The sequence below is a fragment of the Limnobaculum xujianqingii genome, assembly GCF_013394855.1.
GTDB lineage: Bacteria > Pseudomonadota > Gammaproteobacteria > Enterobacterales > Enterobacteriaceae > Limnobaculum > Limnobaculum xujianqingii.
Genome location: NZ_JABMLK010000001.1, coordinates 2,660,932 through 2,715,084 on the forward strand (window position 1 = coordinate 2,660,932; position 54,153 = coordinate 2,715,084).

Genomic DNA, 54,153 nt, shown 5'->3' on the forward strand with positions numbered 1-54,153 from the left:
ACATGCCATACCGGTATTAATGGGGCCTCATATTTTCAACTTTAAAGATATCTGTAACAAGCTGGAGCAGGCCGAAGGTCTGATAACCATTAAAGATGCAGACTCTTTAGCAGATGCCATTGAGCCTCTACTGACGGATGAAGAGTACCGCAGCTATCGCGGGCAAAGGGCCGTCAATGTACTGCTGCAAAATCAGGGAGCGCTGGAAAAACTCCTGACGCTTTTAGAACCCTATTTACCTGCCCGGAGCCATTAATTCGTGGATAAAAAACGTCTTTCGGTGGTAATAATTGCAAAAAATGAAGCCGAACTGTTGGCTGATTGCCTGCAGTCAGCCCAATGGGCTGATGAGATTATTTTGCTGGATAGCGGTAGTACGGACAGCACCCTGCAAATCGCACAACAGCATGATGCCAAAATTTTCTCTCACTTAGAGTGGCTGGGCTATGGCAAACAGCGTCAGATAGCTCAAAGTCATGCCAGTGGCGATTACATTTTTATGATTGATGCCGATGAGCGTATAACACCAGAGCTACGCACATCTATCGAACAAATTGTTCATAGTGAAGCTCATCATCCTGAACAGGTATATAGCTGTCCACGTCGCAATTACTTTTTAGGCCGATTTATGCGCCACAGTGGTTGGTATCCCGATCGCGTTATTCGGCTCTATCAAAATAGTCTTTATCGCTATAACAATAACCTGGTTCACGAATCGGTAGATTATGGTGATGCTCAGGTTATCCCCCTAAATGGCGACCTGTTGCATTTAACCTGCCGGGATTATTTTGTCTTTCAGAGAAAGCAGTTTAACTATGCAGAAAGCTGGGCCACGCAAAGCTACCAGCGAGGAAAAAGGGCATCGATGTTCTCTGCAGTGACTCATTCTGCTGGGGCATTTTTTAAAACGTGGCTATTGCGACGCGGTTTTATGGATGGAAAACACGGTTTTCTTCTTGCATGCATTAATGCTCAATATACATTTAATAAATATGCAGCACTCTGGGCAATCCACCAACAGGAGAACATCAGCAAATGACATTACGCAGAGCTGAATTCACTAAAGCTATCTATCCGGGTACCTTTGATCCGATGACCAATGGTCATTTGGATATCATCACCCGCAGCGTGAATATGTTTGACCATCTGGTACTTGCCATTGCCCGCAGCCCCGGTAAAAACACGCTTTTCTCTCTGGAGGAACGAGTTGAACTAGCCAAAGCCGTTACTGCTCATCTTCCCAGCGTTGAGGTTGTTGGATTTGGTGAGTTAATGGCGCATTTTGCTCAAAAACAAAAAGCCAATGTCCTGATTCGTGGATTACGAGCAATATCTGATTTTGAGTATGAGCTTCAGCTTGCCAGTATGAACCGTCACCTTATGGCTGATTTAGAAAGTATTTTTCTAATGCCTTCAGAAAAATGGTCATTCGTCTCCTCTTCTCTGGTAAAAGAAGTTGCCCGCCACGGTGGCGATGTAAGTTCCTTTTTACCGCCCGTGGTTGCAGAAGCTTTGCTGAAAAAATTGGGCTGATTAACGCTGGCAGTGACGACAGAAAAAGGTCGTTCTCTGCCCGTGCTTTTCACTTTCAATCAACGTACCACAAGTTTTGCACGGTTCTCCTGCACGGCCATAAACTTGTAGCTCCTGAGCAAAATAGCCAGGTTTGCCGTCAGCCTGTAGAAAATCCTTCAGGGTTGTCCCCCCTTGTTCAATGGATCGCTGCAAAACTTTCTTGATCGTTAAAGCCAGTCTCTGTGCTTCAGATTCCGTTAATGAACCCGCCGGGCGTTGTGGCAATATTTTCGCTTCGAACAGTGATTCGCTGGCATAGATATTGCCCACACCAACCACCAATTTATTATCCATCAGCCACGGCTTGATAAGCGTCTTTTTGTTACGTGAACGAGTAAGCAGATAATCTCCATTAAATGCATCGCTCAATGGCTCCGGCCCCAAATGCTTAAGTACATTACTGGTGGCCAGATCTTCTTCCCATAACCAGGCTCCAAAACGTCTTGGATCGGTATAACGCAACACTTGTCCAGTGGACAGAATGAAATCCACATGGTCATGTTTACCTGGTTCAATAAATTCTGGCAGAATTCTGACGCTACCCGACATCCCCAAGTGACCAATAATCCAGCCGTCAGGTAGTTCAATCAACAGGTATTTGGCTCGTCGCTGAACGCTTATAACAGGTGCATTCTCTAATGTCATAATTTGCCCGGAAACTGGCCAACGCAATTTAGGCTGGCGGACAACGGCTTTGACAATATGATGTCCAACCATATAGGGTTCTATTCCGCGACGACTGGTTTCTATTTCCGGTAATTCTGGCATTGGCTACCTTCCTGTTTTTACTTTTATGCCACAAAACGCCGATCATACACATAAGCGGGCATAGCATAAAGTTACCCGAAATTTCATCGACAAATAATCTTCAGGCAATAAAAAACCCGACCGGAGTCGGGTTTTGATATACGTTATACAACGAAAATAAAATTACTTAATTTTAGCTTCTTTGTACAGAACGTGTTGGCGGACAACTGGATCAAATTTCTTTAATTCCAATTTTTCCGGCTTAGTACGCTTGTTCTTCGTGGTGGTATAGTAGTGACCTGTACCAGCTGAAGAAACCAGCTTGATCTTCTCGCGAATACCTTTAGCCATGGTTCAGTTCCTTAAAACTTCTCACCGCGGGCACGAAGATCGGCTAACACCGCATCGATACCCTTTTTATCAATTACACGCATACCTTTAGCAGATACGCGCAAAGTTACAAAGCGCTTTTCACTCTCAATCCAAAAACGATGTGAGTGCAGGTTAGGCAGAAAACGACGCTTAGTCGCATTCAGTGCGTGAGAGCGGTTGTTACCACTCATTGGGCGCTTGCCGGTAACTTGGCAGACTCGTGACATGTCAAAATTCTCCAAAAATCAAATCAGCTCGAGCTTCGTTAGGATGTTGGCTGCCTCGTCAGGCCTTAGAGCCAATCTCAGCAAATTCAGCCGAGATGAGACGTTAAGTCAGGTCGGAACCTGCTGAGATAGGCTCTCATACCACATCCGTGATCCTCAAAGGTGGCGTAGTATACGCCCTTAGCCGGCAGGGCTCAAGTACTGAACGGACAAAGATCCCATAAGATCACAAAAAATACCTTAAATCCATCCTCTTTCAGCGAATGAAACGTACTCTCCACGCCCGATAACAATGTGATCAAGCACTTGAATATCCAGTAACAAGCAGGCTTCCCGCACTTTTTCAGTGACGTAACGATCTGCCTGACTGGGTTCTGCCATTCCGGAGGGGTGATTATGCGCTAATATGACCGCCGCTGCATTTGATTTTAACGCCTCGCGCACAATCTCTCTGGGATGCACCTCAACGCTATTTAGCGTGCCGGTGAACATCTCCTTATGATAAAGCACCCTATTCTGGTTATTCAAAAACATCACAATAAAAATTTCCCGATCCCGTTGAGCCAGTAAGCTTTGCAAATAACGTCGGGTAATTTGTGGATTATTAATTGAACACTCTTTAGCCAGTTGATGCCCTAAAAAACGTCGGGAGAGTTCAACAGATGCTTGCAGCTGAGAATATTTGGCCAGCCCCAACCCCCGAACATCACAAAACCTGACGTAATCTGCGGATATCAACCCATATAAAGAACCAAATTCTTTTAATAATTGTCGGGCAAAATCCAGTACATGAACTCCGGACATTCCCGTACGTAAAAAAATAGCCAACAGCTCATCATCAGAAAGTGATGCCGCACCATTTTGTAGTAGTTTCTCTCTGGGAGCACCTTGATCGCTCCATACCTTTAACGCCATATTTGTCATCTCATCCTCCCGTTATCGGTATTCTGGTAGTAGAGAACAAGAGATGCGAACCTGAAAAACGGTTTCTGGAATAAATCTCCAAAAATGAAATAGCAAAGAGCATTCTGTTACCATTTATTCTGGTGATATCGCACAAATCATTAATCAATACCGCATTAAAAAGACGATAAACGAGACTCAGAACAGATAAAACGGTTATGATTTTTTGTTATAGCATCTTACAATCACTGTATATATAATCAGTAAAAGGTGTTCGTTTTATACTCATCTCGTCGACATTGATATATAAAGGTATTCATACAGCAGAAACATGCTGTCGGTTAATCTGCCGTGTTAGCGATACAAAGTTGCTTCAGACAGATAGCTCTCCTTCGACGGGGTTATGATAAAATCTGCAACACGCTTTTAATCATCAGGGGCAATGCACCTGACAATCTATAGGGCAGTTATCATGGCAATGTTGAATGGTAAAAAAATTGTGCTGGGTATTAGTGGTGGTATTGCCGCTTATAAATGCCCGGAAATTGTACGCCGCCTGAAAGATCAGGGGGCAGACGTACGCGTTGTCATGACGACAGCGGCAAAAGCATTTATTACCCCACTCACTCTGCAGGCAGTTTCTGGTTATCCTGTTGCTGATGATTTGCTCGATCCTGCGGCTGAGGCCTCAATGGGCCACATAGAGCTGGGAAAATGGGCAGACTTAGTGGTTATTGCTCCCGCCACAGCAGATGTACTGGCCCGCATGACTGCCGGAATGGCAAATGACTTACTGACTACTATCTGTCTGGCTACCAGCGCTCCTATTGCGGTGGTTCCTGCTATGAATCAGCAAATGTATCGGGCTCAGGCAACTCAACATAATTTACAGGTTTTAGCCTCGCGCAATCTTCTTGTATGGGGGCCTGACAGTGGTTCACAAGCCTGTGGTGATGTGGGTCCGGGAAGAATGCTGGATCCGCTTTGCATTGTTAAACACTGTGTCGATTTTTTTAATCCCGTTCAGGATCTTGCTGGCATCAACATCATGCTTACCGCAGGCCCAACCCGGGAAGCGCTGGACCCCGTTCGCTTTATCAGCAACCACAGCTCCGGAAAAATGGGTTATGCTATTGCAAAAGCCGCTGCTGAGCGAGGCGCTTCTGTCACGCTGATCAGTGGTCCGGTCCAATTACCCACTCCTGTGAACGTTACTCGCATTAATGTCACCAGCGCGTTGGAAATGCGAGAAGCGGTTATGCAGTTGGCGGGGTCACAAAACATTTTTATTGCCTGTGCTGCCGTTGCCGACTACCGTGCTGAACATATCGCCGATGAGAAAATTAAAAAACAGGGCGACGATTTAGTATTAAAAATGGTAAAAAATCCCGACATTGTCGCAGAGGTAGCGGCGATGACCGTTAACCGCCCTTTTGTTGTAGGATTTGCGGCTGAAACCCAGAATGTGGAAGAATACGCGCGGCTCAAACTGGCCCGCAAAAATCTTGATCTAATTTGCGCGAATAATGTCTCGCTGTCTGGTCAAGGTTTTAACAGCGATACCAATGCATTACACCTGTACTGGTCAAACGGCGAAATGAGTCTGCCCCTGAGTGACAAATCTTCGCTTGGTCAAAAACTGATGGACGAGATAGTCAAACGTTATGATGAAAAAAATTGACGTAAAAATTCTGGATCCCCGTATTGGCGGTACCTTTCCACTGCCAACCTATGCAACCGTTGGCTCAGCCGGGTTAGACCTGCGCGCCTGTCTGGACGCTGCAATTACATTGAATCCGGGAGAAACTCAGCTATTACCAACCGGTCTGGCAATTCATATTGCCGATCCTTCACTTGCTGCGGTGATCTTGCCTCGTTCGGGCCTTGGTCATAAGCATGGTGTGGTATTGGGCAATCTGGTTGGCTTAATTGACTCTGACTATCAGGGGCAACTGATGGTCTCCGTCTGGAACCGTGGTCAAACGCCATTTGTTGTTGAACCCGGTGAGCGTATTGCCCAAATGGTTTTCGTACCAGTGGTGCAGGCCGAATTCAATATTGTTGAAGACTTTGAAAGCAGTGAACGCGGTGAAGGTGGTTTTGGCCACTCCGGTCGCCAGTAATTATTTCCGTTTTGAATGCCATAATAAAATAGTGTAACTCAACACTATCGTTAGTTGTTTGGAAGTGGGTGAAACCCCACTTCTTATTAGGATGTCACTGGACATGGTCGAAAAAGTAACAAAGAAAAATCGCAAGGAAGACATACTGCAAGCGTTGGCTCAAATGCTTGAGTCAAGCGACGGTAGTCAGCGAATTACTACGGCAAAACTTGCAGCCACTGTTGGTGTTTCAGAGGCGGCTTTATATCGCCATTTTCCCAGCAAAATGCGCATGTTTGATAGCCTGATTGAGTTTATCGAAGATAGCCTCAATAGTCGTATAAACCTAATCTTGCGGGATGAGAAAGATACCTATAATCGCATCCGCTTAATCATATTATTAGTGCTTGGTTTTGCAGAAAAAAATCCGGGGTTAACCCGAATTATGACCGGTCACGCCTTAATGTTTGAGCAAGACAGGCTTCAGGGACGGATTAACCAGCTATTTGAACGCATAGAAACCCAGCTACGTCAGGTTCTACGGGAGAGGAAACTGCGTGAAGGACAGTCGTTTAGTTATGATGAAGGGCTGATTGCCAGCCAGTTACTCGCCTTCTGTGAAGGAATGATGTCACGCTTTGTTCGCTCAGAATTCCGTTATCGCCCAACGGAAGAGTTTGAACTGCGTTGGCCAATGCTGGTTTTACAATTACAGTAATCTAAATAGCACGACCAAACACCTGAATAGAAAAGCCCCGAAGCAATAATCTTCGGGGCTTTTCTTTTAGTCAGATGTAAACAGATAGTCAATACGCTGCTCTCACAGGCTATTTCTGACTATTTTCAGACTTAGCAACTGCGCCATACTTTTCAGCTTTCACCTCTTCCCGTACCTTCGATACATCACTCTCAGTAACCATTGATGCTTTATTGCCCCAGCTGTTGCGAATAAAATTCACCACATCAGCCACTTGTTTATCCGTCAGTCGAACATCAAAAGCAGGCATATCATAAGATGTTGGCGCTTTAATAGTCGCAGGAACCACTCCACCTTTCAGAACAATATGAATCAGCGACGTTGCATCGCCAGTCGCCAATACCGGATTACCAGCCAGCGCCGGGAATACTTCTGCGTAACCTTTACCATCAGTTCGGTGGCAAGCTGCGCAGTTATCCACATAAACACTGCCGCCAACCATACTGTCATCACCATTAAATAGCGCTTTAGATACCGTTTCGTCATACTTAAACGGCTGTTGTTCGGCTGATTTTGGCGGCAACGTTTTCAGATAACGAGCAATCGCGGTTAAATCTTCATTGCTCATGTACTGCATGCTTTGAACAACTACATCACTCATTCCACCAAACACAGCAGTGTGGGCAGTACGGCCGGTACTGAGGAATTGAACTAGTTGATCTTCAGTCCAACTGCCTAAACCGTCCCGTTGATCGCCACGTAAGTTTTTAGGAACCCATCCATCCATCGGCTCGCCGCCGGACAGATAGAGATCACCCTCTTCACTGGTTAAGGCTTTTTCCTGCATGCCAAAACCTCGAGGACTATGACAGGCGCCACAGTGCCCTAATCCTTCAACCAGATAAGCGCCGCGGGCAACTACAGGGTCCTGATGTTCTGCCGCTTTAAACGCTTCAACTTCTGGTGCGAAGGTCCAACGCCAGACAGACAGAGGCCAGCGCATAGAGAGTGGCCAGGTAATATCAGTATCTTTATTGGCCTGATTAACTGGCTGTACCGCATGCATAAAGTAAGCATACAGCGCCTGCATATCCTCATCTGTTACGCGAGCATAAGAGGGGTAAGGCATGGCCGGATACAGTGTGTGGTCCTTACCAATACCGTGACGTACGGCATTATCAAAATCGGTAAAGCTGTACTCTCCAATACCGGTCTGTTTATCCGGCGTTATATTAGTAGAAAAGATAGTTCCGATAGGGGATTCAATCGGCAACCCACCGGCAAACGGTTGACCACCTGATGCCGTGTGGCATGCCACACAGTCACCGGCACGAGCAAGATACTCCCCCTGTTTAATCAGTTTGGCATCGGTATAATCGATATTTTCCGCAGCCCAGGCACAGGTTACTAAGCCCATGGTTAAACTGGCGGCAAGAAGCAGTTTTTTCATTTGTCCGTCTCCTGTTATGCCTGCACCAGTGGGCCAGGGTTTTTCAGATATTGCTCACATATGGCATGTGCTGACCAGTACGCTAATGCCCCCACCAATCCGGTTGGGTTATAACCGAAGTTTTGTGGAAATACGCAAGCCCCCATAACAAAGACGTTTGGTACATCCCAGCTTTGCAGATAGCGGTTTACCACGCTGGTTTTAGGATCGCTGCCCATAATAGCTCCCCCGGTATTATGGGTCGTCTGGTAAGGCCGGGTGTCATATTGAGCACCCAATTTTTTGGCATTCACTTTATAAGATTCAGGGTTCATCGCTTTGGCAATTTCCCCGGCTTTGGCGGTAGTAAACTGTGCCATCTTGATCTCATTGTCATGCCAGTTAAAGGTCATACGTAACAACGGCTGACCATTGCTATCAGTATAGTTGGGATCAAGATCCAGATAGCTGTCACGATACGACATCACCGAGCCGGATGAACTGATGCTCATTGCACGTTGATAGCTATCCTGAACTGCACCTTTCCATTCAGAACCCCAGGCTGGCGTACCAGCAGGAACCGTTGCTTGCTTGATAGGGCGTCCACCAGAACGGTGATGGTTGATATTCGCACCACCAACAAATCCTAACGGACCATGGTCAAAGTTATCCCCATTGAAATCATCAATGGCTTGTCCACCGGCGCCGGTGCCGATAAATGGATTCAGCGTTGTCCCCTTAGGCATCATCATGCTGACGGAAGTTAACATCTGATAAGCATAGTTTTTACCCACTACCCCTTCATTGGTCATTGGATTATAAGGTTGACCTATTTTGGATAGCAGCAGTAAACGCACATTATGCATCTGGAAAGCACTCAGAATAACGATGCTGGCAGGCTGTTCTACTTCCCGCCCTTGCGGATCGATATAGGTTACCCCAGTAGCTTTTTTGCCGGTGGAATCCAGATTAACCCGAATAACCTGCGACTGAGTACGCAGCTCAAAGTTAGGTTTTCTTAGCAGTACAGGAAGAATGGTGGTTTGTGGCGACGCCTTAGAATAGAGATAACAGGTATAGTGCTCGCAGTAACCGCAGAAGTTGCACGGCCCTAACCTGACACCATAAGGGTTGGTATAGGCTTCAGAGGCGTTAGATGCCGGGATCGGGAATGGTTTATAACCCAGCTCGCTGGCCGCTTTAGCAAACAGCTGAGCGCTGTATACGTCTTTTAACGGTGGTAGCGGGTAAGGTTTACTGCGCGACGCTTCAAACCGGTTACCGCCCTCCAGCTTTTCTCCATTTACGTTTCCAGCTAAACCAGAAACACCACAAACATATTCAAACTGAGTAAAATAGGGTTCAAGCTCTTCATAGCTGACACCAAAATCCTGAATCGTCATCCCTTCCGGAATAAAATCTTTGCCGTATCGCTCTTCATAATGGCTACGAATTTTCAGCTCTTCCGGCAAGGCTCGCCAGTGTAAACCATTCCAGTGAAGCCCTGCCCCACCTACGCCGGTACCTAATAGAAACGATCCGTGCTGGCGATAGGGTACCGCCTGCTCACTTACGCTATGACGTATAGTTACGGTCTCTTTGGCAAGATCCTGAAACAACTTACCGCGTACAGAATAGGCCAGTTCATCTGCCACATTCGGGTATTTACCATCCGTTGGCGTATCGCGCATTTCTCCGCGTTCCAGTGCCAGTACGCTTAAGCCAGCCTCGGTTAACTCTTGCCCCATAATGGCACCCGTCCAGCCAAAACCGACCAGAACAACATCAACGGCTTCTTTTTTGATAGACATATTTATTATCCCCGCTCGCCTGATATTGATACTGGCCCCAGTGGATAAGGCCGCTCAGAATGCTCTACCCAATCCATAAAATCGGCCCGGGCACCAGGGAAGCCAACCATTTTCCATCCCACCAAATGACGGTTGCCGCCATATTGAGGATCGGCAAAATAGCCTTCTTTGGTATTGGTCAGTAAATAGGAGAAGAAAGTTTTTGCCGGCACATCACCCAGTTCAATTTTTCCTGCTTCCAGCTGTTTAAGTACCGCTATCTGAGTCTCCTTATCCAACTCAGCAAAGGCTTTCTTGTACTGTTGCTGGCACCATTTATCACAACCGCTAATGCCTAAATGATAAAGATCCCGGGGTACCAGCTTTAGCTGATAGCCAAATTCGGGGGCAGCATCCGGATGAAAAGGACCTTTCATATACCAGAGTTCACCACGACCATAGGGGGTATCCATTTGGCGATCGATAAACTCCGGTACGCAGGCTTTAATCGCACCAGCACCATATTGATCTTCAGGGATTAGTAAATCACAGGCCGCCAGAACAAAGGCCCATTCTGCTTGATTAAAGAATGTTGGCTTATAGTCACTGGATGGTGAAGGAGAATCCGCCTGAGCGATATTAGAAACTAATCCGCTGCTGGCAATGGCGACTACGGGAATAACACCAAACCCTTTACGCAAGAAATCGCGCCGGGAATTGGAATGTTTGATATCAGACATTGGCTTCCTCGCTTATCCTATTTTTATCGCTTTTTTGATTTTGATCATATTTTATTAACATGATTGCTTAAATAGAATAACTCTTCGTTTACAACTCAAACGAACATATCGTGCCTAATAACAGAAAATAACCAGAATATTTATAAGGGAATGTCAGGAAAGGAAAGTGAAACTGCTCGTGAGATTAAAATCATTTTATCTAATTGAATTTTATAATTATTAATAAAAAAGCCCTGAGCAACACTCAGGGCCTTGGTACTGATTAAATAGCGGAATTAGTGCTTATTTAAATTTCTGGAAGAAGTCATTACCTTTATCATCCACCAGAATGAATGCAGGGAAGTTTTCTACTTCAATTTTCCAGATAGCTTCCATATCCAGTTCAGGATAAGCCACGCACTCCAGGCTCTTAATACTGTTTTGTGCCAGAATAGCTGCTGGCCCACCGATACTGCCCAGATAGAAACCGCCGTGCTTCTTACAGGCATCCGTCACCTGCTGGCTACGGTTACCTTTCGACAGCATAATCAGGCTACCGCCGCGAGACTGGAAGGCATCCACATAGGAGTCCATACGACCCGCTGTTGTTGGGCCCAGTGAACCGGAAGCATAACCCTCTGGCTTCTTAGCCGGGCCTGCATAATAGATTGGATGGTCTTTAATGTACTGTGGCAGATCTTCGCCTTTATCCAACAGCGCCTGCAAACGTGCGTGAGCGATGTCACGACCAACGATGATAGTGCCTGTCAGAGAAACCCGGGTTGAAACCGGATACTTCGACAGTTCAGCAAGAATTTCAGGCATCGGACGGTTAAGGTTAATATGTACCGCTTCACCTTCGCCAGCTTCTCTGTATGACTGTGGAATATATTTACCCGGATTGTCTTCCAGCTTCTCAATCCAGATACCTTCTTTGTTAATTTTCGCTTTAATATTACGGTCTGCAGAGCAGGAAACACCCATGCCAATTGGGCAAGAAGCACCGTGACGAGGCAAGCGAATCACGCGAATATCATGGGCAAAATATTTACCACCAAACTGCGCACCAATACCCAGGTTTTGCGCCGCTTTCAGCAGTTTTGCTTCCATATCTAAATCACGGAATGCCTGACCGCCTTCGTTACCGGTGGTTGGCAGTTCATCATAATATTTAGCAGAAGCCAACTTCACGACTTTCAGGTTAGTTTCAGCAGAAGTACCGCCAATAACGAAGGTCACATGGTAAGGAGGGCAAGCCGCCGTACCCAGACTCTTCATTTTTTCGATCAGGTATTTTTCCAGTTTTTCTGGCGTCAGCAGCGCTTTTGTTTCCTGATACAGCATGGTCTTGTTCGCAGAACCACCGCCTTTAACGATGCACAGGAATTTATACTCAGAACCCTCAGTACTATAAATGTCGATTTGTGCAGGCAGGTTACAGCCAGTGTTCACTTCATCGTACATATTCAGTGGAGCATTTTGAGAGTAGCGCAGGTTATCTTCTACGAAGGTATTAAACACGCCGCGAGATAATGCCTCTTCATCATTACAGCCGGTCCAGACGTTCTGGCCCTTTTTCCCCATAATGATGGCTGTGCCAGTGTCCTGACAGAAAGGCAAAATACCTTTGGCAGCAATTTCAGCATTGCGCAGGAATGTCAGAGCAACATATTTATCGTTTTCACTGGCTTCCGGATCGTCAAGAATTTGAGCTACCTGGGCCTGGTGTGCAGAACGCAGTAAGAAAGAAGTATCATGCAATGCATGCTGTGCCAGCAGTGTCAGAGCTTCAGGTTCAACTTTAAGGACCTCGTTTCCTTCAAACTCTGCTACCGAAACGTGATCTTTTGTCAGTAAATAATATTCTGTATCGTCTTTTCCTAACGGAAAGGACTCCTGATATTTAAATTCAATCGTTGACATGTGCTTCCAGCCTTTTATAAGTTTTTTGAAAAAATCAACACGATATATCGTGACTGATGCCTGAGCGACGCCGACACCATAAAGTAAGGAGACTCTTTATACAACTGTTTGTGAACCCATTTGGCTCATAAATTTAAAGCGTTTTTATTCTGCTGATTTTATAAGAGTTTTATTTATTTTTATTATGATTTTAATGAACAGAATCGCACTGAAAGGACTACAAAATATCCAGTAGATATTCCTGAAAGCGGTGCGCTATACCCTTTTACCACTGCTTTTTTATTGCAGATATAGCGCACGCTAATTACATCACAGGAATCCGTACGCTGCGGCAAATATCCAGCCGAATACGCAAGAGACACCCACACCGATTAATCCCGGCAGAATGAAGCTGTGGTTAATAACAAAGCGACCGATACGGGTGGTACCAGAGCGGTCAAACTGGATAGCTGCCAGATCGCTTGGGTAAGTTGGCAGGATATAGTAACCGTAACACGCCGGTGCAGAAGCAACGATGTATGCAGGGTCAACACCAATAGCCAGTGCCACCGGAACAATTGCTGCCAACGCAGCCGCCTGAGAGTTAACAAACTTAGACACCAGCAGCAATACAATCGCGTATGCCCACGGATACTTGGTTACTAAGTCGCCCAGTACAGATTTGATTTCAGACATATGCGCGCCGAACATGGTTTCTGCCATCCAGGCGATACCATATACCGCCACGATAGCAATCATCCCCGAACGGAACACCTCATTCTTGGAAATCAGTGCCGGGTTGGTTTTGGTAATGATGATGATCAATGCCCCTGACAGCAGCATGAACATCTGGATAACCAGCACCATTGATAACGTTTTGCCATCAAAAGAAGGACGCAGGTTAGAGAAAGCACCCAGCAGAGCAACAACCGCGATAGAACCCAGGAAGATCCACATGGCAACCCAGTTACTGGTTGGCAATTTTTTGTCTAACAGCGTTGCAGTATCACCATAAACATAGTGTTTGTTTTCCGGAACAGAGATAAATTTCTGGAAGTCTTCATCTTTGTCCAGATCTTTACCGCGGAACCAACTGAAAATACCAATCGCCAGAATACCAATCAGGGTTGACGGAATAGTGATTGCCAGCAGATCCAAAAACTCCAGGTGTTTACCGTTAAAGGTAAAGTTACCCAACATCGCTACCAGAGAAACTACCGCCACGGATACCGGGCTGGCAATGATACCCATCTGGGCACCAATGGAGCTGGCCGCCATTGGGCGTTCAGGTCGAATATTATTCTTAATCGCAACGTCGTAAATAATGGGGAGAATGGTGTACACCACGTGACCGGTACCGCAGAGAATTGTCAGCGTACAGGTAACAAAAGGTGCCACAATAGAGACATACTTTGGATTTTTACGCAGCAGCTTTTCCGCTATCTGCAGCATCACGTCTAAGCCACCAGAGGCCTGCAACGTCGCCGACGCGGCCACCACCGCAATGATTACCAGCATTACATCAACAGGCGGTTTACCCGGCTGAAGATGGAACACGAACACCAGAATAACTAAGCCCACACCGCCCAGCAAACCGAGCGCAATACCACCTTTCCGTGCCCCGTAGAACAGACAGATCAAGATGATAATTAGTTGTATAGCAAAATCCATGTATACCCCCGAACATACCAATTAATAATCAAAAAAAGTGAATCTGTTATCTGAAATTTAATTGTTTTGTTATTTTCAATTTGTCAGTGATTTTCATCACATTATTAAGGCTTACCCGAAACGATGAGTTGCCTTGCCAAAACATATGAAATTATAAAATTAATAATTATCCCGAAATATCATTATTAATTTTCCCTGCTCTACTCCCATATGGTTATTCGACTATATATGGTTTGATCCATCTATTTTTTGATGCAGATATAATTTTTAACTAATAGTTTGCGTCCGGACGATATATAAAAGGGAAATTAGAATAGCATGAGAGAAAATCGGATAGCTCAGTGATACCAAGGGTTAACGACCTGTAAAGTGTTCACTGAATATATACATCAATATATATTCATTTTATTAACCAATAAATAACAATTTATTATTATATGGATTTATTTGGCAGGCATTTAATTAATATAAGAAGAATCATAAAATAAACGGGTTAAATCTGAAGTATTAAATGAAAAAAACCAGCAGACTACTAATCCCCTGAGTTACTATCAATTAGAAATATAAAAGCCACACAATAGTGGCTTTTAGAAATGACTGAAGATTATATTTTACAACCTTCACAATCATCTTGATCCTGAATAATTTCAGGAAGTTCATTGACTTTCTGTTCGGCTTTTTTCTCTGCTTTCTCTAATTCAGCATCGATATCAAAATCAAAAATATCATCACTCATATACAATTCTCCATTCGGTCAGAAACAAATTATAGCGTACTCCTGAGCCGTTCAGTACCGCATTCTGCCCTCTTATCGCTCCGATCGATAAACAACAAAGATATTGCGCTGATTTACCACACATTTCGATTGTTAACTTCGGGTGGGGAGGCATATAGTATTAATACACTGAGTTCCTTATCCGGACAGGAAGAAAGCATTTCAATGGCATTGTTACTTAAATCACTCATCGGCGCTGCTGTCGTCATTTTGATTTCTCTGCTTTCTAAATCAAAATATTACTATATTGCCGGGCTGGCTCCGCTATTTCCAACCTTTGCGCTGATAGCCCATTACAGCGTTGGCTCTACCCGCTCAACAGCAGATCTACGGGAAACCATACTGTTTAGCGGATTCGCCACCCTGCCGATGATCAGCTATCTGGTGGCGCTTTATTGTCTGGTAGGTTATTTTCGGCTGGTACCATCATTACTGATGGCCTGTGTAGCCTGGGGAATTGCGGCCTGGATTCTGGTCACGCTATGGGGCTATGCCCACGGGCACTGATACAAATACCTTACCCGGAAGCTAAATATCCATCACCATTTCATGCCACGACATCCCGCCATGATCGGATTCAGACTGCTTAACATAAACAAAACCAAATTTTTCATACAGTCCGATATGGCGCTGCTTGCACATCAAATGGATAGTTTTCTTACCCAGTTCCTGCATATGTTTAATAAATGCCTTCATTAAAACGGTGGAATAGCCTTTGCCCTGAAAATCAGGATCAACCACCACCGACATAATCACCACGTTCGGGGCTTCAGGATCGTGGCCGATAAGCTCTTTAAACTCTTCATCAGACATCACTACATCATAGGCACAACCACAGTTAATAAAACCAGCAATGCCTTCCGGCGTTTCCAGTACCAGAAACCCTTCCGGATAAGTCGCTATACGTTTGGCAATTTTTGCTTCCGTAGCGGCTTCATCGCCCTCATAGGCGGTAATTTCAATCTGGTAGCAACGAGCCGTGTCTTGCGGTTGAGCCGTTCTGATTTTCATAGCTTCCATTATTTTATTGTCCTTTAACTATTCACGATATTCTTTGCACCAGACTCAGGCAAATTCAAACACTTTACCAACGCCCACTTCATTCACATTGGTGGTCCGGGCCAGTGCAATTTTAGCATTGAGATCGGTACAGTGGCACGGATACAAACGCTCCGGCTGTATTCTTCCTAAATGCTCAGCAGTACGAGACATCAGCATTTCACTGGCGTTTTGTAAATGGAAACCACCAATCACTGCCAGTACCCGTTGTTCACCAGTTACGCTGATAGCGTAATCTACAATATTACAGATACCGGAATGGGAGCAGCCAGAAATCACCACCAGACCTTCAGGACTGATATATACCAATGCACTATCATCCAGCACATAATCACCCACCAGATTGCCACAGCAGTCTTTGGTTTGGCCTACTGGCCGCTGAGCCTCAAAATCATTGGTACGTTCTATTTCACCGAGAAACAGTAATTTGTCGGTAATGTAATAAGGCTGCTTAGTTTCGACCTTATCCAGATAATTGCTGTAGCAATCCTGCGGATAATTTGCGCCAATAATTTTATCGCCGTGAAATTTGGGCGCAAAAGCATCAGGATGGGCAATCAGTTGAATGCGCCGATCGGTAGTACGATCGGTACGGTCAAAGTACTGCATCAGGTGACCTAATCCCCAGGTATGATCGTTATGCCCGTGGGACAATACAATAGTATCCACCTGTTTCAGATCGATGCCTAAAATATCGGCATTTTGCATAAAGACATCAGAGTAACCGGTATCCAGCAAAATTTGTCGACCATCAATTTCAATGTGGTAACACACCCCCGGCTCACCCACCAGGTAACGATCAATAAGTGTATTATTGTCCAGCAAGACTGTTAACCGCATAGCATTCCTTATTGGTTTCCCACACTCTCACCTGTAAAAAGCGACTCTCGTCTTATCAGGCAAACATGAAAGCAATATAAAAACTATGTCTAATAAGCACAAGCAATATCCGGTTATTAAAGCAACAAAAAACCCCGCTATCAGAGTGCGGGGTCAGGTTAATCAGGCCGATAATTACTTAATAACTTTCACATCCTTAACGTTAAAAGCTTCATTTTTATACTGCAACTTAATTACCTGAACGCCGTCACTTTCTGGTAAGCGGTAATCAGGAACTCGCTTATTCAGAAATGCTTTTACAATCAACGGATGAGTAAATACTGCCACATTGCCTTTGCTGAATTCATACTGATAACCAATTTTCGATAACAATGAATCTAAGCGAAAAGCAGCGATATCACCATTTTCACCATCGTCCGGCGACAGGAAGTGAATAACGCGATCGGCAGAGAACAAATCTTTAGCGGCCTGAGAATCACTGGCTTTAATGGTAGCAATCTTTTCCGCTTCCCAGTGGCCAAGGAACATTTCATTCAGATTTTCATCTTTGATTAAAGTCTGTTTATGCCCGGCAAGTACTGCCTCTGCGGTCTTATACCCACGATCCAATTCACTGCTGTATGCGGCGATAAAGCGGGTATTTTTTAAATCACTGTTCAATTGTTGATTGGCTTTTATTCCCTGCGCAGTAAAGTCTGAATCTGACGTTCCTTCCATTACTCCAGCTTTACTCAGAATCGTCATCGGGTTGATAACCAACGTGATGTCTAACGGAGGTAGCTGCTTCTCTTTGGCATAGCCGGACTTCAGATATTCGGTATTATTAAAGTCCACCAGCGAGAATTTACCGTCTTTCAGCTCCAGTACCGACACGCTGGTATTAGACAGTCCGGAAAGTGGTTTATCTCCCCGATACTTTTGCAGATAGAAAGCCATGGACGAGTGAGCGGTGACTAAAATATTTCCGCTTTGTCCCTGGTGCTGACTGGCGATCTGTTTTAGCGCGCCTTCAAACCGCTCAGAAAATTGATACATGTTTTCTGCGTTTACCGGTGACTTAAAGCTCGGATCGTTAAACTTGCCAAAGTAGAACTCAAAATCATTGCCGGAATGGCCAAACTTACCGGTTAAATCATCAATGCGTCCACCTTCAGCATCGCCCCATGAGATATCTTTCAGATTCTCAATCTGCGTTACCGGCATATTTCTACCGCGCAGAATCTGATTGGCGGTTTCATAGGCACGGCCCAGAGTGCTGCTGTAGCCAGCAATAAATGACACATCGGCTAAACCCAGCCCAAGATTGCTGGCATCGTAACGCCCTTTTTGCGTTAGCTGAGCATTACCGCCACCACCAATGGTCATCTCTTTAATATTGGAATAAGTCTGACCATGCCTGACCAGATAGAAACGTAATACCTTTGCTTCATCACTCTTCGATACCGAGGCTGCAAATGCTGAAATCGGCCCCCATGTCATGGCCGTTACCAGAAACAGCGTAGCCAGAGATTTTATTGTATTTTTCATCGATTACTCCTTATGGCACATAGATGGCCGGAGTGGATGTGGTATTCAGCGTTTTGGGATTTAGCACGCTGAATGTCGCATCATTCACCGGCCCTAAATATCATCGCGGGAATATCTGGTGATATCCCCGCGAATCTGAGAAAAGGAAAACTAAGAGGCCATACCCATACCAACAATGTTCGCCGCCAGAATAATCACCAGACAGCCAATGCACAGGATGCGTACCGGTTTGCGACCAACCCCCAGCCACTCTTTGAGCAACAGGCCAACGATGCCACCACACAGCACATAGAAGCTCATATGTAGCATCCAGCTCATGTAGCCATAGTGTTCCGGAACGTTTGCATGTCCCCAGGCATAGAAGAAGAACTGCAAATACCACATCACACCGCCCAAAATAGAAAACAGCGCGTTGGTTATCAGCAGCTTTTTAGCAACGGAAAGGTCAGCTTTAACAGAAAGCTCAGGTTTGATTGCCAGACGAATGAAACAGAAGCCCAGGTTAACAATGGCGCCACCGCCCATAATCACCACATAACTCGGCAGTGCCACATACAGCGGGCTGATGCCTATCTGCTCTGCTGCCTGATGCATTGGTTTTGCTGCATCCATAGCAAATGACATACCGGCAGAGAAAATACCGCACATGATTGCCAGAATCAGACCTTTTTTCAGGTTGAACTCTTCAGCCTGAATTCCAAGTGCCCGCTCTTTTAACAGACCGGCGTAGCTCACAATCGCCACCCCAATGACCGCGACAAACACCCCCAACAACGTCATCTGTCCACCAGAGGTGTTGAGTAGCAGGCCAAATTTGCCCTGTAATACTGGTGTCATCAGGGTGCCGATAATCAGCGTTACCCCAATGGCAATGCCTATTCCCAGCGACATGCCGAGGAAACGCATGGTTAAGCCATAGTTAATATTACCAATGCCCCACATCGCGCCGAACAGAAATATCGGCAGCAGCGTTGCAATAGAGAACGACCCAAAGTAAGCCCAAAAATCAGGCAACAGTATATAACTTACGGTCCAGGGAAGAATTATCCATGAAAAAAAGCCACCGAGAGACCACATGGTTTCCCATGACCATTTTTTAACTTGTTTAAATGGCGCATAAAAACATGCCGCGCTGGCGGCGCCAACGAAGTGCCAGAAAATACCCAGAAGAATAGAACCACTCATACCGGTAACCCTTTATTATTAAACATTATTAACCGCAGGGGGCCGCAATCCGTATCGCGGCATTATGAATGAATGAGGAAGACCTCATCACTACAATGCCTTCATTCTAAAAATGAATCTGTCCGTCAGCCTTTATGCCAGTGCCACTGTCTTACGGGTATTGGCAAAAAACAAAAGATGAAGGTGAGCGGAGTCACAAAATAGTGAATTAAAACAGGATTTCTCGCTTGATGACCACTAATCCGATGGTTTTGGCAAAAGGACAGAACAGACAAAAAGAGGAAGAATAAAAAGAGGGAAATAAAAAAGCCGGAACAAGAGAAACCCCCTCCGGTTCCGGCTGCCAGCCCGCTGGCGAAAAACAGACGACAAACTAATGCTTAGTCCAGATAGAAAACCTGACGCAGCTCAGCACTCACCGGGCTATTGTCAGGATTAGAAGGCATAACATCGGACATGTACTTCCACCAGCGCTGGCAAACCTCAGTTTTTGCTACCGCATCCCAGCGCTCTTCGGATTCTATCTCAACATAACCAAACAGCTGATGACCACGCTCATCAAGAAAAATACTGTAGTGGTGCGCCCCATGGACTTTCAACACCTGCTCCAGCTCTTCCCATATTGGGCTATGCCGCTGTTGATACTCTTTATGTGAGTCAGGGTTTACATGCATTAAAAAGGCTTTACGAATCATAATGATTAACTCCATTCACTATCTGACAAAAGACTACCGATATTCTGGCAGTCTCAGATTGATGACAAAATCCGATTTGTTCAGTTTGTGTTTTGAAATGGCCAATTGTCGGGAGGGGCTCCCGTGGGGGTCGACTTGGCGTCAGCCAACGAAGTGCCCGTAGGGAGACCAGGCCCGACACGCTCTGAAGCCAGATACAAGCGGTCTTCCGGTCGAGCACAACGTCAATATAATCACTTTCGATGTTACGACCGGAATATTCATTGAGGCCAATTTATTTGGTTTGTCAGCAGTCTGATACGCTACAGCTTAACCGCTGAGGCCATCGGCGTAACCCCAAACCGTTTGCCTAAAGCTACCAGCTCGTCAGAAGAGATTGTCTGCTTTTTACCGCCCATGGAGCGTACTTTCACCATGATCTCCGCTGATTTTTCCGCCGTATCGATTAAACCAAATGCGTCGTCCAGCGTTGGTCCGGTACCGAAAATGCCGTGGAATGCCCATAATACCAGCGAGTGGTGCTGCATTTGTTCTGCGGTGCTAACACCAATACCATCGGTGCCCGGCACCATCCATGGAACAATACCAACCCCATCAGGGAAAACCACCAGACATTCAGTACTGCCTTCCCATAATTCGCGAGTAAACACTTCGTTTTTCAGTTCCAGCACATAACTCAGTGCAATCAGATTAGTGGCATGGCAATGCATGATGACCCGATCTTTACCTGCACTAACTCCCATACGCACAATGTGTGACTGGAAGTGAGCCGCCAGTTCAGAGGTTGGTAAACCGCCTTTATCCAGTCCCCATAGGATACGATATCCGGTACCCTCACCATTCACCTGTAAAACTACCAGATTCTCCGCCGGATTTAACTGCACATTACGGAAGAACTTGCCGGAACCGGTAACAATAAAATAATGGTTTGCCAGCTGTGGCATGGACTGGCTAAGCGCCTCATCACGAGGCTCAGGATAGAAATCTTTTTGATAAGGAGCGATATCTTCAGGTAGCAAACGCAGGCTGATATTACCGCCGTTACGCTCATCCCAACCTTTAAGCCACATATCGCTGGTCGCTTTGACCATACCCTGAACAAACCATGAAGAAATAATGTGTTGCATAATAGAGAGCCCTTAACGTTTGCTGAGTACGGATTGTTCATATTGGCGCACGGTTTGTAACCACTCACTGCCCGCCGGTACGTTATGACGCTGGCAGTAGGTTTCCCATACGGCCTGCCACGGTAAACTTTTTTGCTCTTCGAGCATCGCCAGACGTGCGGTGTAGTCACCATCAGTTTCCAGCTTGCGTAACATATCGGTAGGTTCCAGCAGTGCCCGCAGCAGTGCTTTCTTCATATTGCGGGTACCGATTACCCAGGCAGCAATCCGGTTAATGGAGGCATCAAAGAAATCCAGACCGATGTGTACACGATCAAACAAACGGTTACGGATAATTTCATGGGCAATGGCCTGAGTTTCGTCGTCCAGCAGCACTACGTGGTCACTGTCCCAGCGCACCGGACGGCTGACGTGTAGCAGCAGATGCTGCACATACAACATCGCGGTGGAAATTTTGTCGGAGATGACTTCGGTAGGGTGGAAATGCCCTGCGTCCAGGCAAAGTGCGGTTTTACGAGTAGTGGCGTAACCCAGATAGAATTCGTTAGAACCGACGGTAAAGCTTTCTGCACCAATACCGAACAGCTTACTTTCTACCGCATCGAGGTGATATTTCTCATCAATCTTCTCGCTAATCACTTCATCCAGCGCGGTCATCAGACGCTCACGGAAGGCAAAGCGGTCAACGGTCAGATCTTTCATACCATCCGGAACCCAAATGTTCATCACTGAAGCAGTGCCCAGTTCACGACCAAAGTAAGCAGAGATACGACGGCTGGCCTGACAGTGTTCAATCCAGAATTTGCGGATCTCCGGATTGGCGTGAGATAGCGTAAAGCCATCGGCACTAAGCGGATGGGAGAAACAGCTTGGGTTAAAGTCCAGCCCCATACCTTTCTGACGCGCCCACTCAACCCAGTTGGCAAAGTGTTTTGGTTCAATTTCATTACGCTCAACGGCAGTGTCAGACTCCAGATAGATGGCATGCAGATTCAGGCGTTTTGGGCCCGGAATTAACGCCAGCGCCTGTTCCAGATCCGAACGCAGTTCTGTCGCGTTACGGGCTTTTCCCGGATAGTTACCCGTCGCCTGAATGCCACCCGTCAGAGCGCCTCCGGTATTCTCAAAACCAGCAACGTCATCCCCCTGCCAGCAGTGCATAGAAACGGGTAAGGTATCCAGCAGCTTCAGTGCGGATTCCACATCCACGTTAAATTCAGCATAGCGAGCTTTGGCCAGATTCCAGGCCTGGTCAATTGATGTTGTCATAGTACAAATTCCTCATAAGAGTGGCTGAGTGCCTGAAAGCGGCACCAGTGTTGTGCAAAATCAAAAACAGGATTTGGGGTATAGCAGCGCAGCGGGAAGCTTTCCGTTAGCAGCTTGCGGTAACTGGCAACGCTGTCGATTTCTCCCAGCGCCATCAGTTGGCAACCAATATTTCCCAGCGTGGAAGCCTCAACCGGTCCGGCTAATACCGTCAGTTGGCAGACATCAGCACAAAGTTGGTTCAGGAAGGCGTTCTGACAACCTCCACCAACGATATGCAATTGCTTAATCGGTTGCCCTTGCAGGGCGGAAAGCTCCAGCATCACCTGACGATAGAGCATGGCCAGACTGTCAAAAATACAGCGGGCCAATTCTTCCGGCGCTTGAGGTACCGGCTGCTGATGCTCTGCGCAAGCCTGACGGATCTCTTCCACTATGGAAGAGGGATTGATAAACCGCTCATCATTAGGATTAATCAGGCTGGTAAAAGCAGGCAGTTTCTCAGCTTTAGCAATCAGCTGTGGCAGATCGGCGATCGCCAGCTCACAACAGATACGCTGCAACAGCCACAGACCCATAATATTTTTCAGGACGCGATAAGTGCCGTTGATACCACCTTCATTGGTGATGTTAGCGGCCATCGCCTTCAGGTCATTAAACGGATTGAGGCTTTCAATTCCCATTAACGACCAGGTTCCTGAGCTTAAGTAGGCGCAATGATGTCCGGTTAACGGCGCAGCAATCACCGCGCTGGCGGTATCATGGGTGGCAACAGAAACTACCGGAACCGAGCGACCCGACGGTGCCTGCCATTCACCAATCGGCGTTCCCGGTTGGGATGGCTTCGTTAACCATTGAGGTGGAATACCCAGATAATCCAGCAGTTCATTATCCCAGTCACCGCTGCTCAAATTGAGCATTTGCGTCGTGCTGGCATTGGTATATTCATGGTTAATTTTACCGGTGAGGCGATAGTGCAAATAGTCAGGTATCAGCAGCAAATGCTTAACCTGCTCGATCAATTCTGGCTGCTGCTCACTAAACGCTTTCAGTTGGTATAGCGTATTAAAAGGCAAAAATTGAATACCGGTTTTCCAGTACAGACTTTTCTGGCCCAGCTCGTTCATCACCCTATTCATCACACCATCGGTACGGTGATCCCGATAGGCATATGGAAGCCCAACGCGCTCTCCACGCTTATCCAGCAGAACGTAATCAACGCCCCAGGTATCAATACCGATACTGGAGATCCGCACGCCATTATTATCAATGGTGGTTAGTCCGGTAAGAATTTCGCTCTCGAGCGCTGCCAGATCCCAGGTATCGTGGCCATCAACCGGCGTCAGGCAGTTAGCAAACCGATGGATCTCTTTAAGCGTTAAGCGTTGAGTTGAAGTACACCAGGTGGCCAGCATCACCCGACCGCTGGATGCACCTAAATCAATGGCGACAATATTGCGTACGCTCATAGTAACCTTCCCCTTATTCATCTATAGCGGGAAGTCTACGGAGAGTAAGCGAGCTCTACCTTCGGGCCACTGCCATGCCACCAGCAGGACTGGCAAAATAACAAAGACTGATGTGAAACCGATCACAAAATGGCAAAACCGCGCTTAATTCTCAGGCCTGAAATGTAATGTGACCTTCTGCACAAACTAATCAATAAACTCGCCGATCTTAAATAAATGGTCACTTTTGGCCGATGTCGCGTCTGATTTCTAAGGCGAAGCGCCCCGATTTTCCTCTAAGCTTTTAGTTACACGATGTTGAAAGGAGTCACAAAATGACCTTACTAAAAAGTGATGGCTTTTTTGCATCCGATGCCTCAACAATAGCGATTGAAAACCGGGCGCCACAGTGTGTTTTTCCTGAACATAGCCATGATTTCTATGAAATCGTTCTTGTGGAGCACGGTTCTGGCGTGCATATCTTTAACGACACTCCCTACGCCCTGTGCAGCGGCACCGTTTGCTTTGTTCGCGATAAAGATCATCATCAGTTTGAAAACGTGGATAACCTTCATTTAACCAATGTGCTGTATCGTTCACCCAAGAACTTTCGTTTTTTGACGGATATTGAGGCCTGGTTACCCGGTTCTCCTACCCAGCAGCAGTCACACTGGCAAATCAATTCATCTGCATTAAAAAAAGCAAAAAACTGCATTGATTGCCTGCAAACAAGCGCTAACAGCAGCGAACTGGAAGATATTGCCTCCAGTGAAGGTTTGTTCTTACAACTGCTGATGTTGCTGCGCCAAAGCTGTTTTGAAACCGTCAGGCAAGATAGCCGTGAAGCCTGTGTTGGCGCACTGCTTAACTGGTTACGCAATAACTACAGCGAAGAGGTGAACTGGGAAGAACTGGCGGAAAGTTTCTCGCTGGCATTGCGCACTATGCACCGTCAGGTGAAACAGGCTACAGGTATGACGCCACAGCGCTACCTTAACCGACTTCGGCTGTTGGAGGCCCGGCGGCGTCTGTTCCAAAGCGATGACAGTATTACCGATATTGCCTATGCCTGTGGCTTTAGTGACAGTAATAACTTTTCGGTTCAGTTTCGGCGAGAATTCTCGCTGTCACCACTGCAAATGAGAAATACCATAAGCCAGTAATAACAAAGCATTACTTTAATCAGGGTGACTAATGACAACCAGATTAAGACCTCCATCACCGTAAAGCTAACGGTGATATGTCACACTGGATACCAGAAGTGCCGGCAGGGAAACAGATCGCATGTCATTACTGAAACTTCACACTCATGATTTTTTCTTCAGCGAAAAAAATACGGTAACCGTTGCAGAGCGGTTACCCCAACCTGTTTTTCCTATTCATACCCATGATTTTTATGAACTGGTGATCGTCCGACGCGGTAATGGCCTGCATATTGTCAATGACGTGCCCTACTACATTACCTGTGGCGATCTGTTTTATATCAATGCCAGCGATCATCATGGTTATGAGTCGGTTAACGATCTGGAACTGAATAATATTCTCTATTGCCGTTCGCGACTAAATCTGGCGGCAGACTGGGAAACGCTGATCCCCGGCGATAATGACAGTCAGGAAAAGCGTTACTGGCGGCTGGGTATTCAGGGGATATCCGCCATTCAGACGGTAATTGATGCGCTGGCAAAAGAGTGTATTAAATTTGATGCGCTCTCTGTTCAGCTAAGCGAGTCTCTGTTTCTACAATTGATTTTATTACTACAACGCTATCGTCACCCGCCGGACAGTCATCAACTGGCGGATGCACAATTACTGGATCGTCTGATGCTGGATCTGCATGCCGGTATCGGTAACGCCTTCCGGCTGGAGGATTTCTGTCACCATCACCAGCTCTCGCCAAGAAGTATACAGGCGCTGTTTAAGCAGCATACCGGGGTCAGTATCAGCCATTACCTGCGCCAGCTCAGGCTGTGCAAAGCCATGGCACTACTGCGACAGAAACAGATGCAAATTAGTGAAATATCATCAGAATGTGGCTTTGAAGACAGCAACTACTTCTCTGCCGTCTTCAGTCGGGCTCTGGGCATATCTCCCAGCGAATACCGCCAGCGTTTCCGTTAAAATGCCATGTCTGTATCCCAACTTTACCTCTGTCAGGAGAAATCATCATGGGAAAATTACTGGAACAATTAAAGGCCGTATTACCTGAAAAACTCTGGGTTCCGGATGAACTGGCACAGCTTTATCAATGGATTGAGCAGCAGGGCTATTATGAAGACTACGACGATGGTCATCGCACCGGATTTTTATACCCGACCGATAAACTGGAAGAGAGCTGGACAGACGATGAACGGCAAGGAGGCACCATCATTTTGTTTAACGCTAACAGAAATGATGGATTGCGTTACTGGTTTGGACTGGAGGAAGATAGTCCGGAAATTTGTCAGCGCCTGTGTGTTTTTGCCCGTACCGGTGCGGAAGGTTCTGAAGCTGCACTATGGCTGGACGATGACGGAAAGCTTAAAATAGTGCATATGGGTTCAGGCTCTGGCTCAATACTCAGCTGTGTACTGGCCGATAATATGGTTGATTTTCTGCGGTTGCTGGCTATTGGGTACGATGAAATATGCTGGAATGAAGAATTCCCTTATCCACCCAATGATGAGCAATCCGACAGCGGTATGCATATTCACCCTAACGTGGAATTTCAGCAGTGGGTGCAGAAGACCTTTAATACCACCATTCCAGCCACAGCTTTAGACATTGTTAAGCATCCAGCGGAGATGGGCGATCGGGACAGTGAAGATGCGTTTTGCCGTTGTGCAGAAAAACAGAGTAATTAAGTTATGATTAAACTATGACAAACAACCGTAACAGGGTGGAACATGCCGCATATTAAGACCGGGTTAATTGCCTGTATTTTGCTGGGTATAATGACGGGTACTTCGGTGGCAGCAAGCAATATGGTGCTGTCGGGAGAATACACCTTCTATACCGACGAGATGAGTCTGGAGATGATTGGGCAGAATATCTGCATGTTCCCTGATGCCCAAAGCGGTAAACAGATCCCACGCAATAAGGGTGATGAGCGGGACCTTTGGTTCTGCTTTAGTGATTATCAGCAGGCCAGAAAAGCATTAGATATTCCCGCCACTCCGCCCAAACAGGGCTGTGGTTATAGCGGTAAACTAACGGTAGAGGTGGCTGATTACCGTATTAATGAACAGCAGAATGATGAGTTTGATGTGGCAAGATTGGTGAAGGTAATCAGCCATGATAAGCCGGAAGTGATTGAGTGCCAGCCGTAACATAAATCCACGAATGAGCCAGTGTGCATTACAGGTGCACATTGGCACCTGCAAGCCTCAAAGAATAACCTCAAACCTGAACTTAACCATTACTGGCATACAGCACGGCAAACAACGCCGCCATCTTCTCTTGCAGAATAAACTGTAACGACTCTTTTGTTGGCGTGTCGTCGAGTTTTACTACCACGCTAATCAGCGCAAGGCACTGTTCCGCCAGCTCCAACGGGTCGTTTGAGGTAGCATCAGCAGGATCAATCATTGGTGTGCCCTCCGGTTTTCAGGTAACAAACTGAAATGGAGGATAGTTTTTCCGATCCCGATCTGAAATTGGATGAGGGTCGAACTATAAATTCAGGGTGAGTTTGGGTATGCTTCACGACAGCCATGATGTTAGTTCCTCTAACGTTGTGGTTAGAAACCCCGCTAGTGTTCCCGCACTACGGGGTTTTGCCTTTTAACAGGTACATTGACCTGCACCGCAACAGTATATTTATACAGCAAAGGGGTCAATTGAATGGCCGGGGTTTTGACGGGGAAATTTGGGATTTTGGGGGAGTATCGCAAAAACAGGATTCTACTCATTATTTATTGTTGATTACTCTTCAGCAGTTAAGGTCTCTCTGGCTTCAATTAAAATGGCAATCAAATCATCTAATGGTATTTTTGCGGCAAAATTATGTTGATGGCCGGAGCCGAACAACTCAACCTCCAGATTATTGATACCCTTTTCTTGGTTGATTTCAGCTACCCTTTCCCAGCCATATTGTACTTCCAGTGTAACCTTTTCATATTCAGCAGGACTGGAATAAAATAACTCTAATTTCTTTTCATTCATTTTTATATCCGTGACTATTATTTTTACTTACTTATAAAGAGAAAATGCCAAAAACTTCAATCTGGGTAATAAATCAATCTCTCGGGTGTCCAGTAAAAAACTCACATGACTTGATTCTATTTCGGGATAATCACCCTCAACTTCACCGGAGAAAGAGTAAGCTAAATCTTTTTCTTCCTCGACCAATCCCTCTGAAATAATAACCAATACCTCTAATACATTATCTTGGTTTATCTCAAAAGAAATCATTCTGAACTTAGGTGATATATTGAATAACATTGAACGTTGTACTGACACCATCAACTGAAAATTATTCATTTTTTCAATCACCTGTTCATATTGACTTTCGGATATTTCTCTTAAAAAACCAGCAGAGACCATTTCGCTTAATACTTGTTTTATCTCGTTGTCATCAGCTTCGAAAAACTCAGATGAAAAATACGTTGATAAACGCCACACATCAACCAATTTAGGGTTATCAATATTGGTATGAACATCGATAACTATTTCAGGTTTGGGAGTTTCCCTTAAAAACATAACGCCTTTGCCATGCTTAATAAATTTCCATGAATCATGACCCAGCTTTATATTTCCTCTTTTGGGAAAATCCAGCAACCACGTAACATCTTTTACCGTTGGATAGGTTTTAAAGAAAGCATTTACTAAATCTTTTTGGAGTGTTATGAAATTAATAATGTCTTTAGACTCAATACGAAGTGTCATATTTTTTCTTTTCTTCATATTCCTGTAAATACTTTTCCATAGGATAGGACGTACCTAATAAATGTATTTCACCACTATCCTTATCTATTAAAAATGGCGAATTTCCCGCAAGTAATGCAGAAAAATCTCCTGTTTCAAGATATTCCTTAGATTGGAAACAAAAGACCCAGCCTTCTGCAAAACGATTAATAAGAGTTATCACAACAGGAAAATCACCATCATCCAGATAGTGATTGGCTTTTGCTATGGCATCATAAAAACTAATCATTAATTTTTTTCTTAATATTTTTAATGAGTTAAACTGGCTAAATCTAGTGCAATAGCCAAATATAATTTTTCAGATTTACTACTTAACTGTTTGGAATAGTCATTCACTCCCATATCAGAAATCTCACTGATTTGATCATTCACTCGTGACAACTCAAAACCAACAACCAAGTCACCATTAATTATCAATCTGTATATGTCCTCACTTTGCTCTGGTGTTTGTGTTAAAACGTAAACTGATTGGATCTCTCCATAATGCTTATTTAAGAATTTAACTATTGTTATATTACAGTTAATAAATAATTCCGAGTCTAATAATTGCCTGCGCAAAATCGTCTCTGTACGAGATCCTCTTAGTTTCATTCTATTTTTCCCATTGTAATAGTAATTAGATTTTCACGCTTGTCTGTAAGGTCTGCCATATTAATGTTGATTGGTAGTATTGAGAGGAACACTCAACACTGACAGTTAAAACGAAGGGCTAAAACGATATTAGTTAGGGTCTTTTACTGTTATTCAATTTATTCTATTTATTAATTTTTTTGATAAAACGTTAACGTTGGCCCATACCCAACATCAGAACCACTCGATTCAAGATTAAAGGTTTTTGTTGGAAATAATTGCTTCAAGGTCATACCCCATGAACACTTTAAGACATCGCATATTTGTTCAAAAATAGAGTCAGTTACATCATCCGCATTACTACCAAAGAGATCATATATATGAATGTGATTTAACATTTTTTCTATCAATGAATTTTCATCACCAAATTTTTCACGCCATAGCTTAAAGTTAGACTCTTCGTATCTCTCAAAAAGAAGAATACAATTATCAACTGAAATGAATTCAGGAATGAATAACTTACTAGATATTAATAGTGTCTCAGGGTGAAGTGTCTCACTTAAATAATCACTATAACTTATCAACTCTGGATTTCTCCATTGGGACTGCCACGTTTCATAATTTCTTAAATCATGAAATGGTTCTATGAGTGATATGGGTTTCATGGCATTTCCTTTGGATTAATTGGCTTTGGTGTCAATTTTGTGAATAGCTATTGAGGCGAATGTGAGTTTTTGATGGTTAACTGAATATTTCGACCAAGGCAAGATTCATATCAATCTGTAACAAAATTATAGTGGTACAGCATCTTTATTTCTCTGCCAAAAACTCTCCAATTCAGAACTTAATCTGATATCTACAGTATCTCTAATTTTTACCAGTATATTCATATGTTCAGGAGCTTCTTTTCGTACCAGGGGTACTAATTGATACCATGCATAAACAATCCATTCAGGTTCTACTTCTGCTATTTTTTGCAAGTGTTTAAGCAATCTTTTATAGCCTAAACCAGATACCGTTGCTTTAACCCACAATTTAGTCCCTGAGATGTTTTTTATCTCTAGCCCCATATCTAAAAAATTTATTAAAACACCCCTATCTCTCACAACTCTGGGAATAACTCTTAATGCGGAACCTCTGACTAAAGTAGAGTGATGCATAAACATGCCCTCTATAACAAAAGCTTTTTCATCCTCAGATAATGTTCTTAGATAATTAACTAACTCATTTTCTGCTCTTCCATCAGGAAGCTTAGATATTAAATTACTTAGCATTATTTATTATCCTTAAAACTGTCTGTTAACTTACCTAGTAATAACTCTGCCTGATTTACATTACAACCAAGTTGTAGAACCAATCTTAGCCAGGATACTCACTACGAACCGATATATTTACCAGCCTCATCTCGCCATAAAATAGCAGGCATTTCATAAAAATACATATTCAATTCCTCATCATTTTCATCGGTTGCGTTATCCGGCCAATTTTCCTGAAGGTAATTCATGATGATGTCACTATCTGTTTTCCAATATGCTTCTTTCTTACCTAAAGGATCGTCTGGCCTACAAAATCGTATGGCTCCCTCATCAAGTAATACCTTGATAATATTGAAAAACATATTTTTATGTGTAGAAAAAGCATGACCAGGATTCCAGCCAATAATGGAACCAAATAGTCCAGATAGCCATAACCCTTTTGAATCGTTAACTATTTCCTCAATGTTAGACACAATGTGCATTTTTTCTCCTTGTTGCAGAATTCATTGTGGTCATCATTATTTTTGATAACTAAAGTACTTATAACTGTTTAAGACCATTCCAGAGAGCCATCATTCAGAAGCCAAACCGGTTCCGCCGGACATTCATCAAAGTAAAACCATAACCCATCCTGCATCTCTTCTTTTGTTTTAGGGAACGCTGTAGATAAGTCAGTTAATTGCTCCTCAATTAAGCCACTAAGATATTTGCCTTTTTTATGTAATTTCAAATAATTATCTTTTAATAATCGCTCTAATATCTCAAAAAATATTTTTTTGTTCTCATCATATGAAAACTCGTCCACATCAAATTCTTCAGGAATACATTGCCCCCACATCAGGTAAAATGAACCGGCTTCTGAGTGATCTTTTATTCGATAGTATTCCTGATCGCTTAACATGATTTAGATATTTCCAAATTTAGTATTTCTTATCCAACAAAATGCTTAGATTATATAATCGCACTCACTTCTTATATACAAAACTGATTATCTTAATTGGATTAATTCAATAGAAAGCATTCTATTTTTTATAATCTTAAAGCATTATATGCACCACATTCATTGCAAATCATATGGCGCTCAAATTGCGGAGTTTCTGTATCAAATTTGATATCAAGTATTTGTAAAAATACTTTTTGGCATACGGGACAGAGAACATTCACAGAAGGGTTTATTGCGATGTTTTTGCCAGCTTCTATCCATCGTTCAATTACTTCAGTATTCATAGATATCCCTATTCAGATCACTTATATTCACTACACTATAACGTTCTGGCGGAAATTCAACTGACCAATCATTGAGCGCTAATTAAAACTATAGCATTAAATTATTTATATCTATGTTGCCAATAGTCCACTTATTTTCATGCATATATTAAATAAATTCTGATGGTAATGACACACTATAATGACTCAAATAGTATGCAAGATCGTTTGGCATACCTCTGTTGGCTACTGCAATTAGAGAACCTCCATCATCATCACCATGGGGTAGTTCTTTAAAAAAACCGGCCTTCTTGAGCTTTTTCGTTTTTCACCAAGATAGAAAAAAATATCAATCAGCTTTTTGAATAAAACCTTCAACCCAGTCATCGCGATCCACGGTTTGTTCGACAATGCTGAACCCCTCGGGATAATCAACAAATCCCGGCTTATCATGCACTCTCTGTTGGGTGATGCCCGCTAATTCATAGCTGGAATAAATTCCGATAAGCTTGATATCTTCATCATCATTACCTTCATCACGAGTGTGGTACAACATAAAAACTTTCGTCATAGCTGATTCCTGTAGAGTAAATCAAACTCTATTATCAAAATTTGTATCTGGTTATAACGTCACAAAACCATCAACCCAGCCATCACGGTCAAGAACGGCATCATATATGCTAAAACCTTCAGGGAAATCAATAAATCCAGGCTTGTTACATACTCTCATTTGAGCCATCTGAGCCAGTTCATAGCTCGAATAAATACCAATAAGTTTGACATCTTCATCGTCGGTATCTTCATCAACAATATGATATAAAAGAAAAACTGTCGTCATACTATATCCCTATAAAATTATTCAGAGTTTATATATTCTCTCTCAATTCGTTCATTTGCCTTAACTCTGAGTCGGCCCAGCTAATTTTTTCTTTTCTTCATATTCCTGTAAATACTTTTCCATAGGGTAGGACGTACCTAATGAATGTATTTCACCACTATCCTGATCTATTAAAAATGGCGCATTTCCCGCAAGTAATGCAGAAGGGTCTCCTGTTTCAAGATACTCTTTAGACTCAAAACAGAAAGTCCACCCCTTTGCAAAACGGCGAATGTTAGTTATCACAACAGGAAAATCACCATCATCCAGATAGTGATTGGCTTTTGCTATAGCATCATCAAAGCTTATCATTAATTTGTTCTCAATCTATGGATGACTCAAATCAACTGAGGTCTTCATTAGAGATATTCCGAAATATGATCACTGCGCGATTATTGCCATTTTCCGATATTTATCACTAAGCTTTCTGAATACCTCTTCGGCTGGGATATCTTCACCACTATTTATACCTCCCTCAACAGCCGATTTAAGTTCTTCCAGTTCTCGAGCCTGTTCGTCCTGAACCTCACCATTACACTCTATCAACATCATTCCCCCACCAAACTAATAACATTCTTCGGAATCATCTGCCGCCCGCGATCAAAAAACCGCTGAATCTTTTGCGTTTTATCTTCTGTCCAGTCCGTCCAGGTGCCTGTCGGTGATCCTTGCTCCAGATAACCTTCGCTTCTGGGACTACCATCAGCATACCAGCGTTTCCAGAGGCCGTGTTTTGAGCCGTTCAGATATTCACCTGCCTCTGTTTTTGTGCCGTTGGAGTTCCAGTATTCCCACAGGCCATTAAGTTGCCCCTGTTGATAAACCATTTTTTCCGATAGCCGACCATTCTGATGCCACGCCAACCAGACGCCCTCACGTTTTCCTTTTCGATAGATACCGGAAAGCCGTTCCAGATGTCGTCCTGACCAGTAATCAATCCACATGCCTTCCTGCTGGCCGCGCTTATAATGGCCGGACTGGCTTATCTGACCATTAAAATCCCACCGGAGCCATTCACCATCCTTTTTACCCTTCAGATAGCCACCTTCAGCCGCCTGTTGTCCATTTTGATGCCACTCACGCTCAATACCGATTGGTTCACCATGTTGATAAACTACTTCTGATAATTTCTGACCGTTTTCATACCAACGCGAGCTAATGCCATCGGGTTTATCATCATGATAAAAAGTTTCCTGATATTTTTGTCCATTCTGATGCCAGGAAGTTGATACCCCCTGCCGTTTACCATCCTGATAATGAATGACCCAGTTCAGTTGCCCGTCTTCAGTCCAGTCGCGCCAGACACCATCTTGCTTAAAATTTTTATAATATATAACCGAGCGCTTCTGGCCGCTTTTATACCAATAGGTCCACTCGCCTTCTGGCTGGTTTGATTGATAAACCCCTTCGGCAAGTTTTTGCCCATCTTTATCCCACTGAGTCCAAAGCCCGTTTCTCACACCATTAACATAGGTTGCCTGTTCTTTCTGGCCATCATCATTCCACTGAACAACAATGCCATTACGCGGGCCATAATTCTGTTCGCTATTGGTCTGAATATTTTGAGATGGTGGTGAAGTGCTGACGCACGAGGTGAGGATCGACAAAAATAAGCAGCTGATAATCTTGGAATATTTTATAGGTAGCATCCATCGCTCTCCTGACTTCCCTGATGAACTGGAAATTATAATTTCACAGCGGACCACAGGCAGAAAACACCGAATCTACAACGCTTTTGGTACAGCTGCTATTACATCCTGGCTCACAACCCTTATTGCATCCTGCAAGGAGAATACCGCAAAACGCCATAGTAATAATTAGCTTAATCATAGCAATTCCTCATTATTGGTTATTCAACGTTGATAACTGTATTGCAGCAACGTGAAGTCAGAATGAAGTCATTGACCAATGATTTAATAGCATTAATTGTAGATAGCACTCCAAAAAAAAGCCCCTCAGCGAGGGGCTCAACCAAATGAGGTCTTAAATACGCTTACTATTATGTGTGTACAGGTCACACACATTACCTTCAAATTTAGTCACCCATTCGTATGATTTCAAATGCCAACAAACATATTATGAATAATATCGACTAACTGTATTATATATCGAAGAAAATAGTTATAACCTGCATTTAATAGGCATATTACATAGTTTTATAACTATTTCTGCTTATTCACTAATGATTGAATTGAATAATTCATCGACCACAGGAGAAGATATCGCTTTATGGTCTTTTAGCTTCTGTTTTGACCCGTTAATACGCCTCAACGATACTGACGATAAACCGACGGTGTCTCATCAAATAATTTCTTAAACGCACGGGTAAAGCTCTGGTGAGAATCAAACTGATACTGATAGGCAATATCGGCAATGGTTCTCTCACTCTGCTTTAATTCAAATGCCGCTTCCTGTAAGCGTTTTTTACGAATGTAATTAGCAACGGAATCACCGGTGACTTCACGAAAGATCCGCTGCAAATGCCATTGGGAATAACCTGATTTATAGGCAACGCGATCAAGGGATAACGGTTCCTCCAAATGTTCTTCAATCCAGTCAACTAATTCATGGACAACGATGGATCGATACATAATTTATCTCCTGTAACTCACTCAGGCGACCTCAGCATTATGGCCACCTGATAACCAACTTACTCTGATACAAACTAGAACGTGTAAGCCACCATCAATCCGGCACCCGGTTCTGTCTTACGCCTTATCAGTGGTCCTTTTGATGCATCCCTCAACAGTTGAGCAACCCCAGCTTTAGTCGTGAGCGACCAACCGTCAGCTTCACCATATCGCCAGCTCAATTCGGTGCTAACGGCATAGATACCTGCTCTGGGCTTATAATCTTTTAGACCCGTCTTTTCCGACTGTCGGGAAGTGACGCCATAGTAAGTTTGCATGTACTTACTATCGGCAAAGTGAGTGGCGATGTTCCAGCCAATGTGATGTCGATTGGTCTGTAGCAACGAAGCATCTATACCAATCTGCATGGCATTACCATTTTTATCTTCTGTCAGGGGAAGATTTGTTTGGGCATTAACACTCAAATAATCAGTTAATCTGTAGCCCACACCCAACTCGGCAACCATCGAGGCTTTAACATTCCCCATTCCTTTCAGGGTGCCTTTTTTATCCTGGCTATTGCGCAGATCTTTACTTTTACGTTCTGACCGATAGTTAAGCGCAGCGCTGTAGTCAAAATTACCCATGTCGCCCTGATAACCTATGCCTCTCAGCGTGCTGGCAAACAGACCATTTTCCATTTGATAGTCAAATACCGGCAATGCGGTAAACGCCATTTTCTTTGCGCCGGAATATTTCGGTGCCACAGCGGTTACCACGCCTAACGTCAGTGAATTACCTGATTCTGGCTCATGATTAGCACTCGCATTGCCACAAGACAATGCACCGAAAGCGACCAGTAACACGCGAATGCCAATAGCTCCGTTTCCCTGACTTTGATTTTTATTATATGACGACATAAATCCTTTCCCCTGATTGGATAAAAACAGACGTATTAATTCGTCCAGTTATTAGTATTCACAGGCAAAATTAAGGAAACATGAGTTAAATCTTAAGATTTGATTAAGAAACTACGCTTTAACCATCTTCATCCTTTCTTCAGATTAGGATGGTGAAATAGAATCAGAATTACTCTTCGAACGTGTAAGCAGGCAATGATGAAAATATTACTGGTAGAAGATGACTTAGATTTGGGTAATGGCGTACGTATTGCGTTATCCGATCAGGGAATGGAAGTGGTATGGCTGCGCCAGCTTTCCGCGGCCATACGCTATCTGGAAACTAATTTATGCGACCTGGTGCTGTTAGACCTTGGTTTACCGGATGGCGATGGACTAAGTTTACTCACCTGGTTACAGCGCAAGCGCCAGGGACTACCGGTGATTATCCTGAGCGCCAGAGATAGCCTGACTGACAGACTACGCGGCCTGGATAATGGTGCCGATGATTATCTGGTTAAACCTTTTGAACTGTCCGAATTACTGTCTCGGGTGCGTGCGCTGGTAAGGCGTAGCTATGGCTTTGACGGTGAAAACCTCTCCATCGGAGAGCTAAAGCTAAATATCTCAACCCATCGGGCTTGCATACAGGGTAAACCATTGGAATTAACCGCCAGTGAGTACGCACTACTAAAAACCATGATGGTCCGTGTTAATCGCGTCATCACCCGCCGTCAGTTGGAAGAGCAAGTTCTGTCGGGCAACCCAAACAATATCAGCAACAGCCTGGATGTACATATGGCCAATCTGCGCCGCAAAATTGGCGATGGCTATATCCGTACCGTGCGCGGTGTTGGTTACATTATCGATCAGCAAAACAGATGAATATAATTAAAAATTGTTGGCGCTGGCTTATCAGACCAACGCTGGTTCGCCGCCTGTTATTCTGGCAGATGCTGTTGCTCATCCTGACCTGGAGCTTCAGCCTGATGTATTCCATGACCGACGATAATGTCGGTTCGGAATTTCCAAAGCTAAATCAAAGTTATATTTTGCTAACGGAGATAGCCGAGCAACTGGCAGATACCCCGGATAAGCAACAGAGCTTTATTAAACGTTTTGATCTGGCTTTACAGAAGGATTATGGCGGTGACATACCGGGGTTTGCCTATCGGATTATGGTCTGGGATGGAAATAAATTACTGTATCAATCTCCGGAATTACCGACAGACCTTCGTTACCAACAGGTCGAGCAGTTTGAAACATTATGCAGCGCCAATGATAACAGCTGCTGGAACGCTTATACCCGCCAGCAGCCAGATTCAAAGATCAAGGTAACGTTTTTGGCCACTAAGCTTGAAACATGGCTGATTTACGCAACCATTCATACACAAAACTTCTATCTGCTCCCCTTAATCACCAGCGTGCCGTTGCTGCTTTTTCCTGCCTGGCTCACCATCTATTTGGGACTCCGACCGCTAAATAGAGTGATTCATGAAATTTCACAACGGGGTCCGGGGAATTTGAACGATCTTTCATTCAGACCCAAACATAAAGAGCTGGCAACCATAGTGGATAACATCAATATTCTGCTGCAACGATTAAGAACCAGCAACGCCAGGGAGCGCAGCTTTATTGCAGATGCGGCCCACGAGCTACGAACACCGCTGGCGGCAATACGTATTCACGTTGAGGCTTTAGGCCAGCAAGTGAAAGATATGCGTTCAACGGAGCTGCTCACCGGCATTCTGAACAGCACCCAACGCGCTACCCGTCTGGTGAGCCAGTTGCTGAACCTGATGCGTAATGATGTCACTGACAGAGTATCCATCAGTTCAATTGATTTAGAAACCTTACTTCAGGAGCGGCTGGCTATTTTGTCCAACCTTGCCTGGCAAAAAGAGGTTGAGTTAGAGCTGCTGTCTGAGCACTCGCTGTTTATTGATGGCTATCGGGAAGGGATGATTTCACTCATCGATAATCTGGTGGAGAATGCCATCAAATACAGTCCGGCAGAGAGCACTGTCACCGTCAGCCTGTTAAAAGCAGGCAATAACATCGAATTATGCGTAAAAGATCAGGGACCGGGCATTCCTCCAGAACTGCGAGAACGGGTATTTAGCCGCTTCTTCCGCGCGCCGGATCAGACGGAAAACGGCAGCGGACTTGGACTGGCCATCGTCCATGCCGTGGTACTCCAGCATCAGGGAACTATCGAACTCGCCAACAGGCAAATGGATGGCAGTGGGCTGAAAGTAACGGTGTTGTTGCCAGCAGCACAACCGTCTGGTTCACAGACTATGGATTAATCTGGTTATCGGGCGCTTTTATATAGTCCAGAAACGCCCGCAACCCACAGGACATATACTGACGATTAGGATAATAGAGTTGGAAGCCGGGCCTCTCCGGCAACCATTCTTCTAACACTGACACCAGTTGCCCACTTTGCAGATAAGACTTAACCTGATCGTAAAACAAAAAGCCTACCCCTGCTCCCATCAGTACCGCATCCAACCCGGCATCCATATCATCCAATACGATATTGCCGGAAGTTGCCACTTCTAACCGGCCTTCAGGACCTTCAAACTCCCAGTGGTATGGCCTGCCACTCGGAAAACGAAACACCACACACTGGTGATTGACCAGCTCACGCGGGTGCGCGGGTTTCCCGTATTGGGCGAAGTATTCTGGTGTCGCCACTACGGAAAGCTTCACTGGCGGCCCGAGGGGAACGGCAATCATATCCTTTTCTACAATGGCACTTAACCGAACACCAGCATCAAACTCCTGTTGCACGATATTAGTCAGCGAATCATCGGTAGTAATTTCTACCTTCAGGTCAGGATACTGGCGGACAAACCCGGTCACCAATGGCATCAGAAATAACCGGGTGGCCTGACGGGCAGCGTTAATTTTCAGGGTTCCCATTGGGGTATCGCGAAAGCAATTGACTTCGTCCAGCATGGTGTTGATTTCATCAAATGCCGGACGAAGCCGTTCATAAAGATTACTGCCAGCTTCCGTCAGCGACACACTACGGGTAGTGCGGTTAAACAGTCGTATTTTAAGCCGCTGCTCCAGTTGCTTAATCGCATGGCTGATAGCCGAAGACGATAGCCCTAACTCATCGCCAGCCGCCCTAAAGCTACGGTGGCGAGCCACGGCAATAAAGGTAGCAAAATCAGCAAAATTCATCCGCATTAGTGAAAATCTCTCATTACTCTATCTCAAATCATTACGTTTACAGAATAATCTGGCATCGATAAAGTGGCAATCATGATTTAACTTATTGAGATAACACCATGAAATCAGAGAATATCTACATCATTTGGTCGCACCCCAGAGCAGACTCTTTAACCGCAAAGATTGTTGAAGAAATTCAGGGCGAAGCGACCCGCAACGATATTAGTGTCACTACGCTGGATCTGTACCGCAGAGGCTTTAACCCGGCACTTGAGCAGGATGATGAACCGGACTGGCAAAACCCGCAAAAACAGTATTCTCCTGAAGTACATCAGCTTTTTGGTGAGTTACAGGATAAAGACACGTTAGTTTTTGTATTCCCACTGTGGTGGTACAGCTTTCCGGCAATGCTCAAAGGTTATCTGGATCGGGTATGGAATCACGGCCTGGCTTACGGCAAGGGCAGCACTCTGGCAGGTAAAAAAATTCGCTGGGTCGCCCTGATCGGCGGTTCGGAAGATAAGTTTATTGAATATGGTTGGTGTAAAAACATGACTGACTTCCTGAACGGTGCCGCCAGCTATCTGGGCATCGAGGATAATGGTATCACCTTCCTTTACAACACCATTGGCGTTGAAGAGGATATTGGCGACAACCAGAGCCACTATGAAAGTTTGTTTGAGAAATCACGTCGCATTGTGGACACCTTGCTCTGAACCAATGCGTAATCATATTGCCCCGCAGTCTGGCGGGGCTAAATAAATTATCGATAAACCAGTTTGCTGACACAAACTTCCGGCATGAACTGTTCATATGCCAGTGTGGTAAAACACGTCCATTGATTGGAGGCTATTCCCCCACCGCTTATTGCCCGTTTTTTTGAAAATGTCAGCCAGATACCATCAGCATCACCGGTAAAATCAACTTTAATATCACCTGTTGACTGGTTGATATTATATTTCGGCGACGTTGAGCTATTGGAAGGGCAAGCAGCATCCACATCGATAACCTTATCCATCAGGCTTAGCTGAAGGTCTATTTGATAACGGCAGGAATTAGCATTCTTAAACCCTTCGGCAACCGCTGATTTTACTAACTCGGATGCTTTACGGGCATTAATGCAGTTAGTGCTGTCATCATCAGATTCGCATTCAGAAAGTTTGGTTATCAACTCATTCTTATCTTTTATATACCAGTCAACCGGCTTTTCTGCTTCGCAACCAACAATAAACAGCACCAGAATTGGTATCAAAAACAGTAAATTCCTTTTCATCTCAATCACTCGCATCACTTATATTGTCTAATCATAACAAAAGTTATTTTGGGGGTTTAGGGTTTATTTATCTGCCTGTCATCTGACCGTGTGGCAAAGATCTGCCGTCTAATCCATTGAATATGTTGCTAAAAAAGATAGTAATTACCATACCCAAACTGTTTTCAAGATATGTCCTTTGTGTATACTGTGGTCCAGCTAACAGTTTAACAATAGCAATCAGGGCGAGAATAAACATTGCTATAAAAATTACCCAAAAAATAATTCATTCCGACTCAAAACATACAAGGATGTATGCTCATGAACGAAAAACTCTTCTTTATTGCTATTGGTGCAGCGCTGCTTATTTTGTTTAAACTTATCTGTGATTTTGAGGGCAGTGTTGTTGGGCTGGTGGGATAAGCTGGTATGCCGCGATGTTCAGGGAAAGGTTAAAGCGATTCAAGTACAATAGACATTAAGATAAAAAACAGTAACCCAAAGACGGCGCTAAAAATAAGTACCCGGCCAATTATGCTCATGCCAGACTGTTTAGTTACAGCCTTCGTAGTTGCTCCAGAAATAAGGGAGACAATTACAATCAATGCAATAACGATAATAATTAGGGTATCTGCTTGCATAAAAGTAATCCTTACCTGAATGCGGATAGTAGAAATAATGATAAAAAGGCCCGCATCATGAAGCGCTCCCTTTTACGGGAGACTTCATTTTGCAGTTCTCATAGCCTGATATTGTACCACTTTTAAGCGCCAGCGCTGGTGCTTAACCTCCAATTAGTACAACTAATGAGTCAATCTACCATCCACAGACGTTAGACTCTTCATCCGTCTCGTATCCACGCACAATATAGACTAGCTCTTTAACCGCATCGGCCGAAACAGCGGGATCTTCAAGCTCTGAAAGCGTTGAAAAGTGCTTATTAACGGAAACACCATTGTTCTTATTAGTCACTGTCAGCGTAAATTTTTCTCCGCTGATATTTTTATCTTTCAGTTGGTGTGTCAACTCGGTAATAGCATCCACCGCGACTTCTGGCACATATAACGCCATTGGCTTCAGATAAATTTTCTCTACGATTTGGTTATTACCACCATTCGACAATGCTAATGAATAGCCTTTATTCTCAACAGTCATCTTATATACCACCTTAATCTTCCAGGAGAATTTTTGGATCTACATAAAAATCCACATTGAATACGGTATCGTCCGACAGCGCCTCAATTCGATGCCAGGTTTCCGGAGGGAACACACCAAACTGCCCGGCTTCGATAATGAAGGTATCTGTTGGTTCAACACTCGTTTCATCAGCATAGCTAAAATATTGAATACTTCCCTGCATCACACATAAGCGTGGGTAAACACCCTGCCGTGTACCAGTATCTAAGTGACGTTTCCAGATAGAGGGGGGAGCGGTGTCTTTTGTCCAGAAAGGTGTTGTTCGTGTGTGGATATAATTTGTTGGAATAATAATGCGTTGCATATCTCAACCTCATATTATTTGGTACCACTACCATCTAGTGCGGCGGCACCGTTGAACTAATATGATGTATATTATATACCTCTTTTAATCGCATTGAATAATTTTGTTATAAATGTGCTTGATAGGTTTTTAACCCATTAAATAGCCAAATCTATGAACATTAACATCAATAAGTTAACAAAAAGACAAGATAATACACTTTAGAAAATCAATGTTCCGGTACCAATTAAACATCATTGACTTCAATAGCTAACTGCATAATAGATAAGCTTCTTTTCACGGGAACGGAAATGAAAAAGCCCCTTTCGGGGCTGGCATGTTATTTCTGCACTAGATATGGATAGGAACAATCTTCATTGAGGGTGTAGAAATAACATGCAGTTAGAATGTATCAATTCACTTTATGCAAAACAACAACAAAACCGCGTTTAACGGGTTTATAAAAGCACATAAAAATTGATCTATTGTTTAAAGCACTTTTCTGTTTCTTGCTTCCAGTAAAAACTCGTCAATAGAAGCAGAGAAAGTCACCCTCATAAAAAGCAGCAATAATAAATTCACTCATTATTTACACTGCTCTTTACTAACTAAGTAAATGATTTTTATATTTTCAGGCAATAAAATTCACTACATTAAATAAAGAATGCCTCAGATATGTATAACTCTGGTGACGAGCTACCCTTTTAATATTAAAATACGTTCTGGAAATTTGTTATATGGAAATAAAAATGAAATGTATTCATTGTCATGAAAATGAACCAAATAAAGAATCTGGCCTTTGTGATAGCTGTGAATCAAAAGAGTCGGCTAAAATTAACGGATTATTGTATCTACCGGCTCTGGGCTTGTGTATAAGCGCCATCCTGACACCAATTAGTTTTATAAAGTATTTCAGTATGTTATCCAGCAATCTTCCTTCATATGTTGCTTATTATTTATATGCTGGCACATTTATTTTGTTTATCGATATATTAATGACTTATTTTTCAGCATGGACTTTCTTTAAAAAGAAAAAATCCATAAAGAAAGTCATTATTTCTTATTATATTTTTGGTGCCATTACAGCTTTATATTTTACGATACTTGCATCATATCTTTTTAATATGCCATTAACTACTCCAGATATCAGAGCGTTAACTTCAGCATTTGTTGGATTAATATTCTGGGTACCTTATTTCTTATTATCAAAAAGAATACCCATGGTATTTAGTAAGTGAAAAGTATCTTTCCCTGATAGTTATAATGTTCAAGTCTGATGAGATCTAAAACCATACACTCAAGAATCATAAAAGGAATAAAATGATTACAGTTAGTACCCTGATCACCGCATTGTCACTTGGCATAACAGGCTCCGCTTTATTGCAAGATGAACTGAACGAGAATCAAATCAATACGATTTTGTCTACCGCGTTTACTGACCGCAAAAATGTGCCAGTGAGAGCCTGCGTTACATTGCCGGCCGCTGCCGCAGAACTACCGGCAGATGTAGAAACCGCGTCATTACTAACGATGGAAGGAACAGTAAAAAAAGACGTAGCGGCGCTAATCAAAAACGGCTTGATTACGGTTCAATTTAATACGGGAAAAGGGGCACCAACTGTTAAAAAACCAGGTTATGTGGCCATTGAGAAAGATGTTTCTTTAAGCCATGTTGAAGTGACACCTTTCGGTAAGTCATTTTATCGATACGATGAATCTAAAAGCAGTGGCGCACTGAACGGAAAGAAAGGTCTTTATACTGCCAATCGCTTCTGTGCACATATTGTCTATGGCGGCATGGAAAAATTTATGAAGCCGACCAAAAATCCATTTGATAATAATCCCCATCTGGTGACATGGGTTGATTTTTTATGGAAACCTGACGAAAGCAAGACAACCTGGCTTGTCGATAAAGACCTCAGTAGTTCTCTGGGATTTTACCCTGAAAAAGATGGCTGGGCGCACAGGGGGATCCTGCTTGAGCAAAACGATGATGGCCGTTGGGGATTGGGGAACGATCCTTATACTATTCGGTGGTGAATTTGGCTGGAAGTGAGATAGCCACTCTAAAGATCTGGGGGGAAATGGCTTAATTTGCCAGTCTGATACATATAAAAACACTTCATAGTATCAAGGTCGGTTTTTCTGACAATATAAAGATATTCTCATCAAACCGACCAAATACCTGCTACTGATAAATTACTTTATAACTAATTTATGTTCAGTTTCCTTTTAGTGGCTCAGGTAACATTTCATAAAGCGCATTAGTCTTTTCCAAAAGAATAAATAACAAAGTCTCTCTGGTTGTTGCTTCATCAGTAAATTATGCTGCATGTGTTAGCGCCAGACAGTGAGAGGCTAACTCTTCAGATGTAAGTGGGGTTTTATCGAGTAAATTATGCATGGTATTCCCCCTGCTTATTATCTACGGCGGCAAAACCAATAAGGAATGTATATTTGGGATGAGTTTGGGTATGCTGTGCATCAGCCATGGCGTTAGTCCTGTTAACGTAGTGGTTAGAAGCTCCACTGGTGTTGGTAGCACCTTGGAGCTTCGCTCATTTTCAAACCTTAAATAATATTAAGGTGTAGTCCACTATAAGTTCAAGTGGACTACACTTCAAGTGTTTTAATGAAATATCTTTCATGTATACTGTACTACACCCAATAATCAGGAAACGATAATGGCCACTGGTACTAAAAACGAGAAATCACAAAAGATACAGGCCAGAGTCCCACATGAAGTTGTTGAAGCAATGGGACAGGTAAAGCTGGAAGGTGAGAGTACAGGGCAATTTATTGTTACGGCAATACAAACTGAGATCAAACGCCGCCAGAGAAAGGGCTCTAAAGAATAGTTGGCGTTTATGAAATAGCATGGCTGGCTCTCATAAAATTCAGAACATATATAGTTTCGTTAAGTATTACTAGTTTCTAATTTTTTGCTACTAAGTTGTCTAAGAGCTAGAGTCGCAATTTCCCGTAAAAGGCAACTCCTTTCATGTTCATCTTTAATATTGGGAAGTTGACTGGCAAACTGAAGAATTCGATTATCAGTTGCTACAGCCGGGTCATATCCTACAAACTCATGAAATCGATTAAGGCCACATATCGTTATCGTTTTCTCCCCTTTTTCTGTTTTAGCCATGTAAAACTCCCCCGGATAAATTGCGTCAATATGCTGTTCATAATTGTCGAAATGAGGATGAACTATATAATAATCACTCGAGTTTAAAGGTAATCTCTTTTTTGCCTTGCTATATGTAACTTTATTAATCCCCTTTCTTTGATTGCAGTCAGGGCATGCTACACAAAGATTTTTTGGTTCAAACATAAATTCATGGACTGACTCTCTTGATATAATATGCTCAACATCCCATTGTCTACCATTATGGCTTTTTGTAATTTGCTTACAATATACACATTTATTTTTTTGCTCTTTTAAATAAAAAATCTTAATTTCTTTTCTTATAAAATCAATATCTTCATCAGACCAGCTTGCTCTACTGAAATTCTTATCCTGCAACTTTTCAGCTATCTTATTGAGCGCTTCTAAAGAATAGAGAATTGAATTAATCAATTTTCAACTCCTTAGTAACACTGATCACAATATCAATTAATCTTCTGACACTATCATTTTTATCCGGTGTGCCGTAAAACCCTGTCCTTCAGGGCGGGGATATAAGGCACGGTTTTCTACCTAACTAGGTGTTTGCTGTTGCTCAATGTACTGTCGGATGATGGATATTGGCGCACCACCGCAACTACTAGCAAAGTAGCTCGGAGTCCACAGAACACCTTTGTAGTAATACCGTGCACCAATATCTGGACGGTCACGGCGGAGTAACCGACTGGATACCCCTTTGAGGCTGTTGACTAAACTGGATACCGCTAATTTTGGCGGGTAATTGACCAGCAAGTGAACGTGATCTCCTTCACCATCCATCTCGACCAGTTCAACATCAAAATCGGCGCATACGCTAGCAAAATAGCTCCGCAACCTATCGATAGCATCCTGATCAAATATTTTACGTCGATACTTGGCAACAAATACCAAGTGAAACATGCATCAGGAAAGTACAGTGTCTTCCTCGACGAATATCGGTTTCTTTTGTCATAGGCCAAAAGTATAATCTTCCATATGAAACGACTACAAGCCTTCAAATTCCAGTTAAGACCTAATGGTCAGCAAGAGCGCGATATGCGTTGCTTCGCTGGGGCATGTCGTTTTGTGTTCAACAAATCGTTGGTCTTGCAGAACGAAAACCATGAGGCGGGTAACAAATACCTTTCCTATGTAAAAATGGCGGCATGGCTGGTTGAGTGGAAAAAAACACCTGAAACGCAATGGTTGAAAGAAGCACCATCCCAGCCTTTGCAACAGGCTTTAAAAGATCTTGAGCGAGCCTATAAAAACTTCTTTCAGAAACGGGCGTCATTCCCACGGTTTAAAAAACGGGGGCAAAGTGATGCATTCCGCTACCCGCAGGGTGTGAAACTGGATCAAGAGAACAACCGTATATCGCTGCCAAAACTGGGCTGGATAAGTTATCGCAATAGCCGTGAAGTCATTGGAGAAGTGAAGAACGTCACTGTCAGCCAGTCATGCGGTAAGTGGTACGTCAGCATCCAGACGGAATATGAAGTCACTGAACCAGCTCATGTTTCAACATCGATGGTTGGTCTTGATGCTGGCGTGGCGAAGCTAGCTACACTATCAGATGGCACCATTTTTGAGCCTGTACACAGCTTTAAAACCAATCAAAAGAAGCTCGCCAGACTCCAGCGTGAAATGAGCCGCAAGGTGAAGTTCAGCAATAACTGGAAGAAGGCTAAACACAAAGTACAAAACCTGCACTCTCGTATCGCGAACATCCGCCGAGACTACCTTCATAAGGTCAGCACGACAATCAGCAAAAACCACGCCATGATCGTCATTGAAGACTTAAAGGTTGCCAACATGTCAAAGTCAGCCGCGGGTACGGTCAGCCAGCCGGGGCGCAACGTCCGGGCAAAATCAGGCTTAAACCGTTCGATATTAGATCAGGGTTGGTACGAACTGCGCCGCCAGCTTGAGTATAAGCAGCTCTGGCGCGGTGGTCATGTGCTGGCGATTAATCCGGCCTACACTAGCCAGAAATGTGCTTGCTGTGGTCATACAGCGAAAGAAAACCGCCAGTCCCAAAGCCTGTTTGAGTGTCTGGAATGTGGATATACAGAGAATGCCGATATAAACGGCGCTCGTAATATTTTAGCGGCGGGGCACGCCGCGTTAGCCTGTGGAGAGATGGCAGCTTTAGGCCGTTCGATGAAGCAGGAACCCACCGAGGCGAGTCAGACTTCGGTCTGAACGCTGTAGGAATCCTCGCCCTTTAGGGCGGGGAGGATGTCAAGACACTCCGGACATAAGTTAAGCATCGTCCCGCAGCACCGACAAGGCTTCCTCTCGCGCAAGTTATTCATATATGCAACATTTACTTAACAATATTGATATATGTCAATAAAGAGCCAATCATTAGCCTGTGGCATACGACCACGGGAGGATTTTATGGCGCTTAAAGATGAGGATGATTTGGATATCATTTCCAAAGATTCAGTGGTGCATCACCACCACAAGGTAAAACATAAGCATACACATCACGCAAAGGGGCATCACATGGAGCCAGTTAACGTTTTTACTAACCCTATGGGTGGCGGTTACGGCTCCGGTTGCCATGACGGCTTTGGCGGCGGCATGGGTGGACTGCTCGTCGGTGCTCTGCTGGGTCGCGGCCTGTTGGGCGGTGGCTTCGGTGGTTTCGGCGGCGGTTTTGGCTTCGACGGTAATCGCGGTTGCCATGATGGCCGTCACTGTGCCACCCCCGATGACGTTCTGGATATCCAGCAAATGGCGAAACTCGGGGACATTCAGGCAGCTATTCCGCTGGCTGAAGCTCAGACGCAACTGGCATTAGCTGGAATGCAGAACAACATCAACAATATGACCCTGGAACAAACCCTGGCGCTGACCGCCGGTCAGAACGCCATCCAGTTAGCACAGGCTAATACCCTGTATCAACTGGGTCAGGGTATCTGTGGGGTTAATTTCAATGTCGAGAAGACCGGCTGGCAGGTTGCCAAGACCGTGCAGAACGACGGCGAAAAAACCCGTGCACTGATTGGGTCTATTGACCGTGAAAACCTGAACCGTCAAATCACCGTACTGGCTAACGAAGTGACTGAACTGCGTCACGATGGTCGCCGCCGTGATGGTGAAGAAGGTATCAAGATTTCCATGATTAACAACCAAAATCAGCTACAGGGTCAAATTCAGTCCCAGGCGCAAGCCCAGGCACTGTTTAATGACCGGGTATTCCGTGAGCTGTGTGAAGTGGGTCAACTGGCGAAAGCCACTAACGCCCAAATCAATATCGGTTCAGGAACATTAACGGGTGCGGCTCAAACCGCTAACCCAATTAATACCCGCATCTGATACCAAGCCCCTTCGGGGGCTTTTCAGCATGTTTGTGCTGTGAAATTAAAAACCACAGAACATTCACGTTACTGACCCTAGTTGGCCAACCTCATTTTTCAGCAGGATATGCTATGTTTAATAACCCCTATAACAATCCTTACCAGCAACTGGCTTCATTACAGAGCCAGCTACAGAATCCCTATATGCCAGCGCAGCAGCAATATCAGCAGCCCACACAGCCCAACATCCAGCAATTGATACAGCAAGAGGTTCAGCGCCAGATTGCAGGTATGCAGCCACAGGCTCAATCCCTGCCACCAGCTCAACAGCAACCGGTGATTTCTCCCGGTGTGGCTATTCTCTCATCTATCGGTGGACATATGACGATAGTTGACCAGCAGTGGTTGAGTAATAATCTCGCCAACTTACCAGGCTTCTTTAGTACTCAGGACGGTAAAGAACTAGTTCAACTGGCGCTGGCCGGATTTAAAAAGTATCTGGGGGTGCCAGATGAGTAATATTCCACCGTGGCCATCAAGGAATCCCCCAGATGACGATGACGAAGCCCCGACAGAAGTCAGGGCTTAGAAGTCACTTATATAACCTGTTACGGTATCGGAAAGAAGATCGTTACGATAATCAGACAATACTTTCAGCGTGAAGCCGACATTATCAAAGCTGGCTTCACCCGTTGCTGCAAATATCGTAAGTTTCACTAATTCAAGTGATGTGTTTAGTTCGTAGCCATTCAAAAGTAAGAAAACACTGGATGCCTGAAACGCTGTGCGCTTATTGCCATCATGAAAAGCATGTGATTTCGCTATCGCAACCATATACATGGCAGCAAACGTAAAAATATCCTGACATCCCTCATAATCTTTCAACGTTTGTATTCTGAATAACGCACCTTCCAGCTTGTTAATATCTGGGTTGCCGCTATTCGGAAGCGTTGATTTTTGTATCGCAATAACCTCATCAATAGTGAGAAATCTGATTTCTTCCATCACTTATCTTCCAGTTTCTTAATTATTGCTGCGTGTTTGGTCTGTGTATGCAAGAGTGCTTTTGTAAACTCATCAGGACTTTCTTCCAACGCACGCTTTATTATCTCAGTGGGACTTTCTTCCAATTGACGTTTTAATGTTTCTATAGCAGTGTTTGTTACAATGTTTCCTAACAGGATATCAGGCTTGTTCTTTTGGGTTATCCTGACGGAATCTCCAGCTCTCATTAGTTCGAGAATGTCCGACAATTCAGACCGCATTTGGGTATAGGTAAATGTTTTCATATGCACCTCTTCTGTACATGTACAGATTAGCGCATAGCAGATCAGTGGTCAATAAAAAGCCCCTACAGATGTAAGGGCTCTATATTTAAATTAAAGATCAATTCAGATGTTTGCTTGTTAGTGAGCTAATGACCAATGCCTTGATTGATTCAGAAACCTCACCGAACTTACCTTTACCGCCATCCTGTGAAATGATGAACTGAGCAGCTCCATTGCCAACATCAATAATGAAATTGTTATCTTCAATTCTAATTGATACTGATATTAGTACATGATCTCCACCAAGTGGCGTATCATTAACGACTGTTTTAATTGAGTAACTTAAAGAGAAATTTGTATCCATCTTTATCTGGTGAATACTTTTCTCAATAAACTTATCATTTTCAATTACCCCGAACGTTGTATATTCGCGTTCATTTCCATGAAGGTCTTCCCATACATTACGCTCTAACCCCAGCGAACGCTCATAATCAAAGATAAGCTCATTTGACGCATTTCTAAGGTCATTTAGCCGCTTTGATTGCTTTGCGATCAATTCCGAATAGGCCAGATTGATATCTTTATAGGTAATCAAATTGTTTCTCCAAGATTTATCCGTTTGAATGAACATGATTACCACCTATCACTATTATTTTCTATGATTAAAGATATTAAAAGCGCCGTACTTCTAACTCACAGGCAATAAAAAAGGCCGCACATGGCGACCCTTGTAATTTGGCGGGACAGCGTGGAATCGAACCACGATAAGAAGGTTAACAGCCTTCCGTAATAACCTTTATACGACTGACCCGTAGATACGAAAAAACCCGCCGCAGCGGGTCTCTCTGATTTTCTCTACACCTTTAACTATCTTTAGTCTTAATCTGCCACGCTTACAACTTAGGCAGAATATCAAAAGATGCTTAAATTATAGGGTAAAAGTAAACTTTTGCAAGCGATGCTTAGTTAATCAGCGTTTAACTTTAAATCCTTTCGCAATAAGATATTTTTTACAATCAAGAATACCTTCATTATATCCTGCATCATAAAAACCATCGGGAATACTCTTTAGCACTGGTAATTTAATTACAGAGCACTTAATACTAACCTTTGCTCCTTCGTAAAACATCTTCCACAGCATCTGTACGCCAATTTCTTTATATGCTCTTAACCCGCTAAATGGACAGATATCAATATCATCAGGATTCTCTATTGGGTTTCCACCTAAATCAAGACACAGATGAGGAATGTTATTTTTAACATATTCTTCAAATTGCTCTCTTAAAAGGAATGGGCTCACAGATCACCTCTATTTACTTTTTTAACTCACACACAACCCTATCAGCAGCAATGCGTGATAAAAAACCTGAACGACTACCATACTCTGGGTGATTTAATACAAACTGGTCTATACGGCGAATCAGTATAGCTGGGAGTGTTACGTTAATTTTTTCACACTTTCCCATCAATCGAGTAATATCTACATCAACTAGCGCCCATATCACCTCTGAATAATCTGAATCTGTCAGATAATGTTCAATACTTGTAGCCTTAGGAATGGGATCGCCATCTTCTACCAGTAACTCAACATGTGCCTCAATAGCCTCACGAGCGTTTTCTAATGCATCCTGATAGTTATCTCCACCTGAGAAGCACCCCGGAATATCGGGCACCCGAACACCAAAAGATGAGTTACCCTTATCAATAGCTACTGGATATAACATGTTTACCTCCAAGGGATTTAAATACCCGCCTGTTTTCTAATACTTTTTAACGTTGGCAATGGAATGTCTTTGTGTGGATGTTTCACCGTTACCAAGCCTTTCTTTGTTGGGTGTTTGAATTGATGATGACTACCTTTTACCCTCACAAGATACCACCCGTCAGCTTCTATTAATGCGATTGCATTCCTGCTATCCATCCTAGCTCTCTCTTGCCAAAATATGGGGTTATAATAACCACTCGAATCTAATTAGTCAATTAAAAACCCCGCACTGGGCGGGGTGGATGATTATCAATAAGCATTAAATGGCATGTTTATCATCTCGGGGATGAATATGCCGAATTTCTTCGCCGTTCCCCGGATAATCTCTTCATGAGTGTTACAGACACCGCTAAATCGCTCTTCCAGCCCGGTGACATTGTCGCGATAGATTAGGGTGATGTTGTAACGGTAATCCGGGGTTCGTGGCTTGGGTTTGGACTGTAATTGTGGCTGGCGTTGATTGAAGTAGCAATCCTCTAACTTTTCGAATACTTCCCACGCCTGATCTGTTTCCAGCATTTTAGCGTGTCGGGCTGCGCCGCGTTCAGTCCAGAGGATGAGAGAGCGGGCGTGTTTTCCAACTAACCCTCTTAAAGATGGTCTGTTCTTAAAATCCCTCAATTCTGCACCTTCCAGCTTGAAAAAATGCTTTCCGGAAACAAAACGATCTTCATTGCGGATGTGATTATTCTGGATGTGTTTTACTTCTGAACCGTAAAGCTGAGCCAGTAGCTCAGTTGTAATAACTGGCGCTTGGTTATGAGTAACGATAGATAGATTTGAAGTAGATAATTGAGTATTCATTTATGACTCCGTTTAATTTTGAAGTCACCACCATTAGGTTCGAATCATAGGGTGGTGAGACGTACAGGGTTCGAACTACCGGACGGAGCACCCGGCGAGCCTTTCGGCTCCCCCATACGCCTCACCATTATTCTGGTGCGGTCATACATTATGCACAAAAAAACCGCTTAGCGCGGCTGTGCGCTCCAATCTCCGGGGCTCGAATCCCGGCACTGACTTCGCCAGTGCAAGGACACTATAGCCCCGAATATCTGAATTAGTCAACTATACTGCGTTTAATCTTCTTGCTGGCCTTGATGAAGACAGAGCCGCTTTATCTAAGCTGAAGCACTGACTTAATAAGGCATGCCAATAATCCTTATAATCTTTATATAAACTTTGCTTGCTCACGCCTAACTTTGCCGCTAGCTCCGTATCAGTATAAGTCAGGTGTTTGTAGCCCTTTATCTCCCCGGCTGCCACTTGTACCGCAAGCCATGCCAGCGCCTGAAGCCTTGACTTAACCTTGCCTGTAATTCGCTTTCCTTCGTATTGCTCCGTAAATTTCTCCCAAATATACGGAACAACAGTAAATTGCTCATTTCGGTATTTGAAATCGCCGTAGCAGTACAATATCCAGGCTTTCTGCTCATCGGCTAACTGGTGTATAGACCGCCTCCAGCCTGAGAAGTTATAAGTGATTTCCTCAATCAAGGGTTTAGACCTGCCGCCATTTCTGGTTTGCTTTACGTTCAAAACACAATGAGGTACACGAACTTTTTTCCCTGCTCCGATTTCGATATATCTCACAACGTTTTTATTGAACCTGTCCGTGCGAAGCATTATCTGCCCTTCCATAGCACCAAGCTGACCGTTATTCGTCGCATGAAAATCTGATAGCGCCGTAATTACGTTACCTCTTAGCCATTCTAAATTCATGCTGCCGCCTTATGCTGTTTAAGCTGCTTTAACTTGTACCGGTACATATCACGAATTTCTTTTAACTCTTCTACTGATGGTCGGTGCGGCTTGGGTACCACTTCCAGCGCCTCTACTCGCTCCAGACCAATTTTCGCTATCAGTGCCGGGCGGTATTTGTCGATATTTCCTGACAGATGGTTATTACAGACGCTGCATTGCTTATGAACGTTGTCTTCATTGAATCTGAGGTCTGGTCGTGCTGCTGTAGTCTTGAAGTGGCCGGCATGATATTGACCATCGTGATAACGTCCGCAACTGATACAAGGCAATTCAGCGTCTCGCTCTCTGATGTAGGCGTTAAATGCTGCTTGAGTGTTTCTTACATGGTATGAGTACGGTTGAGCAGCAAGCTTTCTGATTTTTAGCTCTTTCTTTCCTTCCTTCGCTCTCTGAATTCTGACTAACTTGAGCGCACACGTCGGGCCACAAACCTTTTGAAACCCGTTCACTGGTTTGAATAGCTCAAGACAGGCTTTGCACTTCTTCGGCTTGAGTTCTTTTCTTTTCCTTGGCTTTGCCTCTTCCCGTAAGTTGCTCATGCAGACCTCCTGCATTTAGGGCAAAAATTGTCGTGGTGATATGGAAATGTCGTATCGAGTTCATCAACCCACTGGTTATGCTCATAGCACCAAAATACTTCCCACGGCAT

At 43.9% G+C, this 54,153-nt stretch carries 71 protein-coding genes, 1 tRNA gene and 1 pseudogene (2 of these 73 cut by a window edge); 20 read left to right on the forward strand and 53 right to left on the reverse strand.

Annotated elements, in window-relative coordinates:
* The 3 genes in view from waaA to coaD are tightly spaced (at most 3 nt apart) and all read left to right on the forward strand, a layout consistent with a single transcriptional unit that may run on beyond the window.
* On the forward strand, positions 1-256 hold the final stretch of the coding sequence (gene waaA / locus GOL65_RS12075; RefSeq protein WP_140918990.1) for a lipid IV(A) 3-deoxy-D-manno-octulosonic acid transferase. 1,022 nt of this gene lie to the left of the window's left edge; 256 of the gene's 1,278 nt are visible here — the last part of the coding sequence; its start codon lies beyond the left edge, outside the window; its stop codon occupies positions 254-256.
* 3 nt (positions 257-259) lie between these two features.
* Complete coding sequence (locus tag GOL65_RS12080; protein WP_140918991.1) at positions 260-1,039, forward strand: glycosyltransferase family 2 protein; 780 nt, start codon at positions 260-262, stop codon at positions 1,037-1,039.
* Positions 1,036-1,533, forward strand: coding sequence for a pantetheine-phosphate adenylyltransferase (gene coaD / locus GOL65_RS12085; protein WP_130593306.1), 498 nt, complete (start codon positions 1,036-1,038; stop codon positions 1,531-1,533). The genes GOL65_RS12080 and coaD overlap by 4 nt, the downstream gene beginning before the upstream one ends.
* On the opposite strand, the gene mutM is transcribed toward coaD, so the two are convergent.
* The 4 genes from mutM to radC form a co-directional block, all read right to left on the reverse strand.
* Entirely contained in the window at positions 1,534-2,343 is an 810-nt protein-coding gene (mutM, locus tag GOL65_RS12090; protein WP_140918992.1) for a bifunctional DNA-formamidopyrimidine glycosylase/DNA-(apurinic or apyrimidinic site) lyase, read from the reverse strand.
* 162 nt (positions 2,344-2,505) lie between these two features.
* Positions 2,506-2,673, reverse strand: coding sequence for a 50S ribosomal protein L33 (rpmG, locus tag GOL65_RS12095; RefSeq protein WP_029093261.1), 168 nt, complete (start codon positions 2,671-2,673; stop codon positions 2,506-2,508).
* Positions 2,674-2,684: 11 nt separating this feature from the next.
* The gene (gene rpmB / locus GOL65_RS12100) at positions 2,685-2,921 is read right to left on the reverse strand and encodes a 50S ribosomal protein L28 (RefSeq protein WP_108900751.1); all 237 of its coding nucleotides are present in this window, start codon (positions 2,919-2,921) and stop codon (positions 2,685-2,687) included.
* A gap of 240 nt (positions 2,922-3,161) precedes the next feature.
* Positions 3,162-3,845, reverse strand: a complete 684-nt coding sequence (radC, locus tag GOL65_RS12105) for a RadC family protein (protein WP_179038329.1) — start codon at positions 3,843-3,845, stop codon at positions 3,162-3,164.
* 451 nt (positions 3,846-4,296) lie between these two features.
* On the opposite strand from radC, the gene coaBC reads away from it, so the two are divergent.
* The 3 genes from coaBC (at position 4,297) to slmA (ending at position 6,644) form a co-directional block, all read left to right on the forward strand.
* Complete coding sequence (coaBC, locus tag GOL65_RS12110) at positions 4,297-5,505, forward strand: bifunctional phosphopantothenoylcysteine decarboxylase/phosphopantothenate--cysteine ligase CoaBC (RefSeq protein WP_140918993.1); 1,209 nt, start codon at positions 4,297-4,299, stop codon at positions 5,503-5,505.
* On the forward strand, positions 5,489-5,947 hold the full coding sequence (gene dut, locus GOL65_RS12115; protein ID WP_140918994.1) for a dUTP diphosphatase: 459 nt from the start codon (positions 5,489-5,491) through the stop codon (positions 5,945-5,947). The genes coaBC and dut overlap by 17 nt, the downstream gene beginning before the upstream one ends.
* 103 nt (positions 5,948-6,050) lie before the next feature.
* A complete protein-coding gene (gene slmA, locus GOL65_RS12120; RefSeq protein WP_140918995.1) occupies positions 6,051-6,644 on the forward strand; it encodes a nucleoid occlusion factor SlmA in 594 nt (197 codons plus the stop codon).
* Between the two features lie 109 nt (positions 6,645-6,753).
* Here the strand turns inward: slmA and GOL65_RS12125 are convergent, their stop codons facing one another.
* From GOL65_RS12125 to GOL65_RS22400, 6 genes are all read right to left on the reverse strand, one after another.
* Positions 6,754-8,073 carry a cytochrome c gene (locus tag GOL65_RS12125; RefSeq protein WP_218652029.1) on the reverse strand — a complete coding sequence of 440 codons (1,320 nt, stop codon included), beginning with the start codon at positions 8,071-8,073 and terminating at the stop codon, positions 6,754-6,756.
* Between the two features lie 14 nt (positions 8,074-8,087).
* A complete protein-coding gene (locus tag GOL65_RS12130; RefSeq protein WP_140918996.1) occupies positions 8,088-9,863 on the reverse strand; it encodes a GMC family oxidoreductase in 1,776 nt (591 codons plus the stop codon).
* A gap of 5 nt (positions 9,864-9,868) precedes the next feature.
* Complete coding sequence (locus GOL65_RS12135; protein ID WP_140918997.1) at positions 9,869-10,582, reverse strand: gluconate 2-dehydrogenase subunit 3 family protein; 714 nt, start codon at positions 10,580-10,582, stop codon at positions 9,869-9,871.
* Positions 10,583-10,864: 282 nt separating this feature from the next.
* Positions 10,865-12,484 carry a fumarate hydratase gene (locus GOL65_RS12140; RefSeq protein ID WP_140918998.1) on the reverse strand — a complete coding sequence of 540 codons (1,620 nt, stop codon included), beginning with the start codon at positions 12,482-12,484 and terminating at the stop codon, positions 10,865-10,867.
* Between the two features lie 309 nt (positions 12,485-12,793).
* Positions 12,794-14,134, reverse strand: a complete 1,341-nt coding sequence (locus tag GOL65_RS12145; protein ID WP_140918999.1) for an anaerobic C4-dicarboxylate transporter — start codon at positions 14,132-14,134, stop codon at positions 12,794-12,796.
* A gap of 604 nt (positions 14,135-14,738) precedes the next feature.
* Positions 14,739-14,870 carry a hypothetical protein gene (locus GOL65_RS22400; RefSeq protein WP_260676945.1) on the reverse strand — a complete coding sequence of 44 codons (132 nt, stop codon included), beginning with the start codon at positions 14,868-14,870 and terminating at the stop codon, positions 14,739-14,741.
* 204 nt (positions 14,871-15,074) lie between these two features.
* On the opposite strand from GOL65_RS22400, the gene GOL65_RS12150 reads away from it, so the two are divergent.
* Entirely contained in the window at positions 15,075-15,416 is a 342-nt protein-coding gene (locus GOL65_RS12150) for a GlpM family protein (RefSeq protein WP_140919000.1), read from the forward strand.
* Positions 15,417-15,437: 21 nt separating this feature from the next.
* On the opposite strand, the gene GOL65_RS12155 is transcribed toward GOL65_RS12150, so the two are convergent.
* From GOL65_RS12155 to rhaB, 8 genes are all read right to left on the reverse strand, one after another.
* Positions 15,438-15,929 carry a GNAT family N-acetyltransferase gene (locus tag GOL65_RS12155; protein WP_140919001.1) on the reverse strand — a complete coding sequence of 164 codons (492 nt, stop codon included), beginning with the start codon at positions 15,927-15,929 and terminating at the stop codon, positions 15,438-15,440.
* A gap of 45 nt (positions 15,930-15,974) precedes the next feature.
* Positions 15,975-16,808 carry an MBL fold metallo-hydrolase gene (locus GOL65_RS12160; RefSeq protein ID WP_140919002.1) on the reverse strand — a complete coding sequence of 278 codons (834 nt, stop codon included), beginning with the start codon at positions 16,806-16,808 and terminating at the stop codon, positions 15,975-15,977.
* A gap of 174 nt (positions 16,809-16,982) precedes the next feature.
* Positions 16,983-18,335 (reverse strand): 2-carboxy-D-arabinitol-1-phosphatase, encoded by a 1,353-nt coding sequence (locus GOL65_RS12165; protein ID WP_140919003.1) that lies wholly within the window; start codon positions 18,333-18,335, stop codon positions 16,983-16,985.
* Between the two features lie 150 nt (positions 18,336-18,485).
* The gene (rhaT, locus tag GOL65_RS12170; protein WP_140919004.1) at positions 18,486-19,520 is read right to left on the reverse strand and encodes an L-rhamnose/proton symporter RhaT; all 1,035 of its coding nucleotides are present in this window, start codon (positions 19,518-19,520) and stop codon (positions 18,486-18,488) included.
* Between the two features lie 380 nt (positions 19,521-19,900).
* Positions 19,901-20,215 carry an L-rhamnose mutarotase gene (gene rhaM / locus GOL65_RS12175; RefSeq protein ID WP_140919005.1) on the reverse strand — a complete coding sequence of 105 codons (315 nt, stop codon included), beginning with the start codon at positions 20,213-20,215 and terminating at the stop codon, positions 19,901-19,903.
* Positions 20,216-20,517: 302 nt separating this feature from the next.
* Positions 20,518-21,342: a rhamnulose-1-phosphate aldolase gene (rhaD, locus tag GOL65_RS12180; RefSeq protein WP_140919006.1), complete on the reverse strand. Its 825-nt coding sequence runs from the start codon at positions 21,340-21,342 to the stop codon at positions 20,518-20,520.
* 12 nt (positions 21,343-21,354) lie between these two features.
* The gene (locus GOL65_RS12185) at positions 21,355-22,611 is read right to left on the reverse strand and encodes an L-rhamnose isomerase (RefSeq protein WP_140919007.1); all 1,257 of its coding nucleotides are present in this window, start codon (positions 22,609-22,611) and stop codon (positions 21,355-21,357) included.
* Positions 22,608-24,080: a rhamnulokinase gene (gene rhaB, locus GOL65_RS12190; protein WP_140919008.1), complete on the reverse strand. Its 1,473-nt coding sequence runs from the start codon at positions 24,078-24,080 to the stop codon at positions 22,608-22,610. Before rhaB ends, GOL65_RS12185 begins: the two co-directional genes overlap by 4 nt.
* Before the next feature lie 314 nt (positions 24,081-24,394).
* Here rhaB and rhaS point away from each other — a divergent pair, with 314 nt between their 5' ends.
* The 4 genes from rhaS to GOL65_RS12210 all read left to right on the forward strand — a co-directional run bounded on the left by rhaS (position 24,395) and on the right by GOL65_RS12210 (position 27,364).
* A complete protein-coding gene (gene rhaS / locus GOL65_RS12195; RefSeq protein ID WP_140919009.1) occupies positions 24,395-25,222 on the forward strand; it encodes an HTH-type transcriptional activator RhaS in 828 nt (275 codons plus the stop codon).
* Positions 25,223-25,343: 121 nt separating this feature from the next.
* Positions 25,344-26,177 carry an HTH-type transcriptional activator RhaR gene (gene rhaR, locus GOL65_RS12200; protein ID WP_140919010.1) on the forward strand — a complete coding sequence of 278 codons (834 nt, stop codon included), beginning with the start codon at positions 25,344-25,346 and terminating at the stop codon, positions 26,175-26,177.
* 47 nt (positions 26,178-26,224) lie between these two features.
* The gene (locus GOL65_RS12205; protein ID WP_218652030.1) at positions 26,225-26,899 is read left to right on the forward strand and encodes a hypothetical protein; all 675 of its coding nucleotides are present in this window, start codon (positions 26,225-26,227) and stop codon (positions 26,897-26,899) included.
* Between the two features lie 42 nt (positions 26,900-26,941).
* Positions 26,942-27,364 carry a hypothetical protein gene (locus tag GOL65_RS12210; protein ID WP_140919012.1) on the forward strand — a complete coding sequence of 141 codons (423 nt, stop codon included), beginning with the start codon at positions 26,942-26,944 and terminating at the stop codon, positions 27,362-27,364.
* Positions 27,365-27,446: 82 nt separating this feature from the next.
* Here GOL65_RS12210 and GOL65_RS12215 read toward each other — a convergent pair whose 3' ends face one another.
* From GOL65_RS12215 to GOL65_RS12295, 17 genes are all read right to left on the reverse strand, one after another.
* Positions 27,447-27,623 (reverse strand): hypothetical protein, encoded by a 177-nt coding sequence (locus GOL65_RS12215; protein WP_179038330.1) that lies wholly within the window; start codon positions 27,621-27,623, stop codon positions 27,447-27,449.
* A gap of 336 nt (positions 27,624-27,959) precedes the next feature.
* The gene (locus GOL65_RS12220) at positions 27,960-28,199 is read right to left on the reverse strand and encodes a hypothetical protein (RefSeq protein WP_140919013.1); all 240 of its coding nucleotides are present in this window, start codon (positions 28,197-28,199) and stop codon (positions 27,960-27,962) included.
* Between the two features lie 27 nt (positions 28,200-28,226).
* The gene (locus GOL65_RS12225) at positions 28,227-28,922 is read right to left on the reverse strand and encodes a DUF6896 domain-containing protein (protein WP_179038331.1); all 696 of its coding nucleotides are present in this window, start codon (positions 28,920-28,922) and stop codon (positions 28,227-28,229) included.
* Entirely contained in the window at positions 28,906-29,190 is a 285-nt protein-coding gene (locus GOL65_RS12230; RefSeq protein WP_140919014.1) for a YrhB domain-containing protein, read from the reverse strand. Before GOL65_RS12230 ends, GOL65_RS12225 begins: the two co-directional genes overlap by 17 nt.
* 20 nt (positions 29,191-29,210) lie before the next feature.
* The gene (locus tag GOL65_RS12235) at positions 29,211-29,552 is read right to left on the reverse strand and encodes a hypothetical protein (protein WP_140919015.1); all 342 of its coding nucleotides are present in this window, start codon (positions 29,550-29,552) and stop codon (positions 29,211-29,213) included.
* Between the two features lie 170 nt (positions 29,553-29,722).
* Positions 29,723-30,196, reverse strand: coding sequence for a hypothetical protein (locus GOL65_RS12240; RefSeq protein ID WP_140919016.1), 474 nt, complete (start codon positions 30,194-30,196; stop codon positions 29,723-29,725).
* Between the two features lie 126 nt (positions 30,197-30,322).
* Positions 30,323-30,805 carry a hypothetical protein gene (locus GOL65_RS12245; protein ID WP_140919017.1) on the reverse strand — a complete coding sequence of 161 codons (483 nt, stop codon included), beginning with the start codon at positions 30,803-30,805 and terminating at the stop codon, positions 30,323-30,325.
* A 101-nt stretch (positions 30,806-30,906) separates the two neighbouring features.
* A complete protein-coding gene (locus tag GOL65_RS12250) occupies positions 30,907-31,269 on the reverse strand; it encodes a hypothetical protein (protein ID WP_140919018.1) in 363 nt (120 codons plus the stop codon).
* A gap of 68 nt (positions 31,270-31,337) precedes the next feature.
* Positions 31,338-31,688, reverse strand: coding sequence for a DUF596 domain-containing protein (locus GOL65_RS12255; RefSeq protein WP_140919019.1), 351 nt, complete (start codon positions 31,686-31,688; stop codon positions 31,338-31,340).
* Between the two features lie 128 nt (positions 31,689-31,816).
* Positions 31,817-32,014 (reverse strand): hypothetical protein, encoded by a 198-nt coding sequence (locus GOL65_RS12260; RefSeq protein WP_140919020.1) that lies wholly within the window; start codon positions 32,012-32,014, stop codon positions 31,817-31,819.
* Between the two features lie 328 nt (positions 32,015-32,342).
* Entirely contained in the window at positions 32,343-32,564 is a 222-nt protein-coding gene (locus GOL65_RS12265) for a hypothetical protein (RefSeq protein WP_140919021.1), read from the reverse strand.
* Positions 32,565-32,615: 51 nt separating this feature from the next.
* On the reverse strand, positions 32,616-32,831 hold the full coding sequence (locus GOL65_RS12270) for a hypothetical protein (protein WP_140919022.1): 216 nt from the start codon (positions 32,829-32,831) through the stop codon (positions 32,616-32,618).
* Between the two features lie 60 nt (positions 32,832-32,891).
* Complete coding sequence (locus GOL65_RS12275) at positions 32,892-33,182, reverse strand: YrhB family protein (RefSeq protein ID WP_140919023.1); 291 nt, start codon at positions 33,180-33,182, stop codon at positions 32,892-32,894.
* A gap of 69 nt (positions 33,183-33,251) precedes the next feature.
* Positions 33,252-33,422 (reverse strand): hypothetical protein, encoded by a 171-nt coding sequence (locus tag GOL65_RS12280; RefSeq protein WP_179038332.1) that lies wholly within the window; start codon positions 33,420-33,422, stop codon positions 33,252-33,254.
* Positions 33,419-34,519, reverse strand: coding sequence for a toxin-antitoxin system YwqK family antitoxin (locus GOL65_RS12285; protein WP_140919024.1), 1,101 nt, complete (start codon positions 34,517-34,519; stop codon positions 33,419-33,421). Before GOL65_RS12285 ends, GOL65_RS12280 begins: the two co-directional genes overlap by 4 nt.
* Positions 34,520-35,137: 618 nt before the next feature.
* Positions 35,138-35,461 carry a helix-turn-helix domain-containing protein gene (locus GOL65_RS12290; protein ID WP_130593333.1) on the reverse strand — a complete coding sequence of 108 codons (324 nt, stop codon included), beginning with the start codon at positions 35,459-35,461 and terminating at the stop codon, positions 35,138-35,140.
* 74 nt (positions 35,462-35,535) lie between these two features.
* A complete protein-coding gene (locus tag GOL65_RS12295; protein ID WP_140919025.1) occupies positions 35,536-36,360 on the reverse strand; it encodes a MipA/OmpV family protein in 825 nt (274 codons plus the stop codon).
* A gap of 198 nt (positions 36,361-36,558) precedes the next feature.
* On the opposite strand from GOL65_RS12295, the gene GOL65_RS12300 reads away from it, so the two are divergent.
* Positions 36,559-37,224 (forward strand): response regulator, encoded by a 666-nt coding sequence (locus tag GOL65_RS12300; protein ID WP_140919188.1) that lies wholly within the window; start codon positions 36,559-36,561, stop codon positions 37,222-37,224.
* The gene (locus GOL65_RS12305) at positions 37,221-38,648 is read left to right on the forward strand and encodes a sensor histidine kinase (RefSeq protein ID WP_140919026.1); all 1,428 of its coding nucleotides are present in this window, start codon (positions 37,221-37,223) and stop codon (positions 38,646-38,648) included. Before GOL65_RS12300 ends, GOL65_RS12305 begins: the two co-directional genes overlap by 4 nt.
* Here the strand turns inward: GOL65_RS12305 and GOL65_RS12310 are convergent.
* A complete protein-coding gene (locus tag GOL65_RS12310) occupies positions 38,638-39,540 on the reverse strand; it encodes a LysR family transcriptional regulator (RefSeq protein WP_140919027.1) in 903 nt (300 codons plus the stop codon). The genes GOL65_RS12305 and GOL65_RS12310 overlap by 11 nt on opposite strands.
* Positions 39,541-39,641: 101 nt before the next feature.
* On the opposite strand from GOL65_RS12310, the gene GOL65_RS12315 reads away from it, so the two are divergent.
* Positions 39,642-40,238 (forward strand): NAD(P)H oxidoreductase, encoded by a 597-nt coding sequence (locus GOL65_RS12315; protein ID WP_140919028.1) that lies wholly within the window; start codon positions 39,642-39,644, stop codon positions 40,236-40,238.
* A gap of 47 nt (positions 40,239-40,285) precedes the next feature.
* Here the strand turns inward: GOL65_RS12315 and GOL65_RS12320 are convergent, their stop codons facing one another.
* The 4 genes from GOL65_RS12320 to GOL65_RS12335 all read right to left on the reverse strand — a co-directional run bounded on the left by GOL65_RS12320 (position 40,286) and on the right by GOL65_RS12335 (position 42,275).
* A complete protein-coding gene (locus GOL65_RS12320; protein WP_140919029.1) occupies positions 40,286-40,795 on the reverse strand; it encodes an EexN family lipoprotein in 510 nt (169 codons plus the stop codon).
* 431 nt (positions 40,796-41,226) lie between these two features.
* The gene (locus tag GOL65_RS12325; RefSeq protein WP_140919030.1) at positions 41,227-41,415 is read right to left on the reverse strand and encodes a hypothetical protein; all 189 of its coding nucleotides are present in this window, start codon (positions 41,413-41,415) and stop codon (positions 41,227-41,229) included.
* A gap of 175 nt (positions 41,416-41,590) precedes the next feature.
* Complete coding sequence (locus GOL65_RS12330) at positions 41,591-41,929, reverse strand: DUF1869 domain-containing protein (protein ID WP_140919031.1); 339 nt, start codon at positions 41,927-41,929, stop codon at positions 41,591-41,593.
* A gap of 13 nt (positions 41,930-41,942) precedes the next feature.
* Positions 41,943-42,275 carry a DUF1971 domain-containing protein gene (locus GOL65_RS12335; protein ID WP_140919032.1) on the reverse strand — a complete coding sequence of 111 codons (333 nt, stop codon included), beginning with the start codon at positions 42,273-42,275 and terminating at the stop codon, positions 41,943-41,945.
* A 716-nt stretch (positions 42,276-42,991) separates the two neighbouring features.
* Here GOL65_RS12335 and GOL65_RS12340 point away from each other — a divergent pair.
* From GOL65_RS12340 to GOL65_RS12350, 3 genes are all read left to right on the forward strand, one after another.
* On the forward strand, positions 42,992-43,492 hold the full coding sequence (locus GOL65_RS12340; protein WP_140919033.1) for a DUF2569 domain-containing protein: 501 nt from the start codon (positions 42,992-42,994) through the stop codon (positions 43,490-43,492).
* Positions 43,493-43,574: 82 nt separating this feature from the next.
* Positions 43,575-44,294: a hypothetical protein gene (locus GOL65_RS12345; protein ID WP_140919034.1), complete on the forward strand. Its 720-nt coding sequence runs from the start codon at positions 43,575-43,577 to the stop codon at positions 44,292-44,294.
* Between the two features lie 644 nt (positions 44,295-44,938).
* A complete protein-coding gene (locus tag GOL65_RS12350; protein ID WP_179038333.1) occupies positions 44,939-45,112 on the forward strand; it encodes a YlcI/YnfO family protein in 174 nt (57 codons plus the stop codon).
* A 59-nt stretch (positions 45,113-45,171) separates the two neighbouring features.
* Here GOL65_RS12350 and GOL65_RS12355 read toward each other — a convergent pair whose 3' ends face one another.
* Positions 45,172-45,834: an HNH endonuclease gene (locus tag GOL65_RS12355; RefSeq protein WP_140919035.1), complete on the reverse strand. Its 663-nt coding sequence runs from the start codon at positions 45,832-45,834 to the stop codon at positions 45,172-45,174.
* Positions 45,835-45,954: 120 nt separating this feature from the next.
* Positions 45,955-46,372: pseudogene (tnpA, locus tag GOL65_RS12360) on the reverse strand (IS200/IS605 family transposase).
* A gap of 23 nt (positions 46,373-46,395) precedes the next feature.
* Here tnpA and GOL65_RS12365 point away from each other — a divergent pair.
* The 3 genes from GOL65_RS12365 (at position 46,396) to GOL65_RS12375 (ending at position 49,226) form a co-directional block, all read left to right on the forward strand.
* Positions 46,396-47,604 carry an RNA-guided endonuclease InsQ/TnpB family protein gene (locus GOL65_RS12365; protein WP_140921535.1) on the forward strand — a complete coding sequence of 403 codons (1,209 nt, stop codon included), beginning with the start codon at positions 46,396-46,398 and terminating at the stop codon, positions 47,602-47,604.
* Between the two features lie 198 nt (positions 47,605-47,802).
* On the forward strand, positions 47,803-48,726 hold the full coding sequence (locus tag GOL65_RS12370) for a hypothetical protein (RefSeq protein WP_140919036.1): 924 nt from the start codon (positions 47,803-47,805) through the stop codon (positions 48,724-48,726).
* Between the two features lie 113 nt (positions 48,727-48,839).
* Positions 48,840-49,226, forward strand: coding sequence for a hypothetical protein (locus GOL65_RS12375; RefSeq protein ID WP_140919037.1), 387 nt, complete (start codon positions 48,840-48,842; stop codon positions 49,224-49,226).
* A 66-nt stretch (positions 49,227-49,292) separates the two neighbouring features.
* Here the strand turns inward: GOL65_RS12375 and GOL65_RS12380 are convergent, their stop codons facing one another.
* The 11 genes from GOL65_RS12380 to GOL65_RS12430 form a co-directional block, all read right to left on the reverse strand.
* Positions 49,293-49,712, reverse strand: a complete 420-nt coding sequence (locus tag GOL65_RS12380) for a type II toxin-antitoxin system death-on-curing family toxin (protein WP_140919038.1) — start codon at positions 49,710-49,712, stop codon at positions 49,293-49,295.
* Positions 49,712-49,996, reverse strand: a complete 285-nt coding sequence (locus GOL65_RS12385) for a type II toxin-antitoxin system Phd/YefM family antitoxin (RefSeq protein ID WP_140919039.1) — start codon at positions 49,994-49,996, stop codon at positions 49,712-49,714. Before GOL65_RS12385 ends, GOL65_RS12380 begins: the two co-directional genes overlap by 1 nt.
* 97 nt (positions 49,997-50,093) lie before the next feature.
* On the reverse strand, positions 50,094-50,606 hold the full coding sequence (locus GOL65_RS12390) for a hypothetical protein (RefSeq protein WP_179038335.1): 513 nt from the start codon (positions 50,604-50,606) through the stop codon (positions 50,094-50,096).
* Positions 50,607-50,711: 105 nt separating this feature from the next.
* Positions 50,712-50,786, reverse strand: a tRNA-Asn gene (locus tag GOL65_RS12395).
* Between the two features lie 159 nt (positions 50,787-50,945).
* Positions 50,946-51,275: a hypothetical protein gene (locus GOL65_RS12400; protein WP_140919041.1), complete on the reverse strand. Its 330-nt coding sequence runs from the start codon at positions 51,273-51,275 to the stop codon at positions 50,946-50,948.
* Positions 51,276-51,288: 13 nt separating this feature from the next.
* Positions 51,289-51,699, reverse strand: a complete 411-nt coding sequence (locus tag GOL65_RS12405) for a type II toxin-antitoxin system HicB family antitoxin (protein WP_140919042.1) — start codon at positions 51,697-51,699, stop codon at positions 51,289-51,291.
* A 17-nt stretch (positions 51,700-51,716) separates the two neighbouring features.
* Complete coding sequence (locus GOL65_RS12410; protein WP_140919043.1) at positions 51,717-51,896, reverse strand: type II toxin-antitoxin system HicA family toxin; 180 nt, start codon at positions 51,894-51,896, stop codon at positions 51,717-51,719.
* A 93-nt stretch (positions 51,897-51,989) separates the two neighbouring features.
* The gene (locus tag GOL65_RS12415) at positions 51,990-52,544 is read right to left on the reverse strand and encodes an ORF6N domain-containing protein (RefSeq protein ID WP_140919044.1); all 555 of its coding nucleotides are present in this window, start codon (positions 52,542-52,544) and stop codon (positions 51,990-51,992) included.
* Between the two features lie 264 nt (positions 52,545-52,808).
* Complete coding sequence (locus GOL65_RS12420; RefSeq protein ID WP_140919045.1) at positions 52,809-53,462, reverse strand: bacteriophage antitermination protein Q; 654 nt, start codon at positions 53,460-53,462, stop codon at positions 52,809-52,811.
* On the reverse strand, positions 53,459-54,043 hold the full coding sequence (locus tag GOL65_RS12425; RefSeq protein ID WP_140919046.1) for a recombination protein NinG: 585 nt from the start codon (positions 54,041-54,043) through the stop codon (positions 53,459-53,461). Before GOL65_RS12425 ends, GOL65_RS12420 begins: the two co-directional genes overlap by 4 nt.
* Positions 54,040-54,153, reverse strand: partial view of an antitoxin PHD gene (locus tag GOL65_RS12430; RefSeq protein ID WP_140919047.1) — the end only. Its footprint extends 198 nt past the window's final position; the window shows 114 of its 312 coding nt (coding positions 199-312); the start codon falls outside the window, past its right edge; its stop codon occupies positions 54,040-54,042. The genes GOL65_RS12425 and GOL65_RS12430 overlap by 4 nt, the downstream gene beginning before the upstream one ends.

Coding starts and splice junctions, on each gene's coding strand:
- coaD (WP_130593306.1), top strand. CDS start 1,036: ATGACATTACGCAGAGCTGAATTCACTAAAGCTATCTATCCGGGTACC.
- mutM (WP_140918992.1), bottom strand. CDS start 2,343: ATGCCAGAATTACCGGAAATAGAAACCAGTCGTCGCGGAATAGAACCC.
- rpmG (WP_029093261.1), bottom strand. CDS start 2,673: ATGGCTAAAGGTATTCGCGAGAAGATCAAGCTGGTTTCTTCAGCTGGT.
- rpmB (WP_108900751.1), bottom strand. CDS start 2,921: ATGTCACGAGTCTGCCAAGTTACCGGCAAGCGCCCAATGAGTGGTAAC.
- radC (WP_179038329.1), bottom strand. CDS start 3,845: ATGACAAATATGGCGTTAAAGGTATGGAGCGATCAAGGTGCTCCCAGA.
- coaBC (WP_140918993.1), top strand. CDS start 4,297: ATGGCAATGTTGAATGGTAAAAAAATTGTGCTGGGTATTAGTGGTGGT.
- dut (WP_140918994.1), top strand. CDS start 5,489: ATGATGAAAAAAATTGACGTAAAAATTCTGGATCCCCGTATTGGCGGT.
- slmA (WP_140918995.1), top strand. CDS start 6,051: ATGGTCGAAAAAGTAACAAAGAAAAATCGCAAGGAAGACATACTGCAA.
- GOL65_RS12125 (WP_218652029.1), bottom strand. CDS start 8,073: ATGAAAAAACTGCTTCTTGCCGCCAGTTTAACCATGGGCTTAGTAACC.
- GOL65_RS12130 (WP_140918996.1), bottom strand. CDS start 9,863: ATGTCTATCAAAAAAGAAGCCGTTGATGTTGTTCTGGTCGGTTTTGGC.
- GOL65_RS12135 (WP_140918997.1), bottom strand. CDS start 10,582: ATGTCTGATATCAAACATTCCAATTCCCGGCGCGATTTCTTGCGTAAA.
- GOL65_RS12140 (WP_140918998.1), bottom strand. CDS start 12,484: ATGTCAACGATTGAATTTAAATATCAGGAGTCCTTTCCGTTAGGAAAA.
- GOL65_RS12145 (WP_140918999.1), bottom strand. CDS start 14,134: ATGGATTTTGCTATACAACTAATTATCATCTTGATCTGTCTGTTCTAC.
- GOL65_RS22400 (WP_260676945.1), bottom strand. CDS start 14,870: ATGAGTGATGATATTTTTGATTTTGATATCGATGCTGAATTAGAGAAA.
- GOL65_RS12150 (WP_140919000.1), top strand. CDS start 15,075: ATGGCATTGTTACTTAAATCACTCATCGGCGCTGCTGTCGTCATTTTG.
- GOL65_RS12155 (WP_140919001.1), bottom strand. CDS start 15,929: ATGGAAGCTATGAAAATCAGAACGGCTCAACCGCAAGACACGGCTCGT.
- GOL65_RS12160 (WP_140919002.1), bottom strand. CDS start 16,808: ATGCGGTTAACAGTCTTGCTGGACAATAATACACTTATTGATCGTTAC.
- GOL65_RS12165 (WP_140919003.1), bottom strand. CDS start 18,335: ATGAAAAATACAATAAAATCTCTGGCTACGCTGTTTCTGGTAACGGCC.
- rhaT (WP_140919004.1), bottom strand. CDS start 19,520: ATGAGTGGTTCTATTCTTCTGGGTATTTTCTGGCACTTCGTTGGCGCC.
- rhaM (WP_140919005.1), bottom strand. CDS start 20,215: ATGATTCGTAAAGCCTTTTTAATGCATGTAAACCCTGACTCACATAAA.
- rhaD (WP_140919006.1), bottom strand. CDS start 21,342: ATGCAACACATTATTTCTTCATGGTTTGTTCAGGGTATGGTCAAAGCG.
- GOL65_RS12185 (WP_140919007.1), bottom strand. CDS start 22,611: ATGACAACATCAATTGACCAGGCCTGGAATCTGGCCAAAGCTCGCTAT.
- rhaB (WP_140919008.1), bottom strand. CDS start 24,080: ATGAGCGTACGCAATATTGTCGCCATTGATTTAGGTGCATCCAGCGGT.
- rhaS (WP_140919009.1), top strand. CDS start 24,395: ATGACCTTACTAAAAAGTGATGGCTTTTTTGCATCCGATGCCTCAACA.
- rhaR (WP_140919010.1), top strand. CDS start 25,344: ATGTCATTACTGAAACTTCACACTCATGATTTTTTCTTCAGCGAAAAA.
- GOL65_RS12205 (WP_218652030.1), top strand. CDS start 26,225: ATGGGAAAATTACTGGAACAATTAAAGGCCGTATTACCTGAAAAACTC.
- GOL65_RS12210 (WP_140919012.1), top strand. CDS start 26,942: ATGCCGCATATTAAGACCGGGTTAATTGCCTGTATTTTGCTGGGTATA.
- GOL65_RS12215 (WP_179038330.1), bottom strand. CDS start 27,623: ATGATTGATCCTGCTGATGCTACCTCAAACGACCCGTTGGAGCTGGCG.
- GOL65_RS12220 (WP_140919013.1), bottom strand. CDS start 28,199: ATGAATGAAAAGAAATTAGAGTTATTTTATTCCAGTCCTGCTGAATAT.
- GOL65_RS12225 (WP_179038331.1), bottom strand. CDS start 28,922: ATGACACTTCGTATTGAGTCTAAAGACATTATTAATTTCATAACACTC.
- GOL65_RS12230 (WP_140919014.1), bottom strand. CDS start 29,190: ATGATTAGTTTTTATGATGCCATAGCAAAAGCCAATCACTATCTGGAT.
- GOL65_RS12235 (WP_140919015.1), bottom strand. CDS start 29,552: ATGAAACTAAGAGGATCTCGTACAGAGACGATTTTGCGCAGGCAATTA.
- GOL65_RS12240 (WP_140919016.1), bottom strand. CDS start 30,196: ATGAAACCCATATCACTCATAGAACCATTTCATGATTTAAGAAATTAT.
- GOL65_RS12245 (WP_140919017.1), bottom strand. CDS start 30,805: ATGCTAAGTAATTTAATATCTAAGCTTCCTGATGGAAGAGCAGAAAAT.
- GOL65_RS12250 (WP_140919018.1), bottom strand. CDS start 31,269: ATGCACATTGTGTCTAACATTGAGGAAATAGTTAACGATTCAAAAGGG.
- GOL65_RS12255 (WP_140919019.1), bottom strand. CDS start 31,688: ATGTTAAGCGATCAGGAATACTATCGAATAAAAGATCACTCAGAAGCC.
- GOL65_RS12260 (WP_140919020.1), bottom strand. CDS start 32,014: ATGAATACTGAAGTAATTGAACGATGGATAGAAGCTGGCAAAAACATC.
- GOL65_RS12265 (WP_140919021.1), bottom strand. CDS start 32,564: ATGACGAAAGTTTTTATGTTGTACCACACTCGTGATGAAGGTAATGAT.
- GOL65_RS12270 (WP_140919022.1), bottom strand. CDS start 32,831: ATGACGACAGTTTTTCTTTTATATCATATTGTTGATGAAGATACCGAC.
- GOL65_RS12275 (WP_140919023.1), bottom strand. CDS start 33,182: ATGATAAGCTTTGATGATGCTATAGCAAAAGCCAATCACTATCTGGAT.
- GOL65_RS12280 (WP_179038332.1), bottom strand. CDS start 33,422: ATGATGTTGATAGAGTGTAATGGTGAGGTTCAGGACGAACAGGCTCGA.
- GOL65_RS12285 (WP_140919024.1), bottom strand. CDS start 34,519: ATGCTACCTATAAAATATTCCAAGATTATCAGCTGCTTATTTTTGTCG.
- GOL65_RS12290 (WP_130593333.1), bottom strand. CDS start 35,461: ATGTATCGATCCATCGTTGTCCATGAATTAGTTGACTGGATTGAAGAA.
- GOL65_RS12295 (WP_140919025.1), bottom strand. CDS start 36,360: ATGTCGTCATATAATAAAAATCAAAGTCAGGGAAACGGAGCTATTGGC.
- GOL65_RS12300 (WP_140919188.1), top strand. CDS start 36,559: ATGAAAATATTACTGGTAGAAGATGACTTAGATTTGGGTAATGGCGTA.
- GOL65_RS12305 (WP_140919026.1), top strand. CDS start 37,221: ATGAATATAATTAAAAATTGTTGGCGCTGGCTTATCAGACCAACGCTG.
- GOL65_RS12310 (WP_140919027.1), bottom strand. CDS start 39,540: ATGCGGATGAATTTTGCTGATTTTGCTACCTTTATTGCCGTGGCTCGC.
- GOL65_RS12315 (WP_140919028.1), top strand. CDS start 39,642: ATGAAATCAGAGAATATCTACATCATTTGGTCGCACCCCAGAGCAGAC.
- GOL65_RS12320 (WP_140919029.1), bottom strand. CDS start 40,795: ATGAAAAGGAATTTACTGTTTTTGATACCAATTCTGGTGCTGTTTATT.
- GOL65_RS12325 (WP_140919030.1), bottom strand. CDS start 41,415: ATGCAAGCAGATACCCTAATTATTATCGTTATTGCATTGATTGTAATT.
- GOL65_RS12330 (WP_140919031.1), bottom strand. CDS start 41,929: ATGACTGTTGAGAATAAAGGCTATTCATTAGCATTGTCGAATGGTGGT.
- GOL65_RS12335 (WP_140919032.1), bottom strand. CDS start 42,275: ATGCAACGCATTATTATTCCAACAAATTATATCCACACACGAACAACA.
- GOL65_RS12340 (WP_140919033.1), top strand. CDS start 42,992: ATGGAAATAAAAATGAAATGTATTCATTGTCATGAAAATGAACCAAAT.
- GOL65_RS12345 (WP_140919034.1), top strand. CDS start 43,575: ATGATTACAGTTAGTACCCTGATCACCGCATTGTCACTTGGCATAACA.
- GOL65_RS12350 (WP_179038333.1), top strand. CDS start 44,939: ATGGCCACTGGTACTAAAAACGAGAAATCACAAAAGATACAGGCCAGA.
- GOL65_RS12365 (WP_140921535.1), top strand. CDS start 46,396: ATGAAACGACTACAAGCCTTCAAATTCCAGTTAAGACCTAATGGTCAG.
- GOL65_RS12370 (WP_140919036.1), top strand. CDS start 47,803: ATGGCGCTTAAAGATGAGGATGATTTGGATATCATTTCCAAAGATTCA.
- GOL65_RS12375 (WP_140919037.1), top strand. CDS start 48,840: ATGTTTAATAACCCCTATAACAATCCTTACCAGCAACTGGCTTCATTA.
- GOL65_RS12380 (WP_140919038.1), bottom strand. CDS start 49,712: ATGGAAGAAATCAGATTTCTCACTATTGATGAGGTTATTGCGATACAA.
- GOL65_RS12385 (WP_140919039.1), bottom strand. CDS start 49,996: ATGAAAACATTTACCTATACCCAAATGCGGTCTGAATTGTCGGACATT.
- GOL65_RS12390 (WP_179038335.1), bottom strand. CDS start 50,606: ATGTTCATTCAAACGGATAAATCTTGGAGAAACAATTTGATTACCTAT.
- GOL65_RS12405 (WP_140919042.1), bottom strand. CDS start 51,699: ATGTTATATCCAGTAGCTATTGATAAGGGTAACTCATCTTTTGGTGTT.
- GOL65_RS12410 (WP_140919043.1), bottom strand. CDS start 51,896: ATGGATAGCAGGAATGCAATCGCATTAATAGAAGCTGACGGGTGGTAT.
- GOL65_RS12415 (WP_140919044.1), bottom strand. CDS start 52,544: ATGAATACTCAATTATCTACTTCAAATCTATCTATCGTTACTCATAAC.
- GOL65_RS12420 (WP_140919045.1), bottom strand. CDS start 53,462: ATGAATTTAGAATGGCTAAGAGGTAACGTAATTACGGCGCTATCAGAT.
- GOL65_RS12425 (WP_140919046.1), bottom strand. CDS start 54,043: ATGAGCAACTTACGGGAAGAGGCAAAGCCAAGGAAAAGAAAAGAACTC.